Genomic DNA, 57,671 nt, shown 5'->3' on the forward strand with positions numbered 1-57,671 from the left:
GCATGGCTCGTCAAGTCATCCACGATGAATCCCTTGCCCTCGACGATCTGGCCGTTGTGCTCCAGCATCGGCGAGAAATAGTTCCCCCAGTGTCCGCTGCAAAACCCGTAGAAGTCGTCAAAGCCGCGAGCGTTGGGATGGTACGGCCACTGCATGCCACTGTGCCACTTGCCGTACGCCGCCGTCGCATAACCGGCCCCGCGAAACACGTCACCGATCGTCCGCTCATCCACGTTGAATCGCTCACCGCCGGCCGAGGTGCTGTAGACGCCCATGCGAGTGTGGTATCGCCCCGTCAAGAACTCCGCCCGCGTCGGGGAACAAACGGCGCAAACATAGAAGTGATCGATCTGAGCCCCATCCCTTGCCAGCGAATCAATGTTCGGCGTGGACAGATTCGGATTGCCATGCAAACTCAAATCCCCCCACCCCTGATCATCCGCCAGAATCACCAACACATTGGGCGATTTTCCATCCGCACACGCGTTACTTGCGCTCGTGATTCCGACGCTTGCAACCAGCAGACACGCCATGGATAGCTGAAAGCCGAAGCCAATCGACCGGACCAAATCGAGCAAACGTTTGCGAGTGAAACAAATCATTGAGGACACGTCGAATTCCACGTTGTTAGAATCAAAATCTGTTCGTCGAGCAAAAGTCCTATCATGATAACCCAACCGAAACGCCCCGTCAGTTTTGATCATTCCGTTGTGTGGGTTAGTGGTGTGGGTTGATCGAAACTTCTTCGCCGCCATTCCCAGCCCTCCAGGAACTCAATGACATGCAATCCATTTCGCATTTTCGTGTACTCGCCAGTTCACTCTTGGCTCTTCTGTTGTTTCAGCACGCTGTCGCTCAAGATGACAAACTGAAGATCGGATTGATCGGCGACTCCACGGTTGCGACCACCTATGGTTGGGGCCCAGCGTTGGAAAAGCGATTCGATGAGACCATTCAAGTCTTGCACTTTGCCAAAAACGGTGCCACGCTCGAGTCGCTCTCAAAGAAGCTTGACGAGTTACTGGAACTGAAGCCGAATTACGTGATCATTCAGTTCGGACACAATGATCAAAAGAGGTACGGCACCGATGTTTACCGAACCAAACTGACATCGTATGTGCAGCGTATCAAAGCGGCGGGAGCCAAGCCGATCGTGTTCAGTTCCGTGACCCGTCGAAACTTCGACGAGCGCGGCAAGATTCTACCAAGAGAACAGAATCTCCTCGGCAATCTGGCTTCCTTTGCCAAAGCCGCCCAGGCGGTAGCCCGCGAACAATCGGTTCCGTTCGTCGATCTCTATTCGATCAGCGTGGAACACCATAACCAGATCGGCCCAGAGGCAACTGCGGCTTACGATTTCAACGAAAACGACAAAACGCACTTCAGTCCCGAAGGCGCACAAGCTACCGCGAACCTCATTCTCAGCGAACTTAAAACGCTCATCCCTGAGATCGCAAGTCATGTACGGAGAGAAACAAACTGAGACGTGTGGAGAATAACTCCTGTAGCTTGGGCACTCTTGCCCGAGAAATCACTCATGGGATCGGCCGCCAACCTCCAAGCTGTGGTGTGGCGGTGGATTGAGTTTCGGCATACCAACTTTGAAACTGTTGCCAGAGCTTGGCCGTGCGTTCGGGTTGTTCGCTGGCAAGGTCGACTTTCTCAGCGGGGTCCATCCGCAGGTGGTAAAGTTCCAGCTTGGGATTCTGAAACGTTCCTGGCGAAGCCTTTGGATGATGGACGACCAGCTTCCAATCACCTGAGCGAAGGGCTTCGGATCGCGCGCCCTGATTGGAAAGCGAAGCCCAGTAAAGCGGACGCTCGGCAAGCGCCTCTTCGTGCAGCAACAGCGGGGTCAAATCAACCCCGTCCAGTGGTCTGGCATGCGTCGCAACATCCACGTCGATGTCGGCAAGGTTTAGCAGAGTTGGCATCACGTCGAGAGTGATCACCGGCTGGTCACTGGTGGAGCCCGCAGTGATGTGGCCCGGCCACCAAGCGATTGCGGGAACCTTGTGTCCGCCTTCGTAGACGCTGCCTTTTCCGCCACGCAGATCGGGACTGCCGCTCGGAAAATCGCCAGCGGGACCATTGTCAGAAAAGAACAACAGCAGCGTGTTCTCCGCAATGCCCAGTTCTTGAACTGTGCGACGCAGTTGACCGATGCCATCGTCGATCGGCAGAGTCATGCCGCGGTACTTTTCAATGCGATGCTCCGGCGTAACCGTTTGCCATTTCCACCGATCCCATGCCTGTTCCGTACGTCGCACCGGGTCACCGGGCACTTGGACAGGATTGTGGATGGCTTCGTGGGCAATGTACAAACAAAACGGCTGCTTGCTCGCCGCATGATGTCGAACAAACTCAACGGCGTGTTGGTTGATGAGATGGGTTGAGTAGCCCGCTTCGTGCACTTCATCGCGACCGTGCCACCAATCGTGCTTCTGGTGATCACCGATATGGCTCACGAAGTCGATATTGCCACTGTGGTATCCGATGAACTCTGCGAAGCCATGATTTTGAGGATGGTAGTCGGCCGAGTTCTGTGGATAGCCTTGATGCCACTTGCCGATCAAAGCGGTGTGATAACCGGCATCGGTAAGCAACTCTGCAAAGGTGACCTCGTCCAGTTTCAGTCCCTTGCGATGTTCGGGATGATCAGCGACAGGATGAATGACGGCTTCAATTCCTGATCGCTGCTGGTAGCGACCGGTCAACAGCCCTGCACGAGTCGGTGAGCACACCGTACCTGATGAATGAAAATCTGTGAGCTTCATTCCTTCGGCCGCCAGACGATCGATCTCGGGTGTCTTAAAATACGGATTCCCAAAGCAACTGACACCCTCGTACCCCATGTCATCGACCATCACCACGATGAAATGAGGACGGTCTGCAGAAGCGTCCGCGAAAACGTTTCGCAAATCCGCCATCGCCGCAGAAAACAGGAGCACGAGCAAGGGAAAGGAGGCGACGTGATTTCGGTTCATGTTCAAAACCTCTGGCAATTGTGTTCGCTGCGAAAGTCGTGGCTGGACAAAAGCCATGGTAATCGTCAAACCGGCTGACATGCTGGGAGTGGCAAACTGGTATCATCGAATGGCATCCGTCGCGGACGGCCAATGTAGCCCATTTCGCTCACTACGCTTTTCGTTCAAACCGCGACTCACTCACAATGTTCCCGATCGACAATCTCACCCTCCAACCGACATGCAAGGGATCGTCCATGAGATTCATCGCAACTCTGACCACTTTGGCGATCATTACGATGCCGCTTCATTTCGCGGATGCACAAGATTCTCAGCGACAGCGCCCGAGGATTTCGTTTGACGAAGTCCTTCGCCGTGAAGATGCGAACAAGGATGGCAAAGTGACCCAAGACGAGTTCAAGGCTCCACAACGCCTGTTCACGCGGCTGGATCGCAACGGTGATGGCGAGCTGACGAAGGAGGACTTTGCTGGCGGGGACACCAGACGCAATCCGCGTGGAGCTGGACAGGGGGCTCCCGCGGACGTCAATGTGCTCAGAGATGTTGTCTTTGGAAAAGGTGGTGATCGAGACCTGACGATGCACATCGTGCTGCCCAAGGAAAAGCGTGATTCACCCCAGCCCGCCTATGTATGGATTCACGGCGGAGGCTGGCAAGGGGGAACCAAAGACGGTGGAGTCGGGAAAGTCATTCCGATGGTTCGCGAAGGTTTCGTGGGGGCGACGATCGAGTATCGCTTGACCGGAGAGGCCCCGTTCCCGGCGCAGATCGAAGACTGCAAGTGCGCGATCCGATACCTGCGCGCTCACGCGGAAAAGTACAAAATTGATCCCGATCGTATCGCAGTTGGCGGCAGCTCGGCAGGCGGCCACTTGGTCGCACTGATGGGCACATCCGGCGGCGTGAAAGAATTCGAGGGCACGGGAGGCTGGCCGGATCAATCAAGCAGCGTCCAAGCAGTCGTGGACCACTATGGTCCCACCGATTTCAAAGCGTTCGTCTCGACGCCCGGTTACGAACAGCACGACAAAGCGGGCTCGCCAGAATCAAAGCTGCTCGGCAGCGGCGACGTGCTGACCAACGAAGCAGGCATCAAGCGTGTCAATCCGATCACCTATGTCGACAAGGACGACCCTCCCTTTCTGATCATCCACGGCACGGACGATCGGACCGTCCCGCCCAACCAAAGCGAAGCGATGGACAAGGCTCTCAAATCGGTCAACGTGGAATCAACACTCCACTTGATCCAAGACGCCGGGCACGGCGGCCCCGAGTTTGCCAAACCAGAGATCAATGACATGCAACGAAAGTTTCTCCTCAAGCACTTGCGGGACAAGCACTCAACAGGCGAATGATTGAGTGAGCCGCGATGCGTGAGCAACCGGGCCTTTCGCACTGCCCAGCTTCTTCAGAAACCGTCCAATAAACACTGCCCGGCGTCTTACGGCCCTACGGCTCGCCCTGGCGTTCCAAATGTTGATTCAACCAGCAATCTTCGCAGCAGGGGCAAGTCGGATCGAGCGAAGCAAGAATCGGGGGGCTACGCGCCGCCAACCGTATTCCTTCACGCATGCCCCTCCCTCGCATTCGCCTGAACGGCTTTGCTCGACCTCCCCCAAGTTCCTGAGACTGCTGATTTAATCGTTTTTCGTTATCACTGTGAGCCGATGGCGCTAGCCACGGGCCTCGAAGGGTTGGGGCAGCACCATTAGGCCCGCGGCTAGCGCCTTGCGGCTCACTAAATCAGCAGTCTCTTCCTTGGGGGAGGTGACGTGTGGAACGAAACCGTGGCGCCAAGAAATGAATCACTCAATAAACCGGCTAACAGCAAACGGATAGAAACATGACTCAATCTCTCCACCGTCATCACGCGATGATCGCCCTGGTGATGACGATGGCATGGATCAACTGCCCAGAATGCACGGCACAGGACGATCACAGCAGTGGCAAGGAATCGTCGTCGCTGCGTCTCGTGAGTCCAGAGATTCCTGATCTGTTCCAATGGACCGACACTGCGAACGTCTACGTGCTACGGTCGGCGGACAAAGCCTTGCTGTTCAACCTGGGGGATGGCTTGGTCGTTGACCAACTGTCAGAGATCGGTGTGCGTCAGTTGGAATGGGTGTTGCTAACCGATCATCATCGTGAGAATTGCCAGGGATTTGCCGACGCGACAATCAATGGAGCGAGAGTTGCCTCGTCAGAATCCGAGCGAGAGTTGCTGAAAAATCCAACCGCGTTTCGCCGTTGGTACCCAAAACTCGGCGACAAGTATTCCGTCTACGGTGCCAGCTACGTTCGGCCACCAGCCTTTCCTGTTGCAATCACAACGACGCTGCAACCCGGAGAGTTCTTTCGTTGGCAGGGCTACGAAATCAAGTGCCTGGACACGCCCGGAACGTCACCCGGCGGCATGAGCTTCGTGATCCAGTACGGTGATCTTAAGATTGCGGTGACCGGCAGCATCATGCACGACGGCGCCCGCATGGCCAATTGGTTCGACTCGGAGTGGGACTACGGCTTTGCAAAAGGTGTCGACACGCTGATCGAGTCGGTCGAGCGACTGCAGGGCGAAAACATCGACATCGCGTTGCCATCGCAGGGTCCCGTGATTCATCACGCAGACGAACAGTTGGCGGAGTACGCAGCGAAACTGAAGTATTTTCGCACGCGTTATGTCCGTGGCTATCCCGTGTTCGACAAAGACATCGCAAAACGTGATCCGATCTCGCAACCGACGCCCGTTGAGCATATCAATCGCGTGACAGAACATCTTTACAAACTGAGTCATCAGCATCAGGGTCGAAACTTTGCGATCATCGTTTCCGATAACGGACGAGGACTGGTGCTGGACTGTGGCCTGTTCCCCAAACAGACGTTAGAGGAAATCGTCGTCGGAATGCGACAGCACCTGGGGCTAAAGCAGATCGATGCGTTCTGGATCTCCCACATGCACGGCGATCACTTTTTGCTCGGGCCCACGATGAAAGAGCAATACGGCGCACAAGCTTGGACACTGGATCGCATCGTTGACCGTTGCGAGCATCCACGACGCTACGACTTCGCCGCACTCGTGTCCGCCTACGGAGACGGGTTCAACGGCATGACGATCGACAAAGCGTTTCGTAACGGTGAAACCGTTCAATGGGAGGGTTACACGATCCACCTCGATTGGATGCCGGGACAAACCGAGTTTGGCTGCTGCTTGTGGCTGGATATCGATGGCAAACGAATCGCCTTCACCGGCGACAATCTATTCGGCAGTCCCAGCGACGAATCACAGAACGGACACGAAGCCGTGGTTTGCCGCAACAGTTGCATTTTTGAGGAAGGGTACATTCTCGGCAGCAAGTACCTCTTGGACCTGAAACCCGACATCGTGATGGGCAGCCACTCCTACGTGATGCCCGAGCCAGAGGCATTCCTGCAACGCTATCACGCTTGGTCCAAGGAAATAGCCCAGTTGTATCGTGAATTGCTGCCACAGGAGGATTACGAATACGGATTTGATCCCTACTGGGTATCGGCTTACCCGTATCGCGTCGATTTGACGCAAGCAACCTCTCAGGATGTTACGATCTCGGTGCGCAACTTCCGCGACCGACCCCAGCATCATCGTATCAGGCTTCGGCTACCCTCCGGCGTTACCGCAACGCCGTCAATTCTCGAGGGCGACGTGCCGGCCGACGGTCGACATGAACACACGGTGAAACTGACTCGCACTGAGCCATTTCGCACTGAGCCGTTTCCCGCCGAAAAGCCAAACACTGATTCAAACAGTAAAATAAACACCAACGTGACAGACGACACCGACGGCGGAGTGCGAATCGTCCCCTTTGACATCACTCTGGACACAGAACGACACGGCGAGCTGTTTGACTTTTTGATCCGACTGCCGGAGTAAGCAAATTGAAAATGCGAATCACTTTGGTCCTTGCATTGTTGATCGGGTTCATCGCCAACTCGGTCACGGCTGACGAGCGACCTCGGTTGTTGGTGCTGACCGATATCGGTGGTGACCCAGATGACCAGCAGTCACTCGTGCGGTTGATGGTCTACAGCAATGAGTTTCAGATCGAAGGACTCGTTGCCTCGGCGGCGGGGACCCCCGGGGAACTGAAACAGGCGGTCACCAAACCGGAATTGATTCGCGAGATCGTTGTCGCCTACGGAGAGGTTCGTGAGAACCTTCTGCGCCACGCGAGCGGCTGGCCTGACACTATTGCAATGCTCAGTGTCATCAAGTCGGGCAATCCGAACCGAGGACGAAAGCACATCGGCGAGGCACACGACAGCGAGGGATCTCAATTCTTGATCCAACGTGTCGATGCGGGATCAGTAGACCAGCCCCTGAACATCACGATCTGGGGCGGCCAGACTGATTTGGCGCAGGCATTGTGGCGAGTGCGAAAAGAACGCGGGGCCGACGGCTTAGCGGACTTTGTCAAACGTTTCCGGGTGTATGACATTGCCGATCAAGACGGCATCGCCGACTGGATGCAGACAGAGTTTCCGGGAATGTTTTACATTCTCAGCAAGTCCAGAAAGGGGACAGATAAACGCAACGCTTCCTTTCGCGGCATGTACCTGACCGGAGACGAAGCGTTGACCTCTCGCGAGTGGATCGAAGCAAAGGTGCGAGCCACCGGGCCACTGGGCGCCCTGTACCCGACCAAGACATGGACCAGCCCGAACCCGCATGGTTGCATGAAAGAAGGTGACACGCCGTCGTGGTTTTTCTTTCTGCCCCAAGGGCACAACGACCCCGCCGATCCGTCCAAGCCTGGATGGGGCGGACAGTTTGCCCGAGCCGTGGATGACTGGTACCGCGACGACCAACCCGACATGGATCACCGCGAAACCGTCAGCCGATGGCGTCCCGAATTTCAAAACGATTTCGCTTTGCGTATGTCGTGGTGCAAAGGCTCGCTTTGATCGCTTTCACTCGCCGTTGTTTTTGGTTTCTCGCAACTCGCCCAGCTTTGGTCCGACTTCGTTCCATGCGACTTCGTGCGGCAAGATCATCTTACTTGCCGCGATGGACGCACAAACGCCGGCAGCTTCGCCCATCGCCACGGCGTTGCCCGTCACACGGTAGCTGGCGTGAGCAAAAAAATCGCCGCTGATACAGCGTCCGGCCATCATCAATCCGTCAACCTCTTGGGCGATCAAAGCCCGCAAGGGTATGTCAAAGGGCTTGGCTTTCACACCTTCGCTACTGTAAGCAGACGTTTTGTTCTGTTCGCGACTGAGTGCATGGATATCGACGGAAAAAGTCGATCGGCACACGGCGTCTTCGTGGCGAACACCACCCATCACATCACTAACATCGACGAAGTAGCGTCCCTTGATTCGCCGACCGTCACGCACACCGATTTGTTCGGCAGTGGTCACCAGTCGACAGCCTTCCCATGGGCCGCCGAGTTGATGAAGTGCCTTTGAGATATCGTACAACTCCCGGCGAGCACGAATGGTCGCCTGGGTGACGGCATCCGCGTCGAATGCTTTGACGTTGTATTCGTGATTGAGCATCACGGCGGCGACGGCCCCACCCAGATGCCAGACGGTCGGTTTGGAGTAAGAGGGATCCAGTCCGGCGCTTCGCATGATCTTCAGGAACTTGTCTTTGTTCCCACGATTGGATCCGGTGTCCACGGATCGCAGCGCTTCGGGCGACGCGGTGATGACCGCCATCAGCGACATGGGCTGGCAAGGGCAGTCGCTATCTCGGCCGATCTCGAATGAGCAGCCGGCCAGTGCGCCGACGTCTCCGTCTCCGGTCGTATCGATCACCGTTTTTGCTCGCCACGCCTGACGCCCCGATTTTGATTCGGTCACGACGCCACGGACACGATTGCCTTGATCCAAATCGACCGCCACAACCCGTGTGTGGTACTGCATCCGAATCCCGAGCTCGCCGCACCAGTCTTCCAACAAGACCTTCATCGCCTCGACATCGTACATGTAGTGTTGATGCTCGACGAATCGATAACCGGACATCGATTCCAGACGCTTGACCAGCTCCGTGTTCAAACCCGGTTTTCGAGCATCCATGATGTAAGACAGCATGCCGCTGGTCCACACGCCGCCCAAGCAACCGTGAGCCTCCAGAATGCGCACGCTCGCGCCACACTTGGCCGCCGAGATGGCTGCCGAAATCCCAGCCGGTCCACCGCCGCACACGAGCACATCGACGCTATCAACAACGGGAACTTCTCGCGCCGCTTCACTGACGATGTCATCGCGGCTCGCGTCATGAGCCTCGCCAGCACAGGCGACAGCCATGGCCGCAGGGGCCGCCATGGATGAAGTCAACAGTTGTCGTCGGGTAATGGGCATGACGCAGCTTTCCGTCTTGTTCGTCTGGAGGTATGGATCGATGTCTCAGCGGTTCGCTCAATCAATTCTAACTCATCGACCTCTGAAGTTGTTGATTTAATCAGTCAATGAAACCCACAACCGTGAAGGGGCCACCAACAGGCTCTCCATCCGGGCTTGCAGACTGTCGATTTGCCAGAGTGATTTGCTGGACCGCTGGTTGAGTGGATTTGTTAGACGCGCTACCCTAACCTCATTCTGCATCTATCCCTCGGGATCAGATTCGATTGATCCCGACTACTCTCGGAGATCTGATCACCCCAGATCATCAATGATCGCTCCGCGTGATTTTGGCAAAATGATAGGACACTTATTTTCCGCACGTCCCGAGAGACGCTGCTACGTGGTAGCCGGGAAAATGTGACGGGTGAAATCAATGGCAGTGTTTCGTCATGCTGAGCATGACGAAACATTGCTAACTGTGTTGCGATCAATCTGCGGCCGTGAGTACGGCGTTGAGTTTGGCGATCAACTCGCGGCGTTTGTGGTCGTCGATCTTGTCGATCGATGAAGCCAAGCCGAGGATGAAGGCGGCGTAGTCGTTGTGCCAGTCCGTTTCAATTTGCGTCAGGTCCAAACGTGGCTCGGGCGCACCCGTCGACATCGGTTTTCCATCAGGCTGCAGTTGAAACGACTCGTCGAACTGGGGCATGTAGATGCGATCGGCATCCATTCCGTTTTCGGCAAGCAGTTCTCGCAAAACGGTCCGTCCTTCGGCTTCCCCGTGGTTGAGGAACAGCCCGCCACTGATCGGCCTGCGCTGCATGATCCATCTCAGCAATTCGCTTTGGTCGGCGTGGGCGCTGTAATTGCCCAGCCTGCGGATCTCTGCACGGACTTTGCATTCGCTGCCGTGGATACGCACCGACTTGGCTCCACTGGTGATGATCTGTCCCAGCGTACCGGGCGACTGGTACCCGACGAACAGGATCGTACATTCCTTTCGCCAAATGTTGTTTCGCAAGTGGTGTTTGATTCGACCTGCGGTGCACATCCCGCTGGCCGAGATGATGATTGCACCTTTCTTGATCTTGTTGATCGCTTTGCTTTCGTCGAGCGACTCGACCAAGTGAAAACGCTTGTGGCGGAACAGGTCCGACTCGTTGACTTCGATATCCTCCATTTCCCCGGCGTACTTGATGAAGACGTCGGTCACGCGACGGGCTAGCGGTGAATCCAGGTACACATCGGCTTGCGGGATCATGTTGTTGGCCAACAAGTAGCCGATGTCGTGCAGCAGCTCTTGACTGCGTTCGACCGCAAACGAAGGGATCACGACATTTCCGCCACGCTCCAGAGCGTGGGTGAGCTCTTCTTGCAAGGCTTCGCGACGTTTCTCCAGCGTATAGTCCTCTCGTTCCCGGTTCCCGTAGGTGCTCTCGCAAACGATGTAGTCGTAGCCCTCGGGTGCATCCGGTGGCGGATGAAACGCTTTTTCCTCCGGCCCCAGGTCACCGGAAAACAGCATGCGGATCGGTTTGCCCGTCAACTGATCGTCGAGTACCAGTTCGACGGATGCCGAACCGAGCAAGTGGCCCGCGTTCCAAAAACGCACTTTGACTCCCGGTTTAGGTTCGAACCATTGTTCGTAGTCGTGCGACTGCAACAGTTTCAGTGTCGCCTCGGCGTCATCCATCGTGTACAGCGGCTCCAACGGTTCCTGTCCGCGACGTTCCCGTTTCTTGTTGTAACGTTCGGTGTTGGTCTCTTGAATGAAAGCTGAGTCACGCAGCATGAATTCCAGCAGGTCATTGGTGGGCTCAGTCGCGTAGATCGTGCCGGAGAAGCCTGCTTTGACCAACTTTGGCAACAGACCCGAGTGGTCGATGTGGGCATGCGTGAGCAGCAAGAATTCGACTTTGGTTGCATCAAACGGAAAATCACCGTAATTCAAGTCCTGGGTCGTTTTGTTGCCTTGAAAGAGTCCGCAGTCGATGACAAATCGGTGAGCCCCGGTGTCCACGTACGAGCAGGAACCGGTAACGGTGCCGGCGGCACCACAGAACTTGATGGATGTCATAGAGGGGCTCAAGAACGGAGGTAAGAGAGATGATTTGATCAAGGAGTTTTGTCAGGGAATCTTTGTCAGGGAATCTTGCGGCCGCGATTATACACGTATTGTTGCCACACCATCCGCACCGCCACACTACGGAACGGTCGCCAATTTTCGGCGCGCACGTGAAGTTCCTCTGCAGAACAATATTCGACGCAGTCCATTTCGCTGAGCCCTTTGACAAATGCCAAGTCACCCACGGGCAGGACGTCCGGCCGCATCAGAGCGAGGATCAGATAGATGTCAGCGGTCCAGTCACCCATTCCCAGCCGTGCGGTGATCTGTTCTCTGACGATGTCGTCTGTTTGATATGCCAATCGGCGTGGAGAGAAACTGCCGGTCAGAACCTCATCTCTGAGCGCCAAGATGTAACGTGTTTTCTGACGCGTTACACCGAGTGCGCGAATCTGATCGACTGAGAAATCCGCCAACAAATCCGCACGCAGTTGGCCCCCGCATGCGGCACGGATTCGGTCATAGGTGGCCTTGGCCGAATCAAGCGAGACTTGCTGTTCCAGAATGATGCGAACCAGCGTCGCAAAGGTTCCGGAACGTTTCCACGTCGGTGGTGGGCCGAGTTGTCGCAAGACATCGGCGAGCGAGGAGTCCTGGCGAGCCAATGTCTGCGCAGCCGCGGCGATCGACTGGGCCGTCAACGCACCGTGTGCTTTCACAGCAACTGGTCCAGCTCCGTCGTCAGTTCTTCGAATCGCGCCAAAGTGGTTTTGACGGGCATCGGGCTGGCCATGTCGACTCCGGCGTCACGCAACAGATCCAGTGGATCTTTGCTGCAACCTGCGGACAGGAATGACAAGTAGTCCTGCAGTTCGCTTTCGCCGCCCTCCAAGACGCGTCGTGACAGGGCAACGGCGGCGCTGAGTCCCGTCGCGTACTTGTAGACATAGAACGCGCGATAGAAGTGAGGAATGCGAAAGCACTCCATTTCCAGCTCATCGTCGACAACGAAATCGGGTCCAAAGTACGCGTCCAGCAGTTCTCGATACGCCGCGCGGAACGAGGCAACCGTTAGCGGCTCACCGGCTTCCGCCATCTCATGCGTGCGTTTCTCAAATTCGGCGAACATCGTTTGTCGAACAACCGTCGCACGAATGCCGTCCAATTCGTTGTTGATCAAGTAGGCACGCTCGGAATCGTCGGCGGCGTTTTTCAACAAGTGTTCGGTCAGCAATTGCTCGTTGAACGTGCTGGCAACCTCCGCGACAAAGATCACGTAGTTGTAGTACTGAAAGGGTTGGTTCTTGGACGAGTACCAACTGTGCATCGAGTGACCTGCCTCGTGTGTCAGTGTAAAGACATCGTTGAGCACGTCGGGCTTGAAGTTCATCAGAATGTAGGGATCACCGTCAAAGGTGCCACAACTGAAGGCACCGCTTTGTTTGCCGCGATTGGGATAGCGATCGGCCCAGCGACCACTGAGTCCGTCATGCAACGCCCCCACGTACTCCGAACCCAGGGGCTGCAGCGACTCCAGGATCACCTCAACGGCTTCGTCCCAAGTGTGGCGTTTCTTGATGCCGCTGAGAATCGGCACGTAGGTGTCGTAGTGGTGGATGTCTTTGAGATTCATCTTTCGACGACGCACATCGAGATAGTGATGTACGGCAGGCAGCGAATCACGTACGGCGGAAATCAGGTTTTCGTAAACGCTGACCGGAACGTTGTCGGGAAACAGGGCGGATTCAAGGCTGCTGGAATAGTTACGTGCTCGGGCATAGTAGACGTCACGGTGGATGCTGCCGGCCAAGGTGGCGGCGAGCGTGTTCTTGTGTCCCAGAAAGGGTTCGTAGTATTGGTGAAACGCTTTCTTGCGGATTTCCCGATCGGGACATTGCAGAAACTGAGCGAACGTCGCATGCGACAGTTCGATCGTGTTGCCCTCGTGATCTTTCAGCATACCGAATCGCAGATCAGCATCGTTAAGTTGGCGAAATGCGTTTCCCGCTGAGCCGGACATCTCGCCCTGCATCGCCAACAAACGTTCTTCGTTGTCCGTCAACGTGTGGGGGCGATAACGGAGTAAGCGTTCCAGTTGCAGTCGATACAGGGCCAACTCTGGGTTGGTGATCAACTGCGTCATCTTTTCTTCGTCGATTGCCAACAACTCGGGACGCATGTAGCTGGCGGCTTGCCCGGCACGGACGGCCAGATTCTGGAAACGTGACTTCATTCCTTGGTAATCACTGTCGGCCTGATCCTCGGTCGTTTTGAGGAAGGCATAAGTCCCCAATCGTTCAGCGTCACGGTCGAACTGGCTGTCAAAGTCGAGTGCTTGGGCGAGCGTTTTTGCCGATTCGCCGAGTTTGCCGCGAAACGTTTCGTAAGTCGGGATCTTGGATTCCAACTTGGTAAAGGCGGCGTTCCAAGCGATATCGTCGACAAACAGACTGGACAGATCCCAACGATCCGAAGCGGCCACATCATCGCGGCTGGGGAGAGTAGCAGTGGACATGAATGATTGAGGAATGAGAGTGAAGGTTGAAAGAAGGTATCAATGAAACAAATCAATCGTCGTTGCCAATGGATTCGCGACGAATGTCTCGTCGCTTGTCTTTTTCGTAGCGAACGGTTCGGAAAGCATCCAATAGCGCCAGCATGACGACGCCGAACAGGACCACCATCACGCACAACCACGCAGCGACAAAGGTTCGACCGATCCCGGCAAAGGTGGCGATGCCGATCAGGACGCCGCACAGGCCGATCAACCCGTTGACGAGTCTGCGGGATCGCCGGCGGCGCTGCAGGTACAGTTGGTCGCGGGCACGTTGTTCGTCGTACTCCTCGCCCGGCCAGCCTTGACGTTCGGTCCACTGTAGCCAGAGGGCGAACGCGATGAGGGTGCAGGAGAGTAGTAGACCGCCGGCAAACATTCCCCCGTTCATCACTGCTCCTTGAGCCATTGATGGACAACCCAAACGACCGCGGCGATGGATTGGCCGCTACAGTTCGCTGGGATGTCCTGTTCGGTGTGCCAGTAAGATTGAACGCCGATCCCTGGACGGGGATAATCAAAATCGATGATGTCCAAGGTGGGAATGCCAGCGATGTTGTTCAGTGGAATGTGGTCGTCGTCGATCTTGTGTCGGCTGCGAGGAACGAAGGCGGTAACACGTAAACGTTTGGCGGTGTTCCAAAGACTCTCACACTGACGCTTGGCGAAACGCAGGCTATTCAGCTCGTAGTAGATCTTTAATTCGCGATCACCGATCATGTCCAACAGGATGCCCGATTGATACGGAACCGGCGGCGGCGATTGGCGGTATTGTTCGGCGAAGTAAGTGGAACCGAGAAAGTACTTGTCGCGGCCGTATTTCCAAACGAATTCTTCTCCGTCGAAAAGCACGATGTCGACGCCGACGTCTGATGGAAGATCGCCCAATTGATGCGACAACTCCATCAAGCCTGCCGTGCCGCTGGCACCATCGTTGGCACCGATGAACGTTCCGCGTGGATTGACCGGATCGCTATCGGGAAACGGGCGTGTGTCGTAGTGGGCGCACAACAGGTATCGCTTGGGACGTTCGGGATGCCAGGTGGCGATCAAGTTGGACATCGTGAGCGGGGAGCCGTCCTCGGGGTGCCGCGTTTGAAAGCTTTGCAAGGAAACGGTCGCACCACGCGCTTCGAAAAACTCTGTCAGCATCTGCTGCTGGCGGATCATGGCCTCGCTGCCAGAGGGTCTGGGGCCAAGTTCGCAGAGTTGTTTCAAGTACGCCATCGCGCGATCGGCGTCGTATTGTGCGGGAATCACAACGGCCGCCGGCGGCTCGATCTGGTCCGGATCGCGATTGGCGTTGGTGATCACATTCCACGCGATCAAGAGTCCGCCGACACTGAGGATCGTCAGGAGAATCATCCCCCAAAAGCCGAACGATGATTTGCGATTCGCTGCGGCATCGATCGTGTCGTGATGCCGAGGTTCAGGACGCTGCGAATCGGGCGACTGTCGACTGTGGGTCGCCGAGCCGGTGGCTCGAGTCGATAGGGAATGCGGGGAACTCATCGTGATTGGTTCTGTGATTCTCGAATTCGACTCGGAGAGTCGAGCGACGGTGATTCTCGAATTCGACTCGGAGAGTCGAACGACTGCCCAGCTAGCCTGGATACTGCATGGGATATCTGCCACCACAACGCAAGTGGTTGTATCGACTTGGTTCTCGTTGAAAGTAGGACATTACATTTGGTTCATTAGCCGGAACGCGATAGCGTCCGGTTTACACTCCTATGCTCCGGAACCGGACGCTATCGCGTTCCGGCTGATGAATAATCGGTGCTAGAGCACTCCGGCTGAAAAAATATTCGGGCTAGAACAGACGGTTATACCCGTTCAAGGCGGCGACCCGATAGGCTTCCGCCATGGTGGGGTAGTTGAAGGTGGTTTCGATGAAGTACTCCAGGCTGTTGCAGGGTCCGCTCATCACGGCTTGGCCGATGTGGATGATTTCCGATGCATTGGCACCGAAGCAGTGGACCCCGAGGATCTCCTTGGTGTCGCGGTGGAACAGCAGTTTCAGCATGCCCACGGTGGAGCCGGTGATTTGAGCGCGGGCGAGGCTTTTGAACTGACTGTGGCCGACTTCGTAGGGGATGCACGCTGCGGTCAGTTCCCGTTCCGTCTTGCCGACGGAGCTGATTTCGGGACTGGTGTAAATCCCGGTGGGGATATCGTTGATGCGCAAGTTGCCGTCAATGCGACCCAGCATGTGCATCGCGGCGGCACGACCTTGGGTGTACGCCGCGCTGGCCAGGGATGGATAGCCGATCACATCCCCGACGGCGTAGATGTTGGGTTGAGCCGTTTGGAACTGTTCGTCGACTTCCAGTTGACCGCGGCTGTTGGGTGTCAAACCGACGTTCTCCAGGCCGAGTTCTTCCGTGTTGCCGCTGCGGCCGTTGGCCCACAGCAAGATGTCCGTCTTGAGCTGCTTGCCACTTTTTAGATGCAAGATCACTCCGTCGTCACAGCCTTCGATCCGCTCGACGGCTTCGTCATGTCGCAGCACGACACCTTGATCGCGTAGATGGTATGCCAAGGCGTCGATGATTTCTTCGTCGAGAAACTCCAGCAGCTTGCTCCGCGTGTTGACCAAGTTGACTTTGATGCCCAAGTTCCGAAACATCGATGCGTATTCGGTTCCGATCACTCCGGCACCGTAGATCGTGATCGATGAGGGGCGATCTTTGACATCCAAGATCGTGTCACTATCAAAGATTCGTGGGTGGCTGAAATCCACCGAGGATGGGCGATACGGGCGCGATCCTGTCGCGATCACAAAGTTTTTGCTGGTGTAGTTCTCACCGTGGATCTGGATGGTGTGCTCGTCGACGAAGCTCGCCGTGCCACTGAAAATCGGGACCGAGTTGCGGTCGTAAAACGATTGCCGCATCGAGACTTGTTTTGCGATGATCGATGCCGTGCCGCGGCGAAGCTGCTCCATCGAGGGTGTCGCATGAATTCCCAGCTCGCGGAACATGGGATTCTTCAGCACGTTCATCACGTTGGTGATGGTGTAGCGGAGCGCTTTGCTGGGGATCGTGCCCCAGTGGGTACAACCGCCACCGATTTGACGGTATCTTTCGGCTACGCCGACTCGCATACCACCCTTGCGTGCCTGCATCGCGGCCCCCTCGCCTCCGGGACCGGTGCCGATGACAAACAGATCAAAATCGAATTGGTCGCTCGGGGTTGAATCAATCCGTGTTGAATCAATCGGGGTCGAATCAGGTGGTGTGGTGGGATTCTCTGTCTCGCTCATGCCTGCACTGCTGGGTAAAAATGACTGTCCGGTGAAAGATTAAACTGCTGCCGGGTAAAAACGGTTCCCACTCCTCCAACCACTGGCATAAAGATGCTGATCGCCTGCGTCCAGACGGACATTACCTTTGCCGATGTGCCCGCTAACCTAACACGTGTGATCGATTTGCTGGACCGTGCCACTGGCGAAGGAGCCGATTTGGTGGTGATGCCCGAATGCATGCTATCTGGGTATGCGTACGAATCTCGCGAGCAAGCCCAGCCCCATGCGTTGACTCTGGAAGATGAAGTTTTCAAGCAGATTTCAGCCAAGTTAGCTCAAAGCGGTGCCCACGCGACACTCGGGTTTTTGGAGTCCGACGGTGAACGTCTTTTCAATGCCGCTGCGTTGATCGGACCGGCGGGAATCGTGGGGCATTATCGAAAAATCCACCTGCCACACCTCGGAATCGACCGTTTTGTCGACCGGGGAGACATTCCCTATCAAACCCTGTTGGCCGGAGAAACCCGAATCGGGCTGGCGATTTGCTACGACAGCTCCTTTCCCGAGCCGATGCGTTTGCTTGCGTTGGCGGGTGCCGATGTGATCGCCTTGGGCACCAACTGGCCGTATCCGGCCGAGCGGACCGCCGAAATCGTCCCGCCTGCACGCAGCATGGAGAATCACCTGTTTTTTGTTGCGGCGAATCGTGTGGGCACGGAAAACGGGTTTTCGTTCTGTGGACGCAGCAGCATTTGCGGTCCCGATGGAGTGGTTCTGGCCAGTTGTCCCGACGATCGTGAGACGATCCTGTATGCCGACGTCGACCTTGCACAGGCACGTAACAAACGAATTGAACGCACGGTGGGTGCCCACGTGATTGATCGTTTCGCCGACCGTCGCCCCGAGTTTTACGGCGACATCTCGTCGCCAGTGAAGTGAACCGCGGGCCGTCGGGCACTGGGCAGATCGCGAGGTCCGGCCGCTGACGCAAGCGGAAGATAGAAATCTGCACCCGCTGTAGCGGACGAGGTCAAGAGTCCCTGCTGCGAAAAAAGTGCCGGGGACTCGTGACCTCGTCCACTACAAATCTATTTCATCTGCCGCTTGCCTTAGACGCTCTACCTAAGTGCTACTGCTTCAGTTGCTCGGCCAGCCATGACAGTTCGCTGGCGATGTCTTCGGCCAAGCCGCGTTGACGCATCGATTCGGGGAGCACGGTCCAGGCGTACGTTTCGACTTCCAAGTGCCCGGTGAAATCAAGCGTGCTGGCATTTGACCGGATGGCTTGCAGACACGACAGCACGTCATCGCGGCTGGTCGCCAGCTCGCCGAAGTGCTCCAAGAAAATCGGCACATGAAAATGGATCACCCAGCGATCTTGGTCGGCCAAGAAATCTGCATCGCTGCGGCATCGTTGCAGCAGCTCAGGCAGGTCCGTCACCAAGTTGAATTTTCCATCGCGATCTCGGCATCCGGTTTGGTGCAGATAACGGTCTTCTGCAAACTCGGCGAGTTGCCCGATCGCCGTGATCTGCTGATCGGATGACATCTGATTCCACGGCACGACGATTGCGCTGCTAACTTGGACCTTGCCGATTCCGATTCCCGCTTGGGCGTATTTTTCGATCACTGCGGGCTGATCTTCCATCATCACCGCGGCATGACAGATGTCGTGGCAAACCGTGATGTAGCGGCGGTGTGATTTGTCCGGCAATTGCGACTGAAAGAACGTGATGACATCATCGGTCGTGTCCAGGATGCAACCCGGTTCGGGCTCGATCGCGACGACGATGCGGTGCCCCGATTCTTTCTCCAGCTTTTGCAAGAAAGTTGCCAAGCGTCGAAAATTCTCGCCCGCCAAATCCATCGCCTCGAACTCCGAGGGGGACGATGACGTGTCCATCGGATTGTCTGGCCACCCGATCGGCAGCGTGCTGATGGACCCGACGGTCTGCTCGCTCGGCAGGATCACTCGCAGGATTTCTGCGAGCCGTTGGGTGTAGGCCAGACGCCGTTGGTCCCACCACGTGGGCAGGTAGACTTGTTGTTTGACGACATCGCCGTGAAAATTATCGAATGGAAATCCGTTGATCGTAGTGGCCCGCAATCGACGCTGTTTTAGGAATGCGGCGAAATCCGAAAGGTTGTTGCCGGAGAGCTCCTGGGACGCTTTGTCTGGAATCCAGAGGCCGACTCCGAGGCGCGGCGCGGCCAATTTTTCGCGGACGGCGACGGCGTAGGCATCCAAATTCGCGGTGATCGCCGTCAGATCCGTCCCGGCGTGCACGTTGGTGCAGTAGCTGATTTCTCTGGCGGGTCGCTGGGTCGTGGAGTGGGATTTTGGGAGAAAATTCGTCACAGGCGGGGGTTCCGAGTTTGAATTGCAGATGAGCGGGCTACAAAGATCAGCTCGGGAGCGTCCTTTGGCAACCGGCGGACTAAACTCTCAGTGTTAGAAAAGCATCAACCTTTTGCCGATTATCAACGAGTGAACATCATCGTGCGACCCACCATCACTTCCTCGGTTCGACTTCTGTTGCTGTTGAGCATGTTTCTTGCCGCGACCGGGACCGTCGCGACGCGAGCCAACGCACAAGAGTTGCCCAACGCCAAGCACTCCGATTCCAAAGACAAGTTCTTTCAAATCGATTCGTGGTTGCCTACGCCGGGGCAGACGCGGACGGCGTCGGGTGCCCCCGGGCCGGCCTACTGGCAACAGCGTGCCGATTACGACATGGACATCACGCTTGATGATGAGAACCAGCGTATCGAGGGCAAGGTCCGGATCACTTATCACAATCTGTCACCCCACCCACTGAGTTATCTCTGGATTCAACTGGACCAAAATCGATTTCGACCCGACTCGGATCAAGTATTGACGGAGGACGCACCGGACCTTCGATCTCGGATCTCGTTCACGGACATGAAATCGATTTTGACGCGGATGGTGTTCAATGGTGGTTACACGCTGAAATCGGTCACGGATGAAAAGGGCGGCAAGCTGTCCTACACCGTCAACAAGACCATGATGCGTATCGATTTGCCCGAGCCGTTGGCTGCCGAGCAAACAACGACGATCGTCATCGACTACTCGTACAACATCGTCGACGCGAAAGTGATCCGCGCCCGTGGGGGCTACGAGTTCTTTGAAGAAGACAAAAACCACATCTACGAAATCGCGCAATTCTATCCCCGAGTGGCGGCGTACACCGACTACGTCGGCTGGCAGAACAAACAGTTTCTCGGCCGCGGCGAGTTCACACTTGAGCTGGGCGATTATCGCGTTCGCCTGACCGTCCCCGAAGACATGGTCGTCGCCGCGACCGGGACGCTGCAAAATGCCGAGCAAGTCATGTCGCCGGTTTGGTCGCAGCGTCTGGCCAAGGCACGCACGTCCGACGTGCCGGTCTACGTTATCACGCCGGAGGAAGCCAAGGAGAACGAAACGCGACGAGGCGGCGGCAACAAGACATGGACTTTTGAAGCCAGTGATGTTCGCGATTTCGCGTTCGCCGCCAGTCGCAAGTTCATCTGGGACGCGATGGGCGTCGACGTCGACGGCCGACGCGTCTTGGCCATGTCGTACTTTCCCCGTGAAGCCGACCCGTTGTGGAGCCAGTATTCCACCGAAGCGATCGCGCACACGCTGGAGGTCTACGGTCGATACGCGTTGTCGTATCCTTACCCCGTCGCCATCAGCGTCAACGGACCGGTCTACGGCATGGAATACCCGATGATCTGCTTCAACGGCCCCCGACCGGAAACCGATGGGACGTACAGCAAGAATACCAAATACGCGTTGATCTCCGTGATCATCCACGAGGTCGGTCACAACTTTTTTCCGATGATCGTCAACAGCGACGAACGACAATGGACGTGGATGGACGAAGGACTCAACACGTTCCTGCAATTCTTGGCCGAGCAGGAGTGGGAGGAGGACTACCCGTCGCGTCGCGGGCCGCCTGAGAAAATCGTGCCCTACATGGTCGGTGGCAACCAACGCCCGATCATGACCGGTAGCGAAGAAATCCTGCAGTTCGGCAACAATGGGTACTCCAAACCCGCCACCGCTCTGAACATCCTGAGGGAAACCATCCTGGGTCGCGAGTTGTTTGACTTTGCGTTCCGCGAATACGCCCAGCGTTGGAAATTCAAACGTCCCACACCCGCGGATTTCTTTCGCACCATGGAAGACGCATCCGGCGTGGATCTGGACTGGTTTTGGCGTGGCTGGTTCTACAGCACCGAACACGTCGACATCGGCATCGAATCGGTGCGTCTGTACCAAATCGATAGCGGCGACCCCGATGAAAAGGCCGAACGTGACCGTCAGGAGCGTGATCGAAAGGAACCCGATGTCAGCGAAGAACGCAACAAGCCGATCGCAAAACGAATCGAGTGGCAACCTGGACTGAAGGATTTCTACAACAACCCGGAATACGACCCGTACAAGGTCGAGGAAGAAGACCGCAAATCGTTCCAAAAATTCCTGGACGGCTTGTCAAGTGACGAACGCTCCCTATTGAGACGGACGACGAATTTTTACGTCGTTGATTTCCGCAACGTCGGCGGCCTGGTGATGCCCGTGATCGTACGCATTCACTACAGCGACAACACCAACGAGATGCTGCGGATCCCCGCAGAGATCTGGCGACGCAACAGCCAACGGGTCAGCAAGCTGATCGTCTCGGACAAGGAAATCGTTTCGCTGGAACTGGACCCCAAACGCGAGACGGCCGACAGCAGCGAGAGCAACAACCACTGGCCGCCAAAACTGGTCCCCAGCCGTTTCAAATTGTTCAAGGACGAAAAGAAGAAAAACGAGATGCAGAAAGCAAACGTCGAACAAACCAAAGATGACTCTGCGGGCAAAGAGGAAGCGGATGACAAGGACGCCAAGAAAGAATCAGCTCCGCCTGAGCAGTCCGGAAAAACGGACGACGTCGAAGGAGAATCGCGATGATTGTCGCGCTGTTGATGTCGTCATTGTTGATGCACGCGTTTCATGAAACGGTCTCGGAAGTTCAGTGGAACAAGGAGACCGGACGTTTGGAAGTCGCATTGCGTATGCATGTCGTGGACGAACAGTGGTTGGCCCATCGGGCGAAACAAGCCACCAAGTCGGATGAGCAGAAAATGCCTTGGCAGCTTCAGTATGTCCGCAGCCGATTCCTGTTGGATCCCAAACCGAGTCGTCCGGCATCGACCGCTGCCCAGGCCGATCAAGCTGCCCAGGCTGATCAAGCTGTTCAGGCTGTTAAAGCCACCCAGTCCGGGAAAGCCACCAAGACTGACAAAACGGACGAGACGAATCGGCAGAACAAGTATCACTGGGTGGGCAGCAAGTCTGACGGCGCGCACGTCTGGTGGTTCTTTGAAATCGAAACGCCCGAGCACCATCGACCGCATCGAATCGAGCAACTGATGCTGTATGAGTACGAGAAGGATTTCTCGCACCGAGTCATCCTCCTGCCGCCGGAACGCTCCGAGACGACCACGGCCTCTGACACCGTCACGACGCCGGTTGCTCTAACGCTTACAATCCAGCATCCGGGAGGCGATTTGTTTCCCAGTACTGCTGACTCCAAGACTCGCAACGATGAACCAATCTCCGGCAAGCCCTGATGTGAAAGCGAATCGAATCGCCGAAGTGATCTCCATTGGCGATGAGATGACCAGCGGGGCAAGGCTCGACACCAACGGACAGTGGCTCAGCCAACGCTTGGGAGAGCTGGGGATCAACGTCGCTTTTCACACCACCGTCGGCGACACGATGCAACACAACATCGATGTCTTGCGGATCGCCTCGGAGAGGGCCGACATCGTCGTTTGCACGGGCGGACTCGGCCCCACACAAGACGACCTGACGCGTCAGGCATTGGCGGATCTGGTCGGTGTGCCTCTGGTGTTGAGCGAATCGGCGATGGCTCACATTGCCAACCTTTTTTCTCAACGGCAGCGTGAGATGCCCGAACGAAATCGTGTCCAAGCGATGTTCCCCCAGGGAAGCCAGGAAATCTTTAATCCTCAGGGAACCGCTCCCGGCGTTGATCTGCTGGTCGATCGTTCGCGGCCCACAGCAGGACACAGACTGGGACAAACACTGGACCGAGCGCCGTGCCGAATCTTTGCCTTGCCTGGGGTTCCCGATGAGATGAAACGCATGTTCGACGATACCGTTGCGCCGCGCATCCTGTCGGACTCAGGTTCACGCAGTCACATTCGCCACGCGGTCATGAAGTTCTTTGGCACCGGCGAGAGCGACATGGAACGTCGGCTCGGTGACATGATTTCGCGAGAGAGAGAACCTCGCGTGGGAATCACCGTCAGCGCCGCCACGATCTCGTTGAGGATCACCGCGACGGGGCAAGACATCGGGCAATGCGACGCGGCGATCGAAGCGACGCGGTTGGAAATCATGGAGCTCGTCGGGGAATACTATTTTGGCGACGGCGAAACGTATGAGCAGCATCACGCGATCGATGAGATGTTGCGGTCGCGTGGGCAAAGGTTGGTCACCGTCGAATTGGGGCACGCCGCTCCGCTGGCCGACTGGTTCGCTTCGTTGGGCCCGGAGTCTGCGTTTCAGGCCGGACTGGCGATAAGCCGACGAGGTGACTTGTCGGATTTCATGGGTGAGGGAGGCGAAGCCGGTGAGAGTACGAGCGACGAATATTGGCTGACTGCCGATCGGTTTCGCCGTCAAAGTGGCGCCGACTGGCTGTTGCTGGTGGACGCGTATCCCAGCTTGGAGTCAGACGATGGCGGGCCATTGCCGGCTGCGGAGGTCACCTTGACCGTGATCGGTCCCGACGGCAAACGATACTGCACAGAGACGCGTTTAGGTGGCCATCCGTCCATCGTTCAGCCGCGAATTGGAAAAGCCGCCATGGCTTGGATGAGAAAGGTGATGGCGTCGGAGAACCAAGTAGCATAGTGTTAAAAAAAAGAAGGGGAGGGAATCCATGCCCCATGGTTCCCTCCCCAACTGCCCCAAGTCTGGCTGTGAACTTGGACACCCCGGTCAAGACTGTTTGTGAAATCCGTTGCCAATCGTGACCGGACTCTTGCAATCAGCGGGTGACTGAAAGCAACCGTCCTTGTGATGAGGGGGATTATTCCGGCTGGGCAAACTTTCCAGCATCAGGGAATCCACCCATAAACGACGCAAAAAACAAAAAAATATGGATTCGATTCCGAGCGCTGCGTGCGATAACGCGCACTTTGGCAAGAACCCGACATGAATTGGGTTATTCAGTGATGATGGCATACAGAATGAATGAATCAGCAAAATAGAAACAGCAATGACGACTCCTATCGAACCAACCAAACGTGAGTCAGCTATTTCCCGGGTCAGTCCCCAGCGGATCGACCCTCCGGAGTTTGATCCGACGTCCATTTGGATGGCTTTGACGAACACGGAAGGCATCGGCGTTTGTGTGATGGACCGCCAGGGCGGGTTGATCTTCGTCAATGAAACGACGCTCGGATTGTTCTTTGATCATCCGATCGACTATCACGGAAAGACGATCGCTGATTTCCATCCTCCTGAGTTCGTCAAGGAACGCTTGGAGATGATCCATCAGGTGCTGGAGCAGAATCGACCGTTGAAGATCGAGCACATTTTGCACGGGCGACCGATCGTTTCGGCGGTTTGGCCGATCCATGATGTCAAACCTCCTTATCAACGTGTGTTAGTGATCAGTCGCACTAACACCAAGATTGACTATTCCGGACTACGTATCCCCGATCACATCGAGACGATGGACACCAAGTACATCGACTTGGGGCCGTTGGACTGTCTTTCCCGCCGCGAGTTGGAGGTGTTGGCGTTGATCGGCCACGGTTTGTCGGTCCCGCAAGTCGCCGGACTGTTGCACCGCAGTCAGAAGACGATCGAAAACCACAAGAGTTCGATCGCGCAAAAGCTGAGTCTACATGGTCAAGCCGAGATGGTTTCGATCGTCACTTCGATGGGTTTGGAAGTGGACGATGCCAAACGAAAGCGGATGACCCGCTAATTGAAAACACGTAGCCGAGCCTCTCCGAGGCTCGGAACTTCGCGTCTCGGAGAGACGCGTCCACGTGAAAAATTCGGGTCGAGCTAAAATTCACTGCTCCATTTCTTCCCAACCCTCTGGCGGGTCGGGCAGTTTGGTTGTGCCTCTCGTGTCCGTGTCGATGGTCCACTCGGCGAGCGGAATGCCTTCGATAGCCATTTTGTATCGGAAGGTTTGTTCGTCGATCGATTGGATCAGGAAAAGATGGACTTCCTCCGGTTCGTTGACCTTGTATTCAAAGATCACGCGACCTCGTGTGGTCCACACGAGGTCATCGTCGAACCGGTCGAACTGTTTGAACTCTGTCTCCAAGTTCATTCCGGTAGATCGAAGTGTCCCATCATCATGCCGCTCGTAGTACCAGTAGGAACTGCTGGCGGGGTCGGTTGAGAGATTGCCATACCACGGCCCCAAGAGCAATTCCGACTGATTTGAAATCGGAGCGGCGTTGAGGGCAAGTTCGATTGCTGCTTTCTCAGCAGGCTCAAACTCGGCGATCGCTTCATTGATCTTAGATTCGAGCTCGGCCATCGCCTTCTTGGCTTCGTCGGCGGAGATGCGAGAGGGCAGAACAGGGGCAACGGGAGCGGCTTCTGGTTCTAAGGTTTGAGCTGCGACAGACGTCTCAGGCGATGACTGGGTTGACGAGACGTTTGTGGGCGATGTCGCGTTCTTGGAGCAACCCGCCATAGCAACAAGACTGACGCACAGACCAAGAAAGACGCATCGTTGTGAGAGTGTTTTGGGCATGCGGGTTGTGGGTAAGGGTTGGAGTTCCAATCGTTCGTCAACGAATTCTGGCGAATCTCACAACGAATTTCCCGAATCGGTTTCCCGATCACTTGGGTGGCGTGAGACCTTCGGGTAGCTTTCCCGTTTCGACTTCGTCGTCCCACTCATCCATCAGGGGCCAGCTTTCGGCGAGCGTTCCGAAGTCAGCCATTTTGAGATAACCTCGGACGCGGTCGATAGTACGGTTCATGAAGTCGGCGTCGTTGGCAAAGATGGGTCCGTGGCTGGGCGCGAGCCATTTGACATCGCTGTCACGGATGCGCTGCAGCGATCGGACAAAGGCTTTGATGTCGCTGCCGTGGTGTGCGTCGATCGCGCCGATGCAACCATCGCGATAGATGTTGTCGCCGCTGAGCAAGACATCGCCCATTCGGAAGGCCAGTTGGCTGTTGGTGTGGCCGGGGGTATGCCAGACTTCCAATTCCAAGTTACCCACCGTGATGATGTCTCCATCATTGACTTCGTGCTCCACCGTGACCGGTGGCATGTCGAGTTTCAGGTTTTGGGCTTCGATCTCGGCCAAAGTGATCAGGGTATCACCGTCACGCAGGGGTTTGACGGCATTGGGATGCGCGGTGACGGTCGTTTTGAGCAACTGTTTTGCTTTGGCGAGACCTTGGATGTGATCGACATCGGCATGCGTCGCGATCAGCGTTTTGCAATTGGTAAACGGAAAGTCCAGTTGGCGTATGATTTGGATGAAATCATCGACCGTTTCTTCGTAGCCGATGTCGATCAGCAACCATTCATCGGCATCGAAAATCAGGTAGACATTGCACCCCAACACCTCACGTGCTTGAAAGTTCAGTTCAATGATGCCGGGAAAGATCGGTTGACGGGTCAGCATGTTCAATTAGATGGCGTGAGGAGATCAGAGCCGGTCATTGTAGGACCGAGGGCAGCACACTGGCCAGACCGCACCGATAATCGGGAAATTGCAACCGGGGCAGCAGATCGGATTTCATGCGTCGATTCCAGATCCGTTTGTTGCTTTCGCTCCGCATGCTGATCGAGGAACCGGGCGGTGGGGATTCAAATCGGGGCATCGGCGAGCCGGTTTGACGGGCAATCTCGCGGTAGAACTCGCCACGGGGCATCGGGCAATCGTCGGCCACGGCATAGAGTCGACGAGAAAGTGTCGGGTGCCAGGGCGCGTTTGCGCCGGACATCTTGTCCCAAGCGGCCATCACGCATCGTGCCGCATCATGTACGTGGATCAGGTTGAGGTAGCCCTCGGCAGGCGACTGGATCGGTTTGCCCCGAATGACGTCACGTGCTCGCGGGACTCGGCCGATTCCGTAGATGCCCGCCAGTCGCAGGACCATCCAGGGAGATAGCGGTCGATCACGATGCAGTTGTTGTTCGGCGGCGAGGTGAACGCTGCCTCCGAGGCGACCGGGGTGAGTGGGCGAGGTTTCGTCGACCCAGCGGCCGTCGGTTTGATGGTAGACGCCGGTGGTGCTGATGTAGCACAGGCGGGTTTGGGTGGGCAGGACGGCCAACAGGTTCCTCAGGCCGCCGACTTGACTATCGTACCGATCCAGTCCGCTCGCCCGGTCGTAACTGACGGCGACCAGCACCCGGTCCACCTTGGGCAGGTTCGCGAGCGTTTGCGAAAGTGTCCAATCGCAGACCACGGGATTCCAGCCGAGCGACTCAAATTGGCGGGCCCTGTCGGGGCTGCGGGTCGTGGCCCACACCGAAAAGCCGCGTTCCGCCGCCATTCGAGCGACTTCCGCCCCCAAATACCCGCATCCAACGATCAAAACGCCGCTCGGATCGTCGGTATGCTCTGGCCCTGGCTTGGGGGTGAGATCTACGGATTTTGCGTGTTTTTCGGGCACTTTTCTCTCCACGGCGTTGAGAGGCTACAATGAAACCGTTTTCATGGCCTTGGTGTGGTGTGAGGATAGCATCCTGTCGATGCTGCACCGAGAATCGATCCGCATGCAGATTCCATTTCTCAGAGGGTTTCTCTTGAGTCGAGACGTTCATCATCAACCGCATCGATGCCGAGTCGTCGTCGCGATCAGCCTTGCGATGCTGCTGTCGGTGGTCGGCATCGGGGGCGGTGCCGGAGGCGACATTCTGAGGATTCCATCGGCCAGTGGCCAAGACACGACGCTGCAATCGAGTCCTGGCCTGCTGGATGCAGACCAATCCGGTTCCGGCTCGTCGATCCCTCGTGAGATCGTCACATCGACAAAGACTGCCGCCACGACAGGCTCTGCCGTTGAGGTGCCGGCCGAGTTGACGGAGCTCTTGAAAAAAGGCGGAGTGCCCAGGTCGATTCGTGAACTGCAACTCTTGGAGGAGCAGCATCGTCGGGTTTCGCAAGCTGCCATCCCCAGCACCGTCAGCGTGCAGATCGGCGCCGCTCAAGGATGCGGCGTCGTGATCACGGGCACCGGCTACGTTCTGACCGCAGCCCACGTGGCCATGCGACCTGGCAAGACAGCCGTGATCACTTTCTCCGATGGTCGTAAAGTGATGGCCAAGACGTTGGGGATGAATCGAGGCGTCGATGCCGGTTTGATTCGAATCAATGCGGGCCAAAACGGTGATCGACCGTGGCCCCACGCCACGCTGGGCAGCAGTGAAGATTTGGTGCCAGGTATGTGGTGCGTTGCGACGGGGCATCCGGGAGGATATGACCCGGATCGCGGTGTCGTCACTCGCGTCGGTCGAATCTTGATCGTACGACCGGACAAGTTGGTCACGGACTGTGCGTTGATCGGCGGTGACAGTGGTGGACCGCTGTTCGACATCTCCGGTCGATTGATCGGGGTGCATAGCCGAATCGGCAACGACGTTTCGGACAACTTACACGTGCCGGTGGACCACTACGATTTTGCTTGGAGCCGAATGGCTGATGGTGTAGCTTGGGGTTTCTTGCCTGGGTTCCGGCCTGTGCTGGGCGTTCAAGGCAACAAGGCGGAGGAGTCCGCACGTGTGGTCAGTGTCAAAGAAGGCTCGCCGGCAGACGTTGCCGGTTTGCGTGCCGACGACATCGTCGAACAGTTCGGCGAAAAACAAGTCACCGATTTTGAATCACTCAAAGCCGCCGTGGCGGACACGATGCCCGGCGAACGGGTTCCGGTATGGATCAAACGTGGGACCAGTCGACTACGCTTGGTCGTAGAGATCGGTCGAGCAGATTGATCGAGCAGATTGATCGAGCAGATTGATCGAGCAGTTAGGTCCTGCTCCTATTCTCTTGGTTTCCTTTTCATTCTTCACGCGATCGACACGATGATGATGATTTTCAAAGCACTCTCTCCTGGCCGCAAACACGTCAAACACAGCATCGTTGCCGCTCTGTTGGTGACATTGGTCGGATGGAGTGGAAACGTTGTCGCCCAAGACGACATGGTGCCCGATTGGATGCGTCGCAACCTGCGTGCGAATCTGACGACCAGCCGTGACAGCGGTGCGATGATGAATCTGGTTCAGCCGTTTTCCAAACAAGTATCGGATTCGGTGGTTCAAGTCTTTTGCGGTCGTCGCTCGGTTGCCTTGGGGGTCGTGGTCGCGGTCGATGGCTACCTGATCACCAAGCGTAGCGAGTTGACCGGCGAGCCGATCAGTGTTCGGTTCTCCGATGGACGCAAGGTTTCAGCCGAAGTCGCCGGTGTGCGCCGCAGTAGCGACTTGGCTCTGCTGAAAGTAGACGACTCTCGAGAACTCACACCGATCGAATTCTCTGAGGAATCACCCTTGGTGGGTAGTTTCTTGATCAGTCCCGGACGGGCCGGACGATTGATCGGATTGGGCGTCGTTGGGGTGCAGTCACGTCGAATCGAACACCAGGGCCGCTTGGGCGTCCGACTTGATGAAAACGATTCTGGACCGGCATTGGTGCGAATGGTTTATCCCGAGAGCGGCGCTGAGCACGCGGGGGTTCAAGAACGCGATCGCATCTTGGCCGTCAATGGACAGCAAGCCGTTGGGCGTCACGGCGTGATCCAAGCCTTGCGACAAATCTATCCGGGCGAAGTCGTCGCGTTGACCATCCAGCGGGGCGATCAGACGTTGGATCTCGATGCCGTGATCAGTGACATCGGTCTCTTGCAAGAGTCCGAAAACGACAGCAAGGTCAACGGCCCGCGCAGCATGAGACTCAGCGGATTCGATCAAGTCATCCAGCACGACACCGTACTGGCGCCGGAGCAGTGTGGTGGCCCCGTCCTGGATAGCTCCGGAAACGTGGTGGGAATCAACATTGCACGAGCGGGTCGCGTCGTCAGCTACTCTCTGCCCGCGTCGTTGGTAGTGCCACAGGTGCTGAGCTTATTGGAAGAAGCCCGTCACGCTCGATAAGTTGTGCGTTTTCACGTAGTTGCGTCTCTCCGAGACGCGAAATTCCGAGCCTCGGAGAGGCTCGGCTACGTGAAAAAGAGCAAACCCCAACAGAGATCCCCCGTGTTGGATGAAAGCTTTGCCGGGCAGCTCGATCCGCCCAGACGCGTGGTCGAGTCACAGACTGTCGGTGGTGGGTGCATCAGCCCAGCGTGGCAGGTGTTGGTCGAGCGATCCGACAACGGAGAGCGGGAGCGATTGTTCGTCAAACGCAATTCGATGGCGATGGCGGAGAACTTTCGCTGCGAGGCGTCGGGGCTGACTGCCTTGGCACAGACAGGCACGATTCGCGTACCGAGTCCGCTCGCCACGTTGGTTCACGGCTCCCACGCGTATCTCGTGTTGCCGTGGATCGAAACCTCCAAACGGCGAAACGGGTTCTTTGAGGAGTTCGGTCGGCGACTGGCCCAATTGCATCGGGCGACATCAGGCGATCAGATCGGCTGGCACGAAGACAACTTTCTCGGCTCCGCGCCGCAGAAAAATGCAGCCATGCAGAATTGGCCTCACTTTGTGGCTGAGCAACGGATCGGATTTCAAGTTCGCTGGGCCGTTGATCAAGGATTAGCCGACCGACGATTGCAGGCCGATTGTGAGCGGATCATGTCCGCGATGCCCGAGATCCTGGACGGACGCCAGCAGGGGACCTCACTGCTGCACGGCGACTTGTGGAGCGGGAACTACTTGTGTGATGATTCGGGCCAGCCGGTATTGATCGACCCCGCCGTTTCCCGAGGGTGTCGAGAGGCCGAGTGGGGGATGATCCGACTCTTTGGAGCATGCCCGGTCGAGTTCGAGCAGGCCTATCAGGAAACTTGGCCGATGAACGACGGTTGGCAACGACGCTCTAGCGTTTATGTTTTGTATCACTTGCTGAACCATTTGAATTTGTTCGGCTCAGGTTACCTTGGACAGTGTCGATCCCTTGCTGCGGAAATCGTATCGCAGTAGAGGGGCACTGAGCTCTTAGTCTTCATCACTGACGAACCCATCGCATGCTTGCCGCTCGAGTCATTCCCTGTTTGGACGTACACGACGGACGGGTCGTCAAAGGCACCAATTTCGTGAACCTGCGTGACGCAGGGGATCCCGTTGAGGTGGCCCGACGCTATGAAGCCGAAGGCGCCGACGAGCTGGTGTTTCTGGACATCACTGCCAGCCATGAAAAACGCGAAATCATTCTGGACGTGGTTCGTCACACGGCGGAGCAGGTTTTCATGCCGCTGACCGTTGGTGGTGGGGTCCGTACCATTGAGGACGTTCGCTCGCTGCTCAGCGCCGGGTGCGACAAAGTGTCCATCAATTCAGCTGCGTGCAAAGATCCGGACTTCGTTCGGCGGGCGGCGGACCGTTTTGGCAGCCAATGCATCGTGGTGAACATCGACCCCAAGCGGGTTCAGCGTGATGGCAAGGAATTCTGGGAAGTCCACATCAATGGCGGGCGGACGCCCACGGGCCTGGAAGCGGTGGCGTGGGCCAAGGAGGTCGAAGCCCTGGGGGCGGGCGAGATCGTGTTGACCAGTATGGACGCCGACGGGACTTGCGACGGCTATGACTTGCCCGTGACGGCAGCGGTCAGTCAGGCGGTTTCGATCCCCGTGGTGGCCAGCGGCGGTGCCGGCCACCCTAAACATCTCGCCGATGCAATCTTGAAAGGACACGCCAGCGCGGCATTGGCGGCCAGCATCTTTCACTTCGGCCAGTTCTCCATCGCGGAAACCAAGCAATGCATGCGTGATGCGGGAATCCCCGTCCGGCTGGACGATTGAGGGTTTCCGTCCGGCTGGACGATTGAGGGTTTCCGTCCGGCTGGACGATTGAGGGTTCCCGTCCGGCTGGACGATTGAGGGTTCCCGAGCCTCAAGTCGAGCTCTGCCCGGTTGACCTTGCCGCTAAGGGATGATTACACCATGCGGTAAATCCTTGTGCAAATCCTTGTGCGTTTTTCGGCCCAATTCACGAAAGTAACCTGAGCTGTGTCCAATATCGTCCCGGTTCGAAATGCCCTGATCAGTGTCAGCGACAAACTCGGTCTTGCCGATTTGGCCGCCGGCCTGCAGCGCGATGGCGTGACCATCTACAGCACGGGTGGAACCCGCAAGCACCTGGAACAATCGGGCGTCGACGTCCTGGATGTGGCGGAGTACACCGGATTTCCTGAGATGCTGGACGGTCGCGTGAAAACGCTGCACCCCAAAGTGTTCGGTGGAATCTTGGCCATCCGCGACCGCGATGATCACATGGACGCGATCGAAGATCATGACATCGTTCCGTTCGACTTGGTGATCGTCAATCTGTATCCCTTCGCCGCTACCGCTTCACGCCCCGGCGTCAGCCGAGCGGAATGTGTCGAACAAATCGATATCGGCGGTCCGAGTCTGGTCCGCGCCGCCGCCAAGAATCACAATGACGTTGCCGTGGCGACCAGCCCGGAGCAATACGGCGAGTTGCTGGAACAGATGGATACCGCCGGGGGAACGACTTTGGCGTTCCGCCAACAATTGGCTGCCGATGCGTTTGATCACACCGCCGCCTATGACCGGGCGATCGCCGACTACATGCGCGGCGACACGATTGCCGGTGAGTTTCCCTCTTCGTTGCACCTCGCTCTGCGACGAAAAACGCAACTGCGTTATGGCGAGAACCCACATCAACGGGCTGCCGTTTATGCGGACCCGAGCGTCCGTTCGGCAAATTTGGTTTCCGCCAGACAGATCAGCGGCAAAGAACTCTCGTACAACAACTTGCTAGATCTCGATTCGGCCCTGGATATCGTTCGAGGATTCGCGCGGCCTGCTGTTTCGGTGATGAAGCACAATAATCCTTGTGGCGCTGCGACCGACGATCGACTCTCGCTCGCTTGCCAAAAGGCACTCGATGGCGACCCGCTCAGCGCCTTCGGGTCCGTGCTCGGTTTCAATCGCACGGTCGATATCGAGACCGCGGAGCGTCTTTGCGAGCCAGGACTGTTTATCGAAGCCATCGTCGCGCCGGACTTTGAAGCCGGCGCTGTTGGATTGTTGACCACACGTCCGCGTTGGCGTGAAAACGTGCGATTGATGCAAGTCGGTATCTTGGACGCATTACCACCGGCGATTCATCGACGTTTCATCAGCGGTGGGATGTTGGTCCAAGACGCCGACCGGCTCAGCAGTGCACCGCTGCAATGGGAAACCGTCACAGAAACCGAAGTCGCCGATGCAACGTGGGACGACATCTCGTTCGCCTGGGAAATGGTTCGGCACGTCAAGAGCAACGCCATCGTACTGGGCAAGGACACGTCATTGATCGGCGTGGGTGCCGGACAAATGAGTCGTGTGGACAGCGTCGAGATCGCAATCGACAAGGCGGGAGAGCGATCCAAGGGATCCGTCTTGGCGTCGGACGCCTTCTTTCCGTTCCCCGATTCGATCGAAGCGGCTGCGGAGGCGGGAATCGTCGCCATCGTTCAGCCAGGCGGTTCGCGTCGCGACGACGAAGTCATCGAGGCATGCAACAACCACGGCATCCCGATGGTGTTCACCGGTCGTCGTCACTTCAAACACTGATCGATCGATGACGATTCTGGATGACATTCTGGTCAAGACCCGGCAGACGATCGCTGCCGATCGAGAGCATGTCAGTGAGTTCGAGCTTTCAGCAGCGATTGCCGACATGGCCCCGTGTCGAGACTTTCACGCCGCCCTGGCGGCGGGCGACCAAGTCAACCTAATCGCCGAGGTCAAGCGAGCGAGCCCTTCGGCCGGATTGATTCGCGACGACTTTGACCCGGTCTCGATCGCACGGCAATACGTAGCAGGCGGAGCGTCATGCATCAGTGTGTTGACCGACGAACCGTTCTTTCAAGGTTCGCTGGATTACTTGAGAGCTGTTCGCAAGGCCGTCGACATTCCGCTGTTACGCAAGGATTTTATCGTCGACCGCTATCAACTGTTGCAAGCACGCGCCGCCGGCGCAGACTGTGTGCTGTTGATTGCGGAGTGTCTCAGCCCAAGTGAACTCAAAACGCTGCACGAACAAGCCATCGAACTTGGCTTGCAGACTTTGATTGAGTTGTTCGATCCTGAAAATCTGGAAGCGGTCATTGCCACGGGAACATCCCTCATCGGGATCAACAATCGCGACCTGCGAACCTTCACGACAACGTTGCAGCACACCTTGGACCTCTGCCCGGGTATCCCCGACGACCGATTGATCGTGGGCGAAAGCGGCATCCGCACGCACGACGACCTGCTAACCCTCCAGTCCGGCGGCGTCAAAGCCGTCCTGGTCGGCGAGTCCCTGATGCGTCAAGACGACATCGTCCAAGCAACAAAGCGACTGCTGGGTAAATCCATCTGACCGCTCGGATTCAATCTCTGTCACCACCACTAGTGCATCGTCCAGTCTTAGAACGTGGGTTCTGTAGATGAGCCGTTTGGCGTTAGCCACGGTTTTCGTGACACAACCGTGGCTAACGCCAAAACGGCTAACCCCAAAATCAAGACTGGACGATGCACTAGGTCAATTCCAAGATAATATCGGGTGTTTCTTTTACCGAGTTCAGCGACTCTCAGAAGAGCTGGTCCTCGGCGGCAAGGAGCGACAGTTCCAACTGCTCGCCCAAGTCACCCCAATCGTCTTCATCCCTGAGAGCCAAGTCCAGCAGATCCTGCCTCGACTCATCCGGCGCCGCATTTGATGCAACAGTTTCGCCTTCCGTGCGACGCACGGAGCCAGCGTCGCGGAGATGATTGATCACCAGTAGGGCATCCAGGGCCGAAACATTGCCGTCCGAGTTCACATCGAGCAGCGGGTTAGCGACGGGAGCCTGCTCGCCTTCCGCAGACCGCAATTCACTCAATCCATTGATCACCATCAATGCGTCGAGCGCGGTCGTTGATCCGTCTCCATTCGTATCGGTCGGTTGGAACACATTGGTTCCGCCTGGGCCGCCGAGTGCATCGATGCCTGCGGACGACAGGACCGAGAATGTTCGAGTCATGCTCTGGGGTTCAAAGACAATGGCATTCAACGTGCCCGCCATCACAGTTGCACGAAACGCGCCATCGAAGATCTCACCGATGGGTTGCAGGTTTTCGTCGAGAATACGAATCGATTCGGTAGCCGATGCGCTGCCGATCGGCATGACGGTGACCGTCGTTGTCTCCAATGCTTGAAAGATGATTGCCGTCGGGATGCTGTCGCCGGGAATCACATGCAGCGACGCAACCGAAGAGGGTGTCAGAATTCGCGTTTGCATCTGCGGGCGATCGTCATCTTGAATCGTTCCAATCGCCGACGCGGTTACAATGGACGCATTATCGCTGGCGTTGCTGAGCGATACTGCAAACTGTTCGTTTTGTTCTGCGATCACATCTCCAGAAACGGGGATCGTGATCGTTTTGAGGGTTTCTCCCGCAGCAAAGGAGACCGTTCCTGACGGGAAAGAGTCACCCACGAAATCACTAGCGTCAGCCGGATTGGAACCCAAACCTGAAGTCGTGTAGCTGACCGTCGTGGCGCCGTCTATTGCACCACTTCGCGTCACGTTGAAGGTCAAGCTAGTCGTCCCGCTATCACCTTCACGCTGACTAGCGTTCACAGCAGCAATCGCGAGAGAGGTAGGGTCAATCACTTGGTCGTCATTCTGAATGGTCCCCGTGGCCGAGTTCAATGCACCAAGGTTGTACACGCCTTCATTAGCAGTAATGGTGAGAGTGACCGTCTCGTCATCTTCATTGGAAGCGTCCGCAGTTGGATTGACAATCACATTCACCGAACCGTTCGCTGGGACTTGGACACTCGTTCCGGTTCCCGTGTAATCCGTCCCTTCGCTGGCAGTGCCGCTGATGGCGTAGTTGACGGTTACGGAACCACTGCCGCCAACTTGAGAAAACGTGAAAACTAGGCTTGCTGCTTCGTCTTCTGCGACCGACGCGGGGCTCACGGTGACATTGACAGTGGGTAAACTTTCGTTGCTAACGATAAATGACTGAGAAAAATCTGGTAAATCGTTCTTAACTGGATTTCCAGCGGTGTCGACGATGTCAGTGCTGCCAGCCAAGGCGAGCGAGACGATGCCGTTCAAATCCGCAAGGTTTCCGCCGGTGAGCTCCACGATGTAACGAGAGGCCGAGTCTTGCGTCACCGTTGCATTAGCCGTTGTGCCATTGATTTGAAAGTCGCCCGCATCGACGTTGGTAACGTCTTCGCTGAACTGGACCAAAAACGACAGCGTGTTTTCTGACGTTGTCTCCTGAGTGGGAGCATTGCGAAGAATGCTTGTGACCGCTGGTGATTGAGTGTCATTGGAAATGATTGAAATCACACCATCCACGGAATCACTATCGGCGTTGGACGGCGCGGGATCGAGAACCAAATCCAAGACGTCATTGTCCGCAATCGCCGTTACGGTTCCCTCAAAATTCCGGAGCAGATTAATCGATGACTCGCCTGGGGCCGCATCGGAATGAGCGGTCAAGTCAAACTGAAAGACCGTCCCTAATGCTTCAAAAGAAAGTTCAACACCATCCGCCTTTGACAACGTAACTCGAATGACTCCAGGGGTTTCGACGTTGGAAACCACCGAGTAGCCTGGCCCGAGCATGGCCCCCGTCCGAAAGCTGTTTGTGTCAAGGGTGAACTTTGATTCGTCGTACTGCACTGCGAAGTCCATGCCGGAGACTGAGATCCCATTCTGTTCGGTCACCAGCAAGTTGATCGGAACGGTAACCGTACCGTTCGCTGCAACCGAAAGGTCACGTGGAATGAATAGTCGCGGGTCCGGTCCGTTGGGTTCCGGACGAACGAGTCCGTCTGGCAACGCTGGAACTTGAGAAACAGTCCTGCCCACAATCACTCTTTGCACGAGCGTTGCGTCTCCGCTGGTAAGCGTTCCCCCGCGATTCATATCCATCAGGATCATTGGGTCGGCCGCTTGGTAAGCGACGGCGCCTGTTCCGCTTCCCACAATGAGCCGCTGCAGCACTGTGGTGTCACCGCTGGAGTAAACTCCATTGCCGGTCGCATCACCGACGAATGCAGCAATGTGAACCCCGCTATCGGCTCTCGAGGGCCGTGGTTGCGGCACACTATCTTCAACATTTAGCTCATCAATGCGAAGTACATGCTTGGATGCATAAGGAGCTGTAGTAGGGACGGTCGCCATGAATCGCCCAAGCTCGATCGGGCCGGCCCCCGTGCTGAAATCACTTGCACTGCTGACGGTAACGCGAACCACACCCGGTGAGACTTCGTTCAGAATTGCCGATGCTCCAGCTATGTTGGTTTTGAAGTCAGAAATATCGAGCAGTGCCGGATCAAAGACCAATTGGAAATCAACACCCGTGACGTTCTTTCCTGTGCTGATGGTGACAGGAAAGCCAGGATCCGAGTTTCCGGGCAAATTAATCTCTTGACCGTATCCACGGGCAAAATCGGGGACCCCCACAACCACTTCGTTCGCTGACGATTCACCGATCTGAAAACCCATGACGTAGTTTCCGCCTTCGGTTCCATTTGCATCTCCATCGAGTTGCCGCCCAGCAGTATCGATAAATCCGTTGTTCCCACCGCGTAATGTTGCGGTGTAGTTATCTGCGGGTAACGGACCTCCTGTCGCGATGAATGTCAGCTGTTTTTGATCAGGGCTGGAAACCAGCGTGCCGCGCACCTCGCCGGTTGCCTCTCCGGTCAGCATTACGTCAGCAGCCCCTAACGTTCCCGAGCGACTGTCGTACAGATTGATTGTCGTCATGTCGACCGGGGAACTGAACGAAACGACGAAACCTGTGGGGGTTGTGGTCGTGCCAGAGACCGCGAAACCATTGGTGACCGTGAATCGCCCGTCCACCGGATCCGTGGACGCATTACTTGGAAGCGGCGACAGGTCAAGTTCAATGAGTCCGTTGTCGGACACCTGCGTATAACCTCCATCGAATGTTTGAAGTAGATTGATCGAAAACGTGCCGTCGTCAGTATCTTCCTTGACCGTCAAATCAAACTCAAGTAACGCGATTTCCTGTGATTGAGCAAAACGTGGTCCGTCGTCCGCTGACATTGTGACGCGGATCAAACCATCCGTTTCGGTATTCGCAACCAGTGCGAAGCCTGCCAGTGCGTTCCCAGATCGAACGTTGCCGACACTGAATCTTGTGCTGTCGTACTCGATTGCCAAGTCCAAACCGCTGACTGTTACGCCATTCGGATCGGTCACCAAAAACCTAACCGGAACCGCTTGGGTCGACCCAGCCGAGCCGCTCAATCCATCCGGAATGAAGAGCCGACCCTGAGCGGATGTCGAAACACTGACACCGGCGCCACTAAACCCAATTTGGTAGCTTGCTTCGTCTGCGTCGTTGCTGGTCAGCGTCAAGGTTTGCGAATACGAAGTTGCGATTGCGGGAGTGAAAGAAACGGCAAACTCTCGGCTCTGCCCAGCGGCAATGCTCCAGTCATCCGCTGAGCTCCCGCCATTGCTCGGCATGATCGTAAAGGGTCCATTTAACCCGAAGGCCTGAGACACAACCAGAGCCGTCGCTCCGCGGTTTACCACCCTGAAGGACTGAGATACTGATTCACCAACCGTTACGTTACCAAAGGAATGGGTTGTCACATTCCCCACTCCTGATCGTTCAACATCGATCTCCGGACCGCCCACCGAATTGACCACTCCCGAAACGGTAAAATCGAAAGGGTTCTCGTCGGCGTCGTTGGTCTCAAAACGAATCGTTCCTGACTTGATTCCGACAACCGAGCTGTTCAACTGAACGGTAAAGGTATCAGACTGCCCGGGGCCGATTTCCGCATCGAGACCTTCGATCAATTCAAACCCCGTTGGCAATGTTAGATTCGACGTGTTCAAAACGACGTTGCCATCATTGGCCACCGTATACGTTCGACTGACGCCAGAACCACCTTGCGGCGTGCTGCCAAAATCAGTGTGATCACCCAACATCGGTGTTGAATCACCGTCAACGATGTTCGCTCCATTTCCTCTCACGGTGACTTCCGGGGCACCCGCTGAACCATCCTGACTAACGAACACGATGACAGTTCCCTCATCGCGCAGCGTCGCGAGGATATCAGCCTTGCCATCGCCGGTTACGTCACTGATGGCTAAGTCCCGAATGTCCCGAAAGGTTCCCGGTAAGGTGTGCTGTTGAAACTCACCGGTGCCATCGTTCTCCAACCAATGAATCGCTCCAGCCGAACCAAATTCTCCAAATGCCAAGTCGATGTCGCCGTCGGAATCAATGTCGCTGGTCGCTACGCCCCATGATCTTTTTTCGCTTGTGCTGGCGGATTCTTTCTGAAAGTTGCCGCTACCGTCATTCTTCCAATGATAAACCGCGGGAGCGGAGCCGAACGCAAATGCCGACGACGAGACAATATCGAGTGATCCATTTCCTTGCAGATTAGCCACCTCGATTCGTGCCGGTGTGCTTGCAGACGATATGTTTTGTCTTTGGAAACTGCCCGGACCCTGATATGTGTATCTTGAAATATTGACGATGTTAGAATCGATTTTCTCGATAGCAAGTATGACCTCGTTCTTCCTGTCTCCATCAAGATCGGCAATCTCAACATCATATGGATCCGCACCTTCGGTCAAACCCTGAATGACCTTTCTGCCCGAGAATTCTGTATCACTACCAGTGCTAGTGTTTTCTATCCAATACAGCCGAGGGAACGTTGAATCTTGGGCAGCGTATGCAATGTCCATGTCGCCATCATGGTCAATGTCTCCAACGGCAATTCCATAGGCGTTTTGGCCAAAATCAAGTCGGTGTTCGGCAAACGCTGCGTTTCCATTGTTTTCGTACCAGTACACAAAACTTCCAAAAGCAACGGCGAGGTCCAAGTCTCCGTCTTGATCGATATCCGCCGTAACGATCTCGTTTGCGACGCTTCCGCCGTCGCCCAGCAATGAAACACTCCCGTTCGTGTCAATGAAGTACAAATCCGAACCGCCCACGACAACTTCGTTCTTCCCATCTCCGTCAAAATCTCCGGTTGCAATCGATCTCGCACCAGGAATCCCAGTCGCCAGAACATCTGATTGGCCGAACAGATCCTCGGGATCTGTAGAACCTGGCCGCACTTGGAATCCGAACAGCACGTTTGCGGCTGCTTGTCCGGCAGCCACAGAGACGGAGTGGAATCCGCTGGCAGGAAGGGTTTGGACTTGGCGGTTCGCGATCACCTGTCGGACGGTGTAGGTCCCATCCGCCAACGAGCTAAACGTGAACTTGCCATCAGCGTCCGTCAGAACGCTTGTTTCGCTTGCATCGAGCGTACCGTTCCCGTTGGAATCCAAATACATCCGGGCATTCGCTATTCCCAGTTCATTCGCATCACGTGTGGCGTTACCGTTGGCGTCGTTGAATGTGATGCCCGAAATCGAATTGTTCTGACCTGTGCCAGGCCCGCTGTTCGCACCGACGATTCCAAGCGTGTAGTTGAACGATGAACTGAAGTTGAAAAGAGAGCTCGTTTGGTTTACCAGCGCAACCTCGACCACATATGATCCAGACGCGAGCGATGCAACATCCAGGTCGCTCGACGATTGGTCGCGATCAGTCACAAATGATGCAATCAGTTGGTTGCTGCCAGCATCGAAAATCGAGGTGCTGACCCCGAACAAACTCCGCTCGGACCCATCGAACGGAGCGTCCATCGCGAAGTTGACACTCTGTGCCTCCAAAAGGCTGAACCGAAAGTAGTCGATGTCTTGCGAACGCGTGTTACTGCGTCGATCATAAGTAACACTGCTCTGGCCCTGTAGAGAAATCTCTCCAGCCTCGCCCAACGGTTGTGCGGAATTGAGATTATTGTTCGGTTCGACTTCATTAAAAATGCTTGCAGCCAGAAGTTGGCGTCGCTCTAGGCCTTGAATCGTGAGGCGGCGAGATTGACGGTGTCGATTCTTCATTGCGATTCCTACAAGCAGCTGAAACTAGAAAGTTGAACTAAGATGACTCACAACTCGGGCGAGGGAGGCCTGAGTCTTCGCACACCAGACGGTGGATTTGCACCAAGACATTCGAGTCCGTCGTGCGTCTTCAGAAATCTCTTCGCGAAGGTGTGACAAAATCAATTTGGTGTTCAGGAAAAGAAGTTCATTCACGCAATAGCGAAGGTTTTCGAGCGAGACCAAGTGAATTTCGGAGCGCGATAATACCAACACAGAGGCTGGCGACTCGAAAAGGCCTGAAGGCTTAGAACGTCGCTCGATTGGGCGAGGACCTATGCGACGCTGGACAGAATCACTTTGATCCTTTGACGAACCAAACTGCCGAGCTAATCCTTGGCAGCGCCCGCAGAAACGTCATCGATCGGAAGAAAATCGATCAAGAGAAACTCGCCGGAACTTTGGCATCAAATACCTGGTTCGAGGCCGTCGAGCTCATCTCGAAGCCGCTTCATCACTCGGCGTTTGATTTGGCGGACATTCGCGGGCTGAAGACCGAGCTCTGCTGCCACGTCCGGGGCCGACTGCTTGTCGACGGCGGTTCTCCAAAATGCCTTCCATGTGACGTCGGTGAACTCCTGGCGGATCAATTCCAGCGTTTGTCGAATGATGATCCCGGCGTCGATGCGATCGCCCGCTGGATCATCCAAATAGGGATCCGCATCAACATTGGCCTCAAGCGTTGCATCCAATACATCGCCGGCGATCACATCGGGGCGTTTCATGGACTGGCGAAAATGGTCCAACATTTTGAAGCGAGTGATTCCGTACAGCCAACCACGAAAGGAACGTTGGCCTTGTTCACTCTGAAACCGATCAATGCTCCCTGAAACAGCCGAAAACACATCTTGCATAATGTCTGACGCATCATGACGATCAATCCCTCGGCGACGGCACCAACGGTAGACTAGTGGCCCGTAGATTTGCACGAGACGTTCCCAGGAGCGGGGATCGTTCGTCTGCACGCGTCGAATCAGACTGAGCGATGTCGATGGAGAAGTAAGCGGCATGTCGTCCGAACCGGAATTAGTACGTCATTTGCATGGACATTCTTGGTTCCAGGGGACCATGCCGCTACCCTATTTCTGGTGCTTTTTGCAGCATTTCCCTGAGAATCAGGGCTGCAGGATTGCAACGGAGAGCTGGTCCGTCGGCGATTGGTCATTTCCGTCAGAACGGGCTCGTTTCAATGACTTTATTCGAATCTTGGCTGCCTCTAAGCTGATGGCGCACCCCCACAAGAGCGGTCTGAGTTTTGTCACACTCTTTCGAAGGTTCAGATAGGCGGTTTGAAAGATCCTTTTGCCAAACGTGTTGATGCCGTGAAGAAAACTCCCAAGAACACCTGTCCGCCGCTCGCCGAACTGGAGCGTTATGCCGTCGGGGACCTGCGGGACGACGATACAACGAGGGTGAGCACGCACTTGGACGAGTGCATTCCGTGCGGAGAGACGGTCGATTCATTCCACGATTCCTCCGATACCTTCTTCGATGCATTTCGGAACCTCGATCCCCAGATCGAGTTTCTGGAGGAACCGGAGTTGATTCAAGGAATCGATCGGCTACGAAGCAGCATGCCGCGGGCATCTGCTTCCGAGACCCCCGGCCCAGACGTTTCCAAGCAACTTGCCGATTTTCCCGATCGTTCGACGATGGCATCGAGTGTCCGCGGAGGCCGGGAAACGGTCGAGACCCCGCTTGATCGGTCGCGACAACTTGGTCCCTATCAAATTGTCGCCAAGCTCGGCCAAGGCGGAATGGGGGCAGTTTACAAAGCGATTCACACGCACCTCGGCAAGACGGTTGCGATCAAAGTTTTATCCAGTACTCGGGTTGATGATCGTCAGGCGATCGAGCGATTCAAACGGGAAATGAAAGCGATTGGTCGCGTCCAGCATCCCAATGTGGTGATCGCGTACGACGGAGGCCAGATCGGCAACGAATATTTCATCGTGATGGAGTACGTGGAAGGAGTTGATATCTCCAAGCTTGTCCGGAGGCACGGTAAACTTCCAAGTGCCGTTGCATGCGAGATCATACGGCAAGCCGCAATTGGGCTACAGCACGCCCATGAGATGGGTTTGATCCATCGTGACATCAAGCCAAGCAACTTGATTTTGGATCGAGCAGGTGTGGTCAAGGTTTTAGACCTGGGGCTTGCAAGAATCGAGTCGGACCTGTCGTCTGCATCCGTGAAAAAACAAACAGGTCAAGAATTGACCGCCACTGGCAACGCCATGGGAACTTTTGGCTACATGTCGCCCGAGCAGGCGCTTGATAGCTCCAGGATTGACCAACGCGCCGACCTCTATTCGCTAGGCGCAACACTTTACAAACTGCTCGCTGGGACGCTGCCGTTCCCGACCGAGAAATTCGACACGACTGGCAAAATGCTCGTCGCAATTGCAACTCACGAGCCTCCGTCGTTGCGGACCGCTCGTCCTGAATTGCCCATTGAATTGATCCGCTTGGTAGACCAGATGCTCGCCAAAGAGGCAGGAGATCGAGTTGAAACCGCCGCCGAGTTTTCGATCCGGTTGACACCATTCGCTGGTCTTGACCTTGCCGGATTGGCAGACTGCACTGCTGGGCAATTACCATCATCACTCGTGGGTGAATCGCCCAAATCCACCGTTGATGACAATGCCGTCGCGACCTTGACGAAGAGTGGATTCACCAAGATTGGCAAAGCCACACTCGCTTTGGTGACTCTCCTATTTGTTTTCTCAACCCTTGCCCAGGTTTTTTGGTTGCGCACCGAGTATGGCACGCTGATTGTCGAGATCGACGATGAGCAAGTCGAAGCCAGGCTGAAGTCAGACGGTATCGCGGTGATCGATAAACGCAGTCACAGAGTTTGGCAGATCAACACCGGCACCAAGAAACCCGAGCCATTGCCCGAGGGCGAGTATCGCTTCGACGCGCCGGATGAGCTGATGATCACCGATGATCAGGGTTTAGAAATCACAGCTAAGGAATTCAAACTGCTTGACGCGAACAAGCAGTTGAGAATTCGCGTCTCGATGGCATCAACCGAAACGCAGGAAGCAACGAAATCGAGTGATCCGTACGAGCGAGAGATTGCAGCCGCGAAATGGGTCGAATCGGTCGGAGGAATCATTCACGAAGGCAATCCCTTTGGTCGTGCCATGACGCCCGGTGAAGTCGCAAAGAAACCTGGATCTCTAAACTTCATTGAACTGTCTGGGCTCGGTGAGATCAACGACATCGGAAAAAACCTTGCCAATCTTCCGAACTTGCAGGTTCTTTTTGCGACCGACACCTCTCTAAATTCGGACGACCTAGCGCAAATTGTTACCAACCGTAATATCTACTGGGTTCACTTCAGGGGAACGAGACTGAAGTCGCAGGACTTCCGGCTGCTCAGTGCACTTCCCCGACTCAACAGCTTGGGGCTGGACTGGTCTCAGGTGGATGACAACTGGGAGTTCATGAAGGACATTCCTTGGCTGCCGGAAGTTCAATTGGATGCGTCAGAACCGCCGCAACTTGACGAACTTTGCAAGCACCAACAGTTGGACACCATTTGGCTCGGCTTTGATTATGCAAAAAGCCAGACAACAGAATCAGAGTTGGTTCCGATTGCCGAGAAAGCATTGCGTCAGAATTCGCGATTGCGTATCGGCATCAACGGAAAAATTGTCGGAACGGATCCTGTACGTGAGTTGGCAAAAAAACTTTCAGACGAAGGTTGGAGACTCTCGGGAGTCCACTCGAATTGGAAAGATCCTTGGGATTCGAAGAACGAAGATGCTTGGAGCGGAGACGATTGGTTTCATGTTCGTAGCATCGAAGCGCCCGACAATCTACGGCTGACGGCCGAGTTGCTTGAATCGCTTCCAGCGTTGGGGCATGCCTTTGACAGTTTGCGGTTTAGCGGCGCAACCAACTCGGAGCGATTGCCGGGCTACCTTCGTAGTCGTGTTGTGAATCGATTAGTACTGAATGATTCAGATTTGAATGACGCAACGTTACGAAGAATCGCTGAAATGAGTGGCGTGAACGAACTTGAAATTGTTCACACATCCGTTTCTACGGCTGGTGTTGAAGCATTCAGAAGATTATGGCCAAATTGCAAACTGACTCACACAGCGTTAGCGTTTGATCCATCGTTGCCGAACTCTTCCATCATCGAAGCACATGAAAGTTTGCTGGTCGCGTCTGATGCTTCCGATGAATACGAATTAGCGTTTTCACTGAAACGGGAGTCTGGTAACGAAGGAGCGCTCTTGGTGCAGATCCCCGTCAGGGATACAAGAGTAACGGTCGTGTTGGCAGGTTACGCCAAAACTCGTAGTGGCCTTAGCTTGATCGACGGGAAGCAAGCGCACGTCAATGAATCGTCGGTCGTCGGTGATCCGTTTACGGACGGGAACGTACATCGGGTGACGATTCGGGTGACAAAGCCATTAATCTCCGTAGCTGTTGATGGGGCAACCCTGCTGGAATGGAAGGGCGACTTATCACGATTGTCATCATTTGAATCGTTTTCGGAGCCTGGCGTGCACATCATCTCTGGGGAAGATACTCGATTTCAAATCAGCGACTGGAGCTTACAGAATTTCGCCGAATACCAGTGGCCTAGTGATCAACCTGATCCAGGCCTTGTTCCCTTGAGTCCTGAGCAGGCTACAGAGTTACAAGACGAATGGGCAAATCATCTTGGCGTCGAAGTCGAAATCACCAACAGCATCTCAATGAAGTTTCGAGTGATTCCTCCGGGCGAATTCTTGATGGGCACGTCGCAGGATGAGATGGATCAGTTTCAGGCCAGAGTTAGCGGCCAGGACGGAGACTTACGCTGGTTCAAACAGCAATTGTTGAGAGAAATACCACAGCATCACGTGGTACTGACCAAGCCATTTCAAATCGGAGTCCATGAGGTGACGCGAGGACAGTACCGTGCGTTCGTTGAAGCGACCGGCTATAAAACCGATGCCGAGAAAGACGGGATGGGCGGATTCAGCACGGCAAAGAATCCCAATGGAGTTCAGTCGATTGATTACTTGTGGAGTGCAGACGAGTGTGACCGGCAACCCGCGAGGCTTCTGCGGAGCATTGCGGAATCTGGGTAAACAAAAAGCGGCCAACCTGCCATGATTTGGGTTCTAACTTCCAGGTATCAAAGGCAGGAGGCCGCTGAAATGAGCGTCGAACATTCAAGCGATATTGACAACCCCACTTCGTCTTCTTTTCCGCAGTCGCCCGAGCAAATCGCCGAGAAACTGCAGCAGTGCGGCGACACCATCCGAGAACACGTCGTCAATGCTTCTAAATGCGGCCAGTCTTTCGATGAAACAGAGCGTGCCGTGTGGAATCTTGTCTTGAAAACCGGCTTTCTGGCGATGGAGCTCTTCACCAAACTCCAAGGCAAGGGGGACCTTGGTGATCAAGCGGTCAGCGAATCAGGCAAAACACTGCGACGCAGCGAGAAACCGACCGACACGGTGGTTCGGTCGATTTTCGGTGAACACGCCTTTCAACAGTACACCTACAGCCCGGGAAAGAACAAGAGAATCGAACTGCATCCGATCAGCGCCCGCATGCAACTGCCGGAGCACCGCTGGTCGTACCTGCTCCAAGAGTTCTCCCAAATGTTCTGCGTCGAATCCGCATTCAACCAGGCCGCTGATAATCTCGAACTCGTTTTCGGAGCGAAATTCTCGATCGACACGCTCGAACAGACCAGCCAGAGAATGGGGGTCCAGGCCGATGCCTTTCTGGACGACTTGCCCACGCCCAAAAAGAAGGATGAAGCCGAGCTTCTCGTCGCTTCGGCCGACTGCAAGGGCGTTCCCTTGATCAAAGACGATGCCGCCAAAGTTGCTGCTTTTGAGACAGCAAAGAAACGGCCCGGAAACCGTCGCATGGCAACGGTCACGAGTGCTTACACCGTCGATCCCTATGTTCGCACAGCCGAGCAAATTGTCGCTGCCTTGTTCCGTGATGACAAAGAACCCGGCACGCAATCACGCAAGAGCAAAAAGAAACGACCGCGGCCAAAGCACAAGCACACATCGGCTCACTTTCCCGCGACCTTCGTGGACGACGATACGGAGGTTCCCATCAGCGGTATCCACGAGGGGATCGCATGGCTCGCAGATCAAGTCAGTGTCCGCCGAAAGAAACTCCAAGTGATCATTCTGTTAATGGACGGTCAGCAGAGCCTCTGGGAAGTCGCGCAGTTACACTTAGGCGACGATCCATTAGTGGTGCCAATCTTGGACATCATTCACGTAGCGACTTACGTGTGGGAGGCTTCGTCATTGTTCGAGAAATCCAGCGAAAAGCGAGCAGCGTTTACGCGGGAGCGATTGCTGAAAATCCTGCGTGGTGAGGTCAACGGGGTGATCCGAGGGCTACGTCGAATGGGTTCGCTTGGGAAACTCAAGGGCGATAAACTCAAAGACCTTCGACGCATCTGTGGTTACTTCGAGAAACACAAGGATCGGATGCGTTACGACGAATATCTTGCTGCAGGCTACCCGATTGCCTCGGGTGTGATCGAAGGCGCGTGCGGGCACTTGGTAAAGGACCGCATGGAACGAAGCGGGATGCGTTGGACGCTGGAAGCTGCACGGAGCATGCTCAACGTGCGGGCGGTATTTCAGAGTGACTACTGGGATAAATTCTGCAAACAGCGAGTCACGGAGTTGAGCGAGAGCACCCATCCAAACCGTAACATGGTCTGCCACTACACTCCGCTTACCATGGCATGTTAACCGGCGGGTTGCCGGTCACACTCAGTGCAGACCTGGGTTTTGAACCCGCGCCAACCGATGACCACCCCGTGGTCAATGTTTCTTGGAATGATGCGGTTGCTTTCTGTGCATGGCTATCACAAAAGGAGGGCCTTACGTATCGCTTACCGACCGAAGCCGAATGGGAATTCTCCTGCCGCGCAGGCAGTGATGGAAGGTTCGCGTGGGGCGACGATGCAACACAGCTATTGGAGTACGGTTGGTGTGGTGGCAGCGGAACCCATCCTGTCGGCCGAAAGAAGCCAAATGCTTTTGGTTTGTTTGACATGCACGGTAATGTTTTTGAGTGGTGTGCAGACCACGACACGCCATACGGCGATGAACTCGCGATTGATCCAATAGGCTCCCGAGGTAGCTGGCGTACGAAACGCGGCGGCTCCTGGAGAGTAGATTGGATGGGCGCGAGAAACGCTTATCGAACCGGCTTTGATCCGACCGGTCGTCACGATAACCTTGGATTCCGCGTTGTTCGTGTCCTCGGGACTGATGTGGAACGCTAGGTTTTCAAGCAACCCATCAGCGATTGGGCTGATTCAGCTCGGACGTTTTTTCAAAATCTCGTTTTTTTTTTCGCCTGGGTTTTCGTTGAAATGGGCCATTCACCAAGGGAGATTTGAAATTCGTCCTGGATAGCTCGTTCGGTTCAGCGTTGAATTGTGAGCGAAATTCAGGACATTCCAACGAGCGGGTGCCGTGGCAATATCCGATGAATTTGAACGTTTGGCCCAGATGCGTCGTGACGGTTTGTTGACCGAGACGGAGTTTGAGGAAGCAAAACGCTTGGCGATGCAGGAACAGCGGAAGACGCAGCCTGCAGGATTTTCATCGAGTTCGATCAGCGGTTCTCAGCCCGGCATGGTCTGTGGGATGCGCGAGGAGACTTGGTGCATGTTGATGCACCTGTCCCAACTGCTGGTGTTCTCCGGACTGGGGATCGTTGCTCCCATTGTGATGTGGGCGTTGGGAAAAGATCAGTCCGAACTCACTCGGCGTCATGGCGCACGGATGATGAACTGGTTGATCAGCGGACTGCTGTACGCCGCGATCGCAGGGTTCATGAGCCTGTTTCTGATCGGAATCCCTTTCCTGATCTTGCTCGCCGTGCTGGATGTCGTGTTCCCCATCGTGGCTGCGGTGAAGTGCAACAACCACGAGGTCTGGTCGTATCCGGGTGCGATCAAGTTCTTTCCAGAGGACTGAACCACTGGCAGGACTGAGTCGGGCAGTGACGGGCCAACGGCGGATCAATCTGTACCCGCCAAAGTAGACAAGGCTGGACTGCTCAAAGTTTGGTGTTGACATTGTTTTTTCAGTCCATGTTTTTGTTCCATGCATCGCAATCAAAGTGAGCCTCAGGCGCTAGCCTTGTCTTTACCCACATTTCCAACGCGGATTTGTGAAACATCTTTTCGTTTTTGCCAGTTTTCGTGCGGTCGTCCATCGTGTGAAACTTCGAGGTTGTTGAATTGATGTAGCCAGTTGCAACCATTTCTCCGGGGCCAGGACAGGGCGCCCACTTTTTCTCTAACTCCCGCAGGATGTGTCTAAGTAGGCAATTTTTTTTCATGGAAGGCCGCGATGGTTGTTGTTGACAATGAACTGTGGATCGAGGAGCAGTTTGGGCAATGCGATTTTGGTGACAGCCGAAGGACGAAACGAATGAAACTCGTCGCTGCCAACATGCTCGCCGGACCTGAAAAGTCCTTACCCGGACAGAATACCCAGTGGTCAGAACTGAAAGCTGCGTATCGGCTTTTTGATTCCACCGAAGTGACTTTTGAATCAACTGCTTCGGAGCACTGGAACAATACCAAGCAGACCCGTCCGGGCCGCTATCTTCTGATCAGCGATACGACCGATATCAATCTAAACACTCACAAAGCCACGACCGGCCTCGGAATACTCGGCGATGGCCGCAGTCGCGGAGTGCAACTGCACAGCAGCCTGGTTTATGACAGTGAGCGGGGAGTCGTTGTCGGACAAGCGGGAGCATTACTTCACTATCGCAAGCTAAAACCCAAGGGCGAAACTCGTGCCCAACGACTTGCTCGTGTCCGTGAGAGCGACTTGTGGGGGAATCTGGTGGATCAAATTGGACCAGCTCCACAAGGCTCTCAATGGATTCATGTCTTTGACCGAGGTGGTGACAACTTCGAGGCGATGTGCCACATCAAAAAGACTGGAACTGACTGCATCATCCGAGCGGCAAAGCTCAACCGCATTGTTCTGAATCAGTCAGGCGAGAAGGTCTCGCTCAACGAGGCTTGTCAAGACGCACAGCTTCTCGGCTCGTACACGCTCAATCTCCGAAGTCGTAGTGGAGTCGCTGCTCGCAAGGCGACTTTGGAAGTATCGGTGACGAGCGTGACCTTTCTACTACCGCATCGGAAAAGCCAATGGGTGAAGCAGTGCGGCATCAAGACCCTTGAAATGAATGTGGTAATTGTCCAGGAAGTCAACGCTCCAGAGGGAGTAAAACCGATACGTTGGGTGCTGTTGACGAGCCTGCCTGCTGAGACGTTCGATGATGCATGGCAGGTCATAGAGGACTACGAGAATCGTTGGCTGATCGAGGAGTATCACAAAGTGGAAAAATCGGGCTGTTCGATTGAGGCACACGCCTTGCGGACGACCTCGCGTCTTGAGCCTTTGCTGGGCTTGATCGGTGTCATTGCGGTTCGCCTATTTCAATTGAAGCTGGTGGGTAGAAATCAACCCAACGCAAAGGCTAAGACGCATGTTCCCAAGCATTGGTTAAAATGCCTTAAGCTCCTGCGTCCGAAGGTGAAGGTGAGCGAATTGACGGTCTACGAGTTTTTTCGCGAACTAGCTAAGCTAGGCGGATTCCTTGGTCGGACAGGAGACGGAGAACCCGGCTGGCAAACGATCTGGAGAGGCTACAAGGAAATGCACTCGTTACTTGACGCGATGCGTCTACTCGGGCAACTTTAGGTGACTGAGATGTGGGTAAAGACAAGGGCGCTAGCCGTGGGCCGGCACCACAATCCGCCTCAGGCCCACGGCTAGCGTCTGAGGCTCACTGGGGGCCACCAGTTGCGCGGCAGTAGGGACATAAACTGCGCAAACCCCAAAAAGAAACAACACCAAACTTTGAACAGCCCAGTCCTACAATACCAACAGGGTCCCCTCGTCGGCAACGGTGGCCGAGCCATGCTGGCGGGTTCCCGCATCATCATCACGCTGCCTGACGGAACCAAGGAAGGGTTCACGTTTAGCCCCGTGAAGACCAATATCAGTGCTTATGGCACTGGTTTTAGCGAAACCTATCGACCTGGATTCATCCCCGATCCGGGAAACACCAGCGGCTTGTATGTGAAACAAGGGTTTACGCTTGTCAAATACGGAAGTGGCAGCGAGTACGTGAGCCTGACCCAGGATGCAACGCTCAACCTATCGTACAACCCGGCGAATCCGGCATTCGGAGGGTATTTCGAAGTTCAACTGCGTGATGGCACCGTCTATGGAATGGACATCACCGGGCGGACAGAGGATGTTTGGGTGGAGGACCGAAACAAAAACCGCGTGACCTACTCGCGAAATCGAATCACTCACTCCAACGGTCGCGTGGTCACGATCCAGCGAACGGGTGATCGGATCAACAGCATCACAGATCCGGCTGGCTATTCCACCCAATACGGATACGACGGTCTCGGCAATCTCATCAGCGTTACCGATCGTTCGAATCGAACCACACAATTCAGCTATGATGATTCGCAATTCGTTCACCACATCACTGGCGTTATCGATGCACTCAACCGAACGGCACTGGCCAACGACTACGATTCCGACGGACGTTTGGAAACGTTGACAGACGCGGCCAGCGAAAGTGCCGGTATCGGCCTGTCCCCAGACTTGCGGACTCAAGAGACACTTGATGACGACGGCAATGTGATTTCGACCATCACCTTCGACCATCGTGGAAACGTCATTCGCGAGGAAGGGCCCGGTGAACGACTGATTGTCCGTCGATTCACAGAAGACAGAGTTGATCGTGAAACGCAGGTCGTGGGCCAACTCGATTCGACCGAGAACGGTGAAACCGATGACTTGGTGACTCAGTACCAGTACAACGCCAAAGGCGAACTGGAAACTTCCACCGATTCGCGAGGCAATTCTCAGAGAGTCGGCTACACATCGACCGGTTCAGTCGATTGGAGCGCGGATCCACTCGGCAATCAAACCAATTATCTCTATGACGATCGGGGCAATATCGAGGAGGTCGTCACGTCGACATCGCGGCAAAAGCTCGGCTACGACACCGACGGAAATGTTACCCAAGTATACCGCTACTTGGACGGCGAGTATCTACTGAGTGTCACGAACAAGTACGACTCGTTCGGACAACTTGAGCGAGTCGAAAACGAGTACGGGAGCATCACGACATTTCAGTACGATGCGGTAGGTCGCCAAACTCACGTCTTCCGCACCGAACTCGACCAGGATGGAACGGAGCTGCATTTCACGGACGTCACCCAATACGATCCGGAAGGCAGAGCCTATTTGAGCCAACGACAGGTTCAACGTGGAGACGGGCCAGTCCTGACTCTTTCGTCCCAAGAAACCTTTTACGATGCCTTGGGACAAGTTGAACGCGTGGAGGAGATCCGTGGGGATGCCGACCCTCGGATCACATGGAACACCTACGACATCCGTGGTCTCAGCATCCAGACACGGACCAACTCTCGTGGTTCCAATCCGCTCAATCCAAGCGAAATCAGTGAATCCTTCTCAGTCAGTAGAAGCTACTACGACGAGGACGGTCGATCTATCCTGTCAACCCAGTTTGTGGAAGATCCAGCGACTGTGTCAGGGCAGTTTGACAATGCCACCTCCAACGACGTGTCGTACACTCATTACGACATCCAAGGGAGAGTCGATGCGACCTATCGCCTCGCCGGTGTAAAAATCATCATCACTGGTACTCCAGCAAACCTGACATCACATCTGGACGTCGGTGGCATTGTCTACGATGAAGCGGTTCATGGAAGCCTGGACGACTGGCTTCTGTCCCACGCGACCATCCTCTCAAAAACAGCTACTCAATATGACGCTTTGGGTAGGGTCAGTTCTCAAGTGAATCAGTACGGTTTGAGAACTCAAACAACGTACAACCAACACGGCGATACGACAGAATCGCGTTCCGAAGTCTCATTGTCTGGAGACTTTCAAAGACCTGCGGGCACGGAATCTGTGTGGATGGTTTCCAGAACGGTTTACGACGATTTCGGGAGATCGGTTTGCAGCACCAATAGCTATCTGGTCTTTGTCGACGCCGCGGGCAACGAAACCATCGGTTCGGAGGTCACCGCGACTTATTCCCACTACGATGGCTTGGGCAGAGCTTGGAAGACAGAGCAACTGTCAGATGTCGTTGTCAGCATCGATTCCAAGGGACAAACCACCCTGGAGCCTGGCTCCACGGTGGTATCCTGGTCTGAAACAAGATTTGACGACCAAGGACGTACGATCCAGTCGATTTCGTCCTCAGGTCTGGTCACCGACTATGAATTTGACAGTCAAGGACGCCAGTGGGCATCGGCGGGGCTACGACAGTTGGCGCGAGACGTTGCCGGTCTTTCGCAACAAGATTTTTCCAGTGACGAATACGTCCGCAGTCGAACCGAGACCCTCTACGATGGGAACGGGCAGGCGAGCAGAACCGTCAGCAACCTCATTCAAGTCGAATCGTCCGATGGAACCGTGCTACGTGTGATCCGGGATCAGGAGCGTTGGAGCGAGGCGACATTGGACGGTTTCGGAAATGCCGTCCGAACGACGTTCAACGACGACTCGTACATTGAATATCGATTCAACGACTTTGGCGAACAGATAGCGGAGTCGCAACAAATCGACGGTCGTTATGTCACAACTTGGTCGGAGTCCGACGAGTCATTTGTGATTGTCGGATGGGAAGGCATCACCCAGCTTTCTCCACCCACCGGATTCATGCAACTTGGGCAGAGTGTCCCGACGAGGCTGATGAGTTACGATTCGCTGGGGCGGCTTCAGTCCGTTGCCTTGCCGGCAGCAGACGATGGTTCTGGACAACTTGTTCGGCCAACCTATCTCTACGGATACGACTCCTTTGGCAACCAAAACTTGATCGTCGATCCGCTCGGTCACGAGACTCGATTCACCTTTGATAATGATGGGCGTCAACTCACTCGAACGCTTCCTCTAGGATTTGGCGATGATGGCCAATTGGGAACGCCGGATGATTTGCCCGGGCTCCCATCGAACCAGTCGTGGGGCGACGGGTACTACACCGAATCCTTCCGCTATGACGACTTGGGGCGTCAGTACTTGCACATTTCGTTCGAAGGCATCGTCACGGAACAGATCTTCGATGATCCCACCGTTCCTGCTCTGCCGGATGGCTCCTCGACGGGACGAATGATCGAACTGCGATACTACGACTCGATCGCCGACTACGACAACGGCACTCTGAGAGAAACCTGGACCTACACGTACGACGCGTGGGGGCGCCAGCGAACGGCCACCCATTCGACGATCGATGGCAGCACGACGACCGAGGATCGAGTCGAGACCAACACCTTCGATGAGCAAGGACGGCTTTGGGTAGTGCAGACACCCGAGGGAACGTTGGAATACCGGTACGATGATCAAGGCCGAAAGACGGACACCATTGTTCGCTCCGCAAATGCTGACGTGCCATCTGATTCAAGTCTCGCTTGGCAAACGCCAGCCGAGCGTATCACTTCATACACGTACGATGCGTTCGGACGACTCAAAACCGTTGTGGAAGACAGCGATCCAAGTGACGCTACGAATGAAACCCTGGATACTCAGTACGGCTACACGTTTTCGGGGTCTCTCGGTCGCACCTCTCTGCCGAATGGAGTAACTCAAAACTACGCTTACGACTCACTTGGTCGTTTGGATGTGATGCACGACAGCTATGTCGTGGAGACCAGCGGAGAAACCTTGGAGTTGGCCCGCTACGACTACTCCGTGCGGGCTGACGGAAAGCGAACGGGACTCGTCGAATCGTTCTGGTTCGACGCCAACGCGGACGGCATTCGCGACGTAGATGAAGTCAAAACGACGAGCTACGACTGGATCTATGATCACGTTGGCCGGTTGACGCAAGAAACCGTTGATCACTGGGACGAAAGCTTCGACCAAACAGAATCATTCGCGTATGACCTCACCGGCAATCGAACCAGTCTGACTCGCGTCCCTAGCGCCATTGGCTCCCCTCTCCCTGACCAGGGAGAGGGGCCAGGGGTGAGGGTTGACTACGAGTATGATGCGAACGACCGTCTGTTCGCCGAGTTTTCCGATGATCGTTCTTTAGCGGACAACGACACTTTCACCGAGTACGACTACGACCACACGCAGCAAACTCGCAAGACCGTCCACACCGGCGCTGAAACCAGCGGCCCCAGGTTCTCGCAGCAACTCTTCGGCTATAACCTGCAAGGACGGATGGCCAGCGTCATCAACGACACCTTCGACGGTACCGGCACCCTCACCGCAAGAGAACGCACCCGCTACGAGTACGACGCTAAGTCCTTCCGCGTCTCGCTCGTAACTGAGGACGGCACGTCTCTCTCTGCCGACCCCAACACTGAAGTCTGGAGCCTGAAGTCTGAAACCTCGTTCCTAGCCGACCACCATAACCACACTGGATACACCCAAACGATCCGCGAAATGACAACCAACGCGGACGGCAGCACCAAAACGATCGACTACACCTTCGGCCAAGACGAAATCGCCCAGCGGGTTCGCACCGACGATGGGCAAGGCAACACCACCGACGAAACGCTCATCTTCGGTCACGATGGCCACGGCTCCGTCCGCGTCCTCTACGACGCCGCAGCCGCCATCGCTCAAGTCTTCACCTTCGCCGCATACGGCGAGATGATCGCGCTGCACAACGAGGCCGCAGCATCCATCGCCGTGTCCGCCCGCCTCTCATCGCTCGGCTATAGCGGAGAACACTTCGACGCCAAAGCCGCCCAGCAATACCTACGAGCAAGGTTTTATAACCCGGCCAACGGCAGGTTCAATCGGTTAGACCCGTTCGCGGGCAACATGCAAGACCCACAGAGCTTGCACAAATATGCCTACGTGCATGGTGATCCGATACTTGGTGTTGACTCAAATGGCGAATACACGATCGCTTCATCACTATCTGGAATGACAATTCAGGCAGGAATGTCAAATGCGCTGAATGATGCTAGCATGGCTGCGTATTCTGCCGCAGTTGGCGCGAAATCATCTCAGTCAATTGGAGAATTCGTTCAGGTATTTGACGAAAAATTTAATGAAGCATTGGAAGGAAGCTTCTACAGTTTATTGCCCTTTTTGGGAACGCTGTATGATTTGTACAAGTTTGGCGAGGCTGCGTTCAGTTTTATAGGGTCAGTAATAGATCGTACTGGAACGAACAGTGGAACGAACTCCAACACTTTTACGCATCGCCTGACTCCTGCTGTTTTCGGGCAAGTTGCACCAGGAATTCGCGGATGGACAGCTTCACGCTACTTCACAAAGTATCGCCCGGGGATGGTCATGGATTCTGTAAAGCGAATTAAGGATGGAATTGTTGACTACGTTCCACTAATTGGTAGCCCACAGGGTACAACACGGCTTGGTGCGCCAACTGCTCACGCTCAAGAAGTTAAACGACTCGCAGTGGCAATCGCAGAACATGCCGATACCGAACTAGTTGCGATGAATCGCTCTCTTTCTACGACACTGCGCGATATCGCTGGCACATATTCACCATGGGCTAAGAAGCTAGGCGTAAATCTCTACATTCCGGTTAACTACAAGAGTTTAACAAATCAGCTCGATCGATATAGCCCTGATGTGATTGCAATCCAAGGTGACCTGCTTATACTCCAAGAGGTTGCTTCACCAATGCAAATGGCACGCCACGGGGTCGATCCTGATTACATTAAATGGCTTGCAGCGGTTAAACAGGTTGCAAGTGATAGCTCTTTAAGAGTAAGGATAGAAGTGTACGATACGGCAGGAAATTTAGCAAAGGTTCTTTAATGGCTGGGCTGGCACAGAAGGAGTCGTATCCGAACTCCATAGAGTTGCTTCTTTGGAACAGATCTTGGTCTGACGAAGACTTGGTGAAATTCTTTGAATACGTATTCAAAATGTTTCCCGTATTATCTGAGTCTGGCCACGTGTTTGGGATCTCCGGCAAAGGCTGGCGGACATTTTACCCGACCGATAAATTCCTTGGTGCACTCAAGAATCGAGGGCCAAAAGAACTTGGCACAATAATATTTCGTGAACTTGATCCTCGGCTCGACATTCGCTTTGATCGCGACCCGCTCGACTGCGGTCGTGTGAATATCGCTTGTTCAATTGATGAGTGGAATGATAAGGGTGGCAGTCAAATCTTACGGGACCTTCTTGATTTTCTTGAGGTAGATTATGGGCATTTAAATCCAACAAAATATTTTAACATCGACCATTTCCATCGGGTCGCAGCTGCACCTACGTTTGAGGGGTCGCTGATATGTGTGTGGGAGCCGCCCGCAAG

At 55.4% G+C, this 57,671-nt stretch carries 37 protein-coding genes (2 of these 37 cut by a window edge); 22 read left to right on the top strand and 15 right to left on the bottom strand.

The features are described from left to right. On the bottom strand, positions 1–602 hold the beginning of the coding sequence (locus Pla52nx_RS31930) for an arylsulfatase (protein WP_231742808.1). 1,261 nt of this gene lie to the left of the window's left edge; only the first 602 of its 1,863 coding nucleotides appear in the window; its start codon is at positions 600–602; the stop codon falls past the left edge of the window. Between the two features lie 179 nt (positions 603–781). On the opposite strand from Pla52nx_RS31930, the gene Pla52nx_RS31935 reads away from it, so the two are divergent. Next, the gene (locus Pla52nx_RS31935) at positions 782–1,483 is read left to right on the top strand and encodes a rhamnogalacturonan acetylesterase (protein ID WP_146523444.1); all 702 of its coding nucleotides are present in this window, start codon (positions 782–784) and stop codon (positions 1,481–1,483) included. Positions 1,484–1,535: 52 nt separating this feature from the next. Here the strand turns inward: Pla52nx_RS31935 and Pla52nx_RS31940 are convergent, their stop codons facing one another. Next, entirely contained in the window at positions 1,536–2,987 is a 1,452-nt protein-coding gene (locus Pla52nx_RS31940) for a sulfatase-like hydrolase/transferase (protein WP_197455105.1), read from the bottom strand. A gap of 236 nt (positions 2,988–3,223) precedes the next feature. On the opposite strand from Pla52nx_RS31940, the gene Pla52nx_RS31945 reads away from it, so the two are divergent. The 3 genes from Pla52nx_RS31945 to Pla52nx_RS31955 all read left to right on the top strand — a co-directional run bounded on the left by Pla52nx_RS31945 (position 3,224) and on the right by Pla52nx_RS31955 (position 7,922). Next, on the top strand, positions 3,224–4,342 hold the full coding sequence (locus Pla52nx_RS31945) for an alpha/beta hydrolase fold domain-containing protein (protein WP_146523446.1): 1,119 nt from the start codon (positions 3,224–3,226) through the stop codon (positions 4,340–4,342). Positions 4,343–4,830: 488 nt separating this feature from the next. Further along, positions 4,831–6,891, top strand: a complete 2,061-nt coding sequence (locus Pla52nx_RS31950; RefSeq protein WP_146523447.1) for an MBL fold metallo-hydrolase — start codon at positions 4,831–4,833, stop codon at positions 6,889–6,891. 11 nt (positions 6,892–6,902) lie between these two features. Further along, entirely contained in the window at positions 6,903–7,922 is a 1,020-nt protein-coding gene (locus tag Pla52nx_RS31955; protein WP_146523471.1) for a DUF1593 domain-containing protein, read from the top strand. Between the two features lie 6 nt (positions 7,923–7,928). Here Pla52nx_RS31955 and Pla52nx_RS31960 read toward each other — a convergent pair whose 3' ends face one another. From Pla52nx_RS31960 to sthA, 7 genes are all read right to left on the bottom strand, one after another. Next, positions 7,929–9,326 carry an FAD-dependent oxidoreductase gene (locus Pla52nx_RS31960; protein WP_146523448.1) on the bottom strand — a complete coding sequence of 466 codons (1,398 nt, stop codon included), beginning with the start codon at positions 9,324–9,326 and terminating at the stop codon, positions 7,929–7,931. A gap of 469 nt (positions 9,327–9,795) precedes the next feature. Beyond that, positions 9,796–11,385: an MBL fold metallo-hydrolase RNA specificity domain-containing protein gene (locus tag Pla52nx_RS31965; protein ID WP_146523449.1), complete on the bottom strand. Its 1,590-nt coding sequence runs from the start codon at positions 11,383–11,385 to the stop codon at positions 9,796–9,798. Between the two features lie 65 nt (positions 11,386–11,450). Beyond that, positions 11,451–12,092, bottom strand: a complete 642-nt coding sequence (locus tag Pla52nx_RS31970) for a DNA-3-methyladenine glycosylase family protein (protein ID WP_197455106.1) — start codon at positions 12,090–12,092, stop codon at positions 11,451–11,453. Continuing rightward, positions 12,089–13,888: an oligoendopeptidase F gene (pepF, locus tag Pla52nx_RS31975; RefSeq protein WP_146523451.1), complete on the bottom strand. Its 1,800-nt coding sequence runs from the start codon at positions 13,886–13,888 to the stop codon at positions 12,089–12,091. The genes Pla52nx_RS31970 and pepF overlap by 4 nt, the downstream gene beginning before the upstream one ends. 52 nt (positions 13,889–13,940) lie before the next feature. Next, a complete protein-coding gene (locus tag Pla52nx_RS31980; RefSeq protein WP_342190302.1) occupies positions 13,941–14,318 on the bottom strand; it encodes a hypothetical protein in 378 nt (125 codons plus the stop codon). Continuing rightward, a complete protein-coding gene (locus tag Pla52nx_RS31985; RefSeq protein ID WP_231742798.1) occupies positions 14,318–15,439 on the bottom strand; it encodes a M28 family peptidase in 1,122 nt (373 codons plus the stop codon). Before Pla52nx_RS31985 ends, Pla52nx_RS31980 begins: the two co-directional genes overlap by 1 nt. Positions 15,440–15,740: 301 nt before the next feature. Continuing rightward, positions 15,741–17,192, bottom strand: coding sequence for a Si-specific NAD(P)(+) transhydrogenase (sthA, locus tag Pla52nx_RS31990; RefSeq protein ID WP_146523452.1), 1,452 nt, complete (start codon positions 17,190–17,192; stop codon positions 15,741–15,743). Positions 17,193–17,285: 93 nt separating this feature from the next. Here sthA and Pla52nx_RS31995 point away from each other — a divergent pair, with 93 nt between their 5' ends. Further along, positions 17,286–18,113, top strand: coding sequence for a carbon-nitrogen hydrolase family protein (locus Pla52nx_RS31995; protein ID WP_146523453.1), 828 nt, complete (start codon positions 17,286–17,288; stop codon positions 18,111–18,113). 190 nt (positions 18,114–18,303) lie between these two features. Here the strand turns inward: Pla52nx_RS31995 and eboE are convergent, their stop codons facing one another. Further along, positions 18,304–19,533, bottom strand: coding sequence for a metabolite traffic protein EboE (gene eboE, locus Pla52nx_RS32000; RefSeq protein WP_231742800.1), 1,230 nt, complete (start codon positions 19,531–19,533; stop codon positions 18,304–18,306). Positions 19,534–19,722: 189 nt separating this feature from the next. Between eboE and Pla52nx_RS32005 the strand changes: the two genes are divergently transcribed. The 4 genes from Pla52nx_RS32005 to Pla52nx_RS32020 all read left to right on the top strand — a co-directional run bounded on the left by Pla52nx_RS32005 (position 19,723) and on the right by Pla52nx_RS32020 (position 25,195). After that, a complete protein-coding gene (locus Pla52nx_RS32005; RefSeq protein WP_197455107.1) occupies positions 19,723–22,137 on the top strand; it encodes a M1 family metallopeptidase in 2,415 nt (804 codons plus the stop codon). Continuing rightward, positions 22,134–22,799: a DUF6702 family protein gene (locus tag Pla52nx_RS32010; RefSeq protein ID WP_146523455.1), complete on the top strand. Its 666-nt coding sequence runs from the start codon at positions 22,134–22,136 to the stop codon at positions 22,797–22,799. The genes Pla52nx_RS32005 and Pla52nx_RS32010 overlap by 4 nt, the downstream gene beginning before the upstream one ends. Beyond that, the gene (locus Pla52nx_RS32015; RefSeq protein ID WP_146523456.1) at positions 22,774–24,111 is read left to right on the top strand and encodes a competence/damage-inducible protein A; all 1,338 of its coding nucleotides are present in this window, start codon (positions 22,774–22,776) and stop codon (positions 24,109–24,111) included. The genes Pla52nx_RS32010 and Pla52nx_RS32015 overlap by 26 nt, the downstream gene beginning before the upstream one ends. Positions 24,112–24,478: 367 nt before the next feature. Beyond that, positions 24,479–25,195, top strand: a complete 717-nt coding sequence (locus Pla52nx_RS32020) for a PAS and helix-turn-helix domain-containing protein (RefSeq protein WP_146523457.1) — start codon at positions 24,479–24,481, stop codon at positions 25,193–25,195. Between the two features lie 90 nt (positions 25,196–25,285). Here the strand turns inward: Pla52nx_RS32020 and Pla52nx_RS32025 are convergent, their stop codons facing one another. The 3 genes from Pla52nx_RS32025 to Pla52nx_RS32035 form a co-directional block, all read right to left on the bottom strand. Continuing rightward, positions 25,286–25,984, bottom strand: a complete 699-nt coding sequence (locus Pla52nx_RS32025; RefSeq protein ID WP_146523458.1) for a hypothetical protein — start codon at positions 25,982–25,984, stop codon at positions 25,286–25,288. A gap of 88 nt (positions 25,985–26,072) precedes the next feature. Then, complete coding sequence (locus Pla52nx_RS32030; RefSeq protein WP_146523459.1) at positions 26,073–26,873, bottom strand: MBL fold metallo-hydrolase; 801 nt, start codon at positions 26,871–26,873, stop codon at positions 26,073–26,075. Positions 26,874–26,907: 34 nt separating this feature from the next. After that, positions 26,908–27,870 carry an SDR family oxidoreductase gene (locus tag Pla52nx_RS32035; protein WP_146523460.1) on the bottom strand — a complete coding sequence of 321 codons (963 nt, stop codon included), beginning with the start codon at positions 27,868–27,870 and terminating at the stop codon, positions 26,908–26,910. A gap of 43 nt (positions 27,871–27,913) precedes the next feature. Between Pla52nx_RS32035 and Pla52nx_RS32040 the strand changes: the two genes are divergently transcribed. The 6 genes from Pla52nx_RS32040 (at position 27,914) to trpC (ending at position 34,726) form a co-directional block, all read left to right on the top strand. Further along, positions 27,914–29,188, top strand: coding sequence for a S1C family serine protease (locus Pla52nx_RS32040; protein ID WP_231742804.1), 1,275 nt, complete (start codon positions 27,914–27,916; stop codon positions 29,186–29,188). Between the two features lie 90 nt (positions 29,189–29,278). Continuing rightward, positions 29,279–30,346, top strand: a complete 1,068-nt coding sequence (locus Pla52nx_RS32045; protein WP_146523461.1) for a trypsin-like peptidase domain-containing protein — start codon at positions 29,279–29,281, stop codon at positions 30,344–30,346. A gap of 69 nt (positions 30,347–30,415) precedes the next feature. Further along, on the top strand, positions 30,416–31,336 hold the full coding sequence (locus tag Pla52nx_RS32050) for a fructosamine kinase family protein (RefSeq protein WP_342190303.1): 921 nt from the start codon (positions 30,416–30,418) through the stop codon (positions 31,334–31,336). Positions 31,337–31,380: 44 nt separating this feature from the next. Beyond that, on the top strand, positions 31,381–32,154 hold the full coding sequence (gene hisF / locus Pla52nx_RS32055) for an imidazole glycerol phosphate synthase subunit HisF (protein WP_146523463.1): 774 nt from the start codon (positions 31,381–31,383) through the stop codon (positions 32,152–32,154). 207 nt (positions 32,155–32,361) lie between these two features. Further along, positions 32,362–33,933 carry a bifunctional phosphoribosylaminoimidazolecarboxamide formyltransferase/IMP cyclohydrolase gene (gene purH / locus Pla52nx_RS32060; protein WP_231742806.1) on the top strand — a complete coding sequence of 524 codons (1,572 nt, stop codon included), beginning with the start codon at positions 32,362–32,364 and terminating at the stop codon, positions 33,931–33,933. 7 nt (positions 33,934–33,940) lie between these two features. Further along, the gene (trpC, locus tag Pla52nx_RS32065) at positions 33,941–34,726 is read left to right on the top strand and encodes an indole-3-glycerol phosphate synthase TrpC (RefSeq protein ID WP_146523464.1); all 786 of its coding nucleotides are present in this window, start codon (positions 33,941–33,943) and stop codon (positions 34,724–34,726) included. Between the two features lie 211 nt (positions 34,727–34,937). On the opposite strand, the gene Pla52nx_RS32070 is transcribed toward trpC, so the two are convergent. Together Pla52nx_RS32070 and Pla52nx_RS32075 are read right to left on the bottom strand one after the other, a co-directional pair. Further along, positions 34,938–41,300 (bottom strand): FG-GAP-like repeat-containing protein, encoded by a 6,363-nt coding sequence (locus tag Pla52nx_RS32070; RefSeq protein WP_146523465.1) that lies wholly within the window; start codon positions 41,298–41,300, stop codon positions 34,938–34,940. A 446-nt stretch (positions 41,301–41,746) separates the two neighbouring features. Further along, a complete protein-coding gene (locus Pla52nx_RS32075) occupies positions 41,747–42,349 on the bottom strand; it encodes an RNA polymerase sigma factor (protein ID WP_146523466.1) in 603 nt (200 codons plus the stop codon). 312 nt (positions 42,350–42,661) lie between these two features. On the opposite strand from Pla52nx_RS32075, the gene Pla52nx_RS32080 reads away from it, so the two are divergent. The 7 genes from Pla52nx_RS32080 to Pla52nx_RS32110 all read left to right on the top strand — a co-directional run. Further along, positions 42,662–46,435, top strand: a complete 3,774-nt coding sequence (locus Pla52nx_RS32080) for a bifunctional serine/threonine-protein kinase/formylglycine-generating enzyme family protein (RefSeq protein WP_231742807.1) — start codon at positions 42,662–42,664, stop codon at positions 46,433–46,435. Between the two features lie 69 nt (positions 46,436–46,504). Beyond that, positions 46,505–48,082, top strand: coding sequence for an ISKra4 family transposase (locus tag Pla52nx_RS32085; RefSeq protein WP_197455184.1), 1,578 nt, complete (start codon positions 46,505–46,507; stop codon positions 48,080–48,082). Next, on the top strand, positions 48,076–48,621 hold the full coding sequence (locus Pla52nx_RS32090) for a formylglycine-generating enzyme family protein (RefSeq protein WP_146523120.1): 546 nt from the start codon (positions 48,076–48,078) through the stop codon (positions 48,619–48,621). Before Pla52nx_RS32085 ends, Pla52nx_RS32090 begins: the two co-directional genes overlap by 7 nt. Before the next feature lie 193 nt (positions 48,622–48,814). After that, complete coding sequence (locus Pla52nx_RS32095) at positions 48,815–49,321, top strand: DUF4870 domain-containing protein (RefSeq protein ID WP_197455055.1); 507 nt, start codon at positions 48,815–48,817, stop codon at positions 49,319–49,321. 378 nt (positions 49,322–49,699) lie between these two features. After that, positions 49,700–51,073 carry an IS4 family transposase gene (locus Pla52nx_RS32100; RefSeq protein ID WP_146523119.1) on the top strand — a complete coding sequence of 458 codons (1,374 nt, stop codon included), beginning with the start codon at positions 49,700–49,702 and terminating at the stop codon, positions 51,071–51,073. 219 nt (positions 51,074–51,292) lie between these two features. Further along, positions 51,293–57,169: an RHS repeat-associated core domain-containing protein gene (locus Pla52nx_RS32105; protein ID WP_197455054.1), complete on the top strand. Its 5,877-nt coding sequence runs from the start codon at positions 51,293–51,295 to the stop codon at positions 57,167–57,169. An 83-nt stretch (positions 57,170–57,252) separates the two neighbouring features. Then, positions 57,253–57,671, top strand: the 5' portion of a protein-coding gene (locus Pla52nx_RS32110) for a hypothetical protein (protein WP_146523117.1). It continues 409 nt past the right edge of the window; the window shows 419 of its 828 coding nt (coding positions 1–419); its start codon is at positions 57,253–57,255; the stop codon falls past the right edge of the window.

The organism is Stieleria varia (assembly GCF_038443385.1).
GTDB classification, from domain to species: Bacteria; Planctomycetota; Planctomycetia; order Pirellulales; family Pirellulaceae; genus Stieleria; species Stieleria varia.

Bases quoted from the DNA above. Each gene is read 5' to 3' on its own strand.
- Pla52nx_RS31935 (WP_146523444.1), top strand. From the start codon at position 782: ATGCAATCCATTTCGCATTTTCGTGTACTCGCCAGTTCACTCTTGGCT.
- Pla52nx_RS31940 (WP_197455105.1), bottom strand. From the start codon at position 2,987: ATGAACCGAAATCACGTCGCCTCCTTTCCCTTGCTCGTGCTCCTGTTT.
- Pla52nx_RS31945 (WP_146523446.1), top strand. From the start codon at position 3,224: ATGAGATTCATCGCAACTCTGACCACTTTGGCGATCATTACGATGCCG.
- Pla52nx_RS31950 (WP_146523447.1), top strand. From the start codon at position 4,831: ATGACTCAATCTCTCCACCGTCATCACGCGATGATCGCCCTGGTGATG.
- Pla52nx_RS31955 (WP_146523471.1), top strand. From the start codon at position 6,903: ATGCGAATCACTTTGGTCCTTGCATTGTTGATCGGGTTCATCGCCAAC.
- Pla52nx_RS31960 (WP_146523448.1), bottom strand. From the start codon at position 9,326: ATGCCCATTACCCGACGACAACTGTTGACTTCATCCATGGCGGCCCCT.
- Pla52nx_RS31965 (WP_146523449.1), bottom strand. From the start codon at position 11,385: ATGACATCCATCAAGTTCTGTGGTGCCGCCGGCACCGTTACCGGTTCC.
- pepF (WP_146523451.1), bottom strand. From the start codon at position 13,888: ATGTCCACTGCTACTCTCCCCAGCCGCGATGATGTGGCCGCTTCGGAT.
- Pla52nx_RS31980 (WP_342190302.1), bottom strand. From the start codon at position 14,318: ATGAACGGGGGAATGTTTGCCGGCGGTCTACTACTCTCCTGCACCCTC.
- Pla52nx_RS31985 (WP_231742798.1), bottom strand. From the start codon at position 15,439: ATGAGTTCCCCGCATTCCCTATCGACTCGAGCCACCGGCTCGGCGACC.
- sthA (WP_146523452.1), bottom strand. From the start codon at position 17,192: ATGAGCGAGACAGAGAATCCCACCACACCACCTGATTCGACCCCGATT.
- Pla52nx_RS31995 (WP_146523453.1), top strand. From the start codon at position 17,286: ATGCTGATCGCCTGCGTCCAGACGGACATTACCTTTGCCGATGTGCCC.
- Pla52nx_RS32005 (WP_197455107.1), top strand. From the start codon at position 19,723: ATGTTTCTTGCCGCGACCGGGACCGTCGCGACGCGAGCCAACGCACAA.
- Pla52nx_RS32010 (WP_146523455.1), top strand. From the start codon at position 22,134: ATGATTGTCGCGCTGTTGATGTCGTCATTGTTGATGCACGCGTTTCAT.
- Pla52nx_RS32015 (WP_146523456.1), top strand. From the start codon at position 22,774: ATGAACCAATCTCCGGCAAGCCCTGATGTGAAAGCGAATCGAATCGCC.
- Pla52nx_RS32020 (WP_146523457.1), top strand. From the start codon at position 24,479: ATGACGACTCCTATCGAACCAACCAAACGTGAGTCAGCTATTTCCCGG.
- Pla52nx_RS32025 (WP_146523458.1), bottom strand. From the start codon at position 25,984: ATGCCCAAAACACTCTCACAACGATGCGTCTTTCTTGGTCTGTGCGTC.
- Pla52nx_RS32030 (WP_146523459.1), bottom strand. From the start codon at position 26,873: ATGCTGACCCGTCAACCGATCTTTCCCGGCATCATTGAACTGAACTTT.
- Pla52nx_RS32040 (WP_231742804.1), top strand. From the start codon at position 27,914: ATGGCCTTGGTGTGGTGTGAGGATAGCATCCTGTCGATGCTGCACCGA.
- Pla52nx_RS32045 (WP_146523461.1), top strand. From the start codon at position 29,279: ATGATGATGATTTTCAAAGCACTCTCTCCTGGCCGCAAACACGTCAAA.
- hisF (WP_146523463.1), top strand. From the start codon at position 31,381: ATGCTTGCCGCTCGAGTCATTCCCTGTTTGGACGTACACGACGGACGG.
- trpC (WP_146523464.1), top strand. From the start codon at position 33,941: ATGACGATTCTGGATGACATTCTGGTCAAGACCCGGCAGACGATCGCT.
- Pla52nx_RS32070 (WP_146523465.1), bottom strand. From the start codon at position 41,300: ATGAAGAATCGACACCGTCAATCTCGCCGCCTCACGATTCAAGGCCTA.
- Pla52nx_RS32075 (WP_146523466.1), bottom strand. From the start codon at position 42,349: ATGCCGCTTACTTCTCCATCGACATCGCTCAGTCTGATTCGACGCGTG.
- Pla52nx_RS32085 (WP_197455184.1), top strand. From the start codon at position 46,505: ATGAGCGTCGAACATTCAAGCGATATTGACAACCCCACTTCGTCTTCT.
- Pla52nx_RS32090 (WP_146523120.1), top strand. From the start codon at position 48,076: ATGTTAACCGGCGGGTTGCCGGTCACACTCAGTGCAGACCTGGGTTTT.
- Pla52nx_RS32100 (WP_146523119.1), top strand. From the start codon at position 49,700: ATGGTTGTTGTTGACAATGAACTGTGGATCGAGGAGCAGTTTGGGCAA.
- Pla52nx_RS32105 (WP_197455054.1), top strand. From the start codon at position 51,293: ATGCTGGCGGGTTCCCGCATCATCATCACGCTGCCTGACGGAACCAAG.